Origin of the sequence: Stenotrophomonas sp. AS012628, assembly GCF_010608305.1 — a bacterium.
Lineage (GTDB): Bacteria > Pseudomonadota > Gammaproteobacteria > Xanthomonadales > Xanthomonadaceae > Stenotrophomonas > Stenotrophomonas geniculata.
In genome coordinates, this window is the sequence record NZ_VMBJ01000004.1 from 111,656 (window position 1) to 168,606 (window position 56,951).

50 protein-coding genes and 2 pseudogenes (2 of these 52 running past the window's edge) are annotated in these 56,951 nt (G+C 64.1%); 23 read left to right on the forward strand and 29 right to left on the reverse strand.

Going from position 1 to position 56,951, the window contains the following annotated elements; translation table 11 throughout:
• Positions 1-314, forward strand: partial view of a DMT family transporter gene (locus G5A07_RS03755; RefSeq protein ID WP_019338467.1) — the end only. The gene continues 574 nt to the left of window position 1, outside the view; the window shows 314 of its 888 coding nt (coding positions 575-888); its start codon lies beyond the left edge, outside the window; its stop codon occupies positions 312-314.
• Between the two features lie 142 nt (positions 315-456).
• Here G5A07_RS03755 and G5A07_RS03760 read toward each other — a convergent pair whose 3' ends face one another.
• The 3 genes from G5A07_RS03760 to G5A07_RS03770 form a co-directional block, all read right to left on the reverse strand.
• The gene (locus G5A07_RS03760; RefSeq protein ID WP_049410829.1) at positions 457-1,464 is read right to left on the reverse strand and encodes an aminoglycoside phosphotransferase family protein; all 1,008 of its coding nucleotides are present in this window, start codon (positions 1,462-1,464) and stop codon (positions 457-459) included.
• 99 nt (positions 1,465-1,563) lie between these two features.
• A complete protein-coding gene (locus tag G5A07_RS03765) occupies positions 1,564-2,598 on the reverse strand; it encodes a heparan-alpha-glucosaminide N-acetyltransferase domain-containing protein (RefSeq protein ID WP_191862839.1) in 1,035 nt (344 codons plus the stop codon).
• On the reverse strand, positions 2,595-3,185 hold the full coding sequence (locus tag G5A07_RS03770) for a TetR/AcrR family transcriptional regulator (protein ID WP_191862841.1): 591 nt from the start codon (positions 3,183-3,185) through the stop codon (positions 2,595-2,597). Before G5A07_RS03770 ends, G5A07_RS03765 begins: the two co-directional genes overlap by 4 nt.
• A 143-nt stretch (positions 3,186-3,328) precedes the next feature.
• Here G5A07_RS03770 and G5A07_RS03775 point away from each other — a divergent pair, with 143 nt between their 5' ends.
• Positions 3,329-3,754, forward strand: a complete 426-nt coding sequence (locus tag G5A07_RS03775; RefSeq protein ID WP_191862843.1) for a DoxX family protein — start codon at positions 3,329-3,331, stop codon at positions 3,752-3,754.
• Here G5A07_RS03775 and G5A07_RS03780 read toward each other — a convergent pair.
• Positions 3,727-4,530, reverse strand: coding sequence for an APH(3')-II family aminoglycoside O-phosphotransferase (locus G5A07_RS03780; RefSeq protein WP_191862845.1), 804 nt, complete (start codon positions 4,528-4,530; stop codon positions 3,727-3,729). The two genes, G5A07_RS03775 and G5A07_RS03780, sit on opposite strands and share 28 nt — an antisense overlap.
• Before the next feature lie 75 nt (positions 4,531-4,605).
• On the opposite strand from G5A07_RS03780, the gene G5A07_RS22410 reads away from it, so the two are divergent.
• The 3 genes from G5A07_RS22410 (at position 4,606) to G5A07_RS03795 (ending at position 7,576) form a co-directional block, all read left to right on the forward strand.
• Positions 4,606-4,788: a hypothetical protein gene (locus G5A07_RS22410; protein WP_241873077.1), complete on the forward strand. Its 183-nt coding sequence runs from the start codon at positions 4,606-4,608 to the stop codon at positions 4,786-4,788.
• Between the two features lie 28 nt (positions 4,789-4,816).
• Positions 4,817-5,533 (forward strand): SDR family oxidoreductase, encoded by a 717-nt coding sequence (locus tag G5A07_RS03790; RefSeq protein WP_005413133.1) that lies wholly within the window; start codon positions 4,817-4,819, stop codon positions 5,531-5,533.
• A 96-nt stretch (positions 5,534-5,629) separates the two neighbouring features.
• Entirely contained in the window at positions 5,630-7,576 is a 1,947-nt protein-coding gene (locus tag G5A07_RS03795; protein WP_191862847.1) for an EAL domain-containing protein, read from the forward strand.
• Here the strand turns inward: G5A07_RS03795 and G5A07_RS03800 are convergent.
• Entirely contained in the window at positions 7,573-8,184 is a 612-nt protein-coding gene (locus G5A07_RS03800; protein WP_010484672.1) for a TetR/AcrR family transcriptional regulator, read from the reverse strand. The two genes, G5A07_RS03795 and G5A07_RS03800, sit on opposite strands and share 4 nt — an antisense overlap.
• A gap of 104 nt (positions 8,185-8,288) precedes the next feature.
• Between G5A07_RS03800 and G5A07_RS03805 the strand changes: the two are divergent.
• Both G5A07_RS03805 and G5A07_RS03810 read left to right on the forward strand, forming a co-directional pair.
• A pseudogene (locus G5A07_RS03805) lies at positions 8,289-9,365 on the forward strand (MBL fold metallo-hydrolase).
• Between the two features lie 165 nt (positions 9,366-9,530).
• Positions 9,531-12,650, forward strand: coding sequence for a discoidin domain-containing protein (locus G5A07_RS03810; RefSeq protein WP_191862848.1), 3,120 nt, complete (start codon positions 9,531-9,533; stop codon positions 12,648-12,650).
• A gap of 59 nt (positions 12,651-12,709) precedes the next feature.
• Here G5A07_RS03810 and G5A07_RS03815 read toward each other — a convergent pair whose 3' ends face one another.
• From G5A07_RS03815 to G5A07_RS03855, 9 genes are all read right to left on the reverse strand, one after another.
• Positions 12,710-13,687 carry an ABC transporter substrate-binding protein gene (locus G5A07_RS03815; RefSeq protein ID WP_049483192.1) on the reverse strand — a complete coding sequence of 326 codons (978 nt, stop codon included), beginning with the start codon at positions 13,685-13,687 and terminating at the stop codon, positions 12,710-12,712.
• 16 nt (positions 13,688-13,703) lie between these two features.
• On the reverse strand, positions 13,704-15,449 hold the full coding sequence (locus G5A07_RS22570; protein WP_191862850.1) for an amino acid ABC transporter permease/ATP-binding protein: 1,746 nt from the start codon (positions 15,447-15,449) through the stop codon (positions 13,704-13,706).
• Complete coding sequence (locus G5A07_RS03825; protein WP_049483190.1) at positions 15,446-15,997, reverse strand: GNAT family N-acetyltransferase; 552 nt, start codon at positions 15,995-15,997, stop codon at positions 15,446-15,448. Before G5A07_RS03825 ends, G5A07_RS22570 begins: the two co-directional genes overlap by 4 nt.
• The gene (locus G5A07_RS03830; RefSeq protein ID WP_191862852.1) at positions 15,994-17,214 is read right to left on the reverse strand and encodes a M20 aminoacylase family protein; all 1,221 of its coding nucleotides are present in this window, start codon (positions 17,212-17,214) and stop codon (positions 15,994-15,996) included. The genes G5A07_RS03825 and G5A07_RS03830 overlap by 4 nt, the downstream gene beginning before the upstream one ends.
• 4 nt (positions 17,215-17,218) lie before the next feature.
• Positions 17,219-18,562, reverse strand: a complete 1,344-nt coding sequence (locus G5A07_RS03835; RefSeq protein WP_180832273.1) for an LLM class flavin-dependent oxidoreductase — start codon at positions 18,560-18,562, stop codon at positions 17,219-17,221.
• A gap of 18 nt (positions 18,563-18,580) precedes the next feature.
• The gene (locus G5A07_RS03840; protein WP_049483185.1) at positions 18,581-19,558 is read right to left on the reverse strand and encodes an MsnO8 family LLM class oxidoreductase; all 978 of its coding nucleotides are present in this window, start codon (positions 19,556-19,558) and stop codon (positions 18,581-18,583) included.
• A gap of 14 nt (positions 19,559-19,572) precedes the next feature.
• Positions 19,573-19,935 carry a DUF3088 family protein gene (locus G5A07_RS03845; RefSeq protein WP_010484654.1) on the reverse strand — a complete coding sequence of 121 codons (363 nt, stop codon included), beginning with the start codon at positions 19,933-19,935 and terminating at the stop codon, positions 19,573-19,575.
• Positions 19,936-20,092: 157 nt separating this feature from the next.
• Positions 20,093-20,674 (reverse strand): FMN reductase, encoded by a 582-nt coding sequence (msuE, locus tag G5A07_RS03850; RefSeq protein ID WP_191862856.1) that lies wholly within the window; start codon positions 20,672-20,674, stop codon positions 20,093-20,095.
• 116 nt (positions 20,675-20,790) lie between these two features.
• Entirely contained in the window at positions 20,791-23,367 is a 2,577-nt protein-coding gene (locus G5A07_RS03855) for a TonB-dependent receptor (protein WP_191862857.1), read from the reverse strand.
• A 338-nt stretch (positions 23,368-23,705) separates the two neighbouring features.
• Between G5A07_RS03855 and ftrA the strand changes: the two genes are divergently transcribed.
• Entirely contained in the window at positions 23,706-24,707 is a 1,002-nt protein-coding gene (gene ftrA / locus G5A07_RS03860) for a transcriptional regulator FtrA (protein ID WP_191862858.1), read from the forward strand.
• Positions 24,708-24,741: 34 nt separating this feature from the next.
• Here ftrA and G5A07_RS03865 read toward each other — a convergent pair whose 3' ends face one another.
• The 4 genes from G5A07_RS03865 to G5A07_RS03880 all read right to left on the reverse strand — a co-directional run bounded on the left by G5A07_RS03865 (position 24,742) and on the right by G5A07_RS03880 (position 28,985).
• The gene (locus G5A07_RS03865; protein WP_049410872.1) at positions 24,742-25,236 is read right to left on the reverse strand and encodes a hypothetical protein; all 495 of its coding nucleotides are present in this window, start codon (positions 25,234-25,236) and stop codon (positions 24,742-24,744) included.
• A gap of 91 nt (positions 25,237-25,327) precedes the next feature.
• The gene (locus tag G5A07_RS03870; RefSeq protein ID WP_088480412.1) at positions 25,328-25,915 is read right to left on the reverse strand and encodes a TetR/AcrR family transcriptional regulator; all 588 of its coding nucleotides are present in this window, start codon (positions 25,913-25,915) and stop codon (positions 25,328-25,330) included.
• A gap of 85 nt (positions 25,916-26,000) precedes the next feature.
• On the reverse strand, positions 26,001-27,770 hold the full coding sequence (locus G5A07_RS03875) for an oleate hydratase (protein ID WP_191862859.1): 1,770 nt from the start codon (positions 27,768-27,770) through the stop codon (positions 26,001-26,003).
• Positions 27,771-27,890: 120 nt separating this feature from the next.
• Positions 27,891-28,985 carry an NAD(P)/FAD-dependent oxidoreductase gene (locus G5A07_RS03880; protein WP_191862860.1) on the reverse strand — a complete coding sequence of 365 codons (1,095 nt, stop codon included), beginning with the start codon at positions 28,983-28,985 and terminating at the stop codon, positions 27,891-27,893.
• Positions 28,986-29,065: 80 nt separating this feature from the next.
• Here G5A07_RS03880 and G5A07_RS03885 point away from each other — a divergent pair, with 80 nt between their 5' ends.
• From G5A07_RS03885 to G5A07_RS03920, 8 genes are all read left to right on the forward strand, one after another.
• Entirely contained in the window at positions 29,066-29,521 is a 456-nt protein-coding gene (locus G5A07_RS03885; protein ID WP_191862861.1) for a MarR family transcriptional regulator, read from the forward strand.
• A 184-nt stretch (positions 29,522-29,705) separates the two neighbouring features.
• Positions 29,706-30,161, forward strand: a complete 456-nt coding sequence (locus G5A07_RS03890; RefSeq protein WP_191862862.1) for an SRPBCC domain-containing protein — start codon at positions 29,706-29,708, stop codon at positions 30,159-30,161.
• A gap of 10 nt (positions 30,162-30,171) precedes the next feature.
• Positions 30,172-30,504 carry a metalloregulator ArsR/SmtB family transcription factor gene (locus tag G5A07_RS03895; protein ID WP_099529753.1) on the forward strand — a complete coding sequence of 111 codons (333 nt, stop codon included), beginning with the start codon at positions 30,172-30,174 and terminating at the stop codon, positions 30,502-30,504.
• A gap of 2 nt (positions 30,505-30,506) precedes the next feature.
• Positions 30,507-30,965 (forward strand): SRPBCC family protein, encoded by a 459-nt coding sequence (locus G5A07_RS03900; protein WP_191862863.1) that lies wholly within the window; start codon positions 30,507-30,509, stop codon positions 30,963-30,965.
• Positions 30,966-31,099: 134 nt separating this feature from the next.
• On the forward strand, positions 31,100-31,519 hold the full coding sequence (locus G5A07_RS03905; protein ID WP_043397067.1) for a helix-turn-helix domain-containing protein: 420 nt from the start codon (positions 31,100-31,102) through the stop codon (positions 31,517-31,519).
• Positions 31,516-32,382: an alpha/beta fold hydrolase gene (locus G5A07_RS03910; RefSeq protein WP_191862864.1), complete on the forward strand. Its 867-nt coding sequence runs from the start codon at positions 31,516-31,518 to the stop codon at positions 32,380-32,382. Before G5A07_RS03905 ends, G5A07_RS03910 begins: the two co-directional genes overlap by 4 nt.
• Complete coding sequence (locus tag G5A07_RS03915) at positions 32,375-32,752, forward strand: DUF4180 domain-containing protein (protein WP_191862865.1); 378 nt, start codon at positions 32,375-32,377, stop codon at positions 32,750-32,752. The genes G5A07_RS03910 and G5A07_RS03915 overlap by 8 nt, the downstream gene beginning before the upstream one ends.
• A gap of 97 nt (positions 32,753-32,849) precedes the next feature.
• The gene (locus tag G5A07_RS03920; RefSeq protein WP_191862866.1) at positions 32,850-33,614 is read left to right on the forward strand and encodes a hypothetical protein; all 765 of its coding nucleotides are present in this window, start codon (positions 32,850-32,852) and stop codon (positions 33,612-33,614) included.
• On the opposite strand, the gene G5A07_RS03925 is transcribed toward G5A07_RS03920, so the two are convergent.
• The 4 genes from G5A07_RS03925 to G5A07_RS03940 form a co-directional block, all read right to left on the reverse strand.
• Positions 33,611-34,393, reverse strand: coding sequence for a 3-hydroxybutyrate dehydrogenase (locus G5A07_RS03925; protein ID WP_191862867.1), 783 nt, complete (start codon positions 34,391-34,393; stop codon positions 33,611-33,613). The two genes, G5A07_RS03920 and G5A07_RS03925, sit on opposite strands and share 4 nt — an antisense overlap.
• A gap of 83 nt (positions 34,394-34,476) precedes the next feature.
• Entirely contained in the window at positions 34,477-34,788 is a 312-nt protein-coding gene (locus G5A07_RS03930) for a hypothetical protein (protein ID WP_191862868.1), read from the reverse strand.
• A 253-nt stretch (positions 34,789-35,041) separates the two neighbouring features.
• Positions 35,042-35,779, reverse strand: a complete 738-nt coding sequence (locus G5A07_RS03935) for a hypothetical protein (RefSeq protein ID WP_191862869.1) — start codon at positions 35,777-35,779, stop codon at positions 35,042-35,044.
• 97 nt (positions 35,780-35,876) lie between these two features.
• Positions 35,877-36,716, reverse strand: a complete 840-nt coding sequence (locus G5A07_RS03940; RefSeq protein ID WP_191862870.1) for a type 1 glutamine amidotransferase domain-containing protein — start codon at positions 36,714-36,716, stop codon at positions 35,877-35,879.
• Positions 36,717-36,812: 96 nt separating this feature from the next.
• Between G5A07_RS03940 and G5A07_RS03945 the strand changes: the two genes are divergently transcribed.
• Together G5A07_RS03945 and G5A07_RS03950 are read left to right on the forward strand one after the other, a co-directional pair.
• The gene (locus G5A07_RS03945) at positions 36,813-37,730 is read left to right on the forward strand and encodes a LysR family transcriptional regulator (protein ID WP_191862871.1); all 918 of its coding nucleotides are present in this window, start codon (positions 36,813-36,815) and stop codon (positions 37,728-37,730) included.
• Between the two features lie 545 nt (positions 37,731-38,275).
• A complete protein-coding gene (locus tag G5A07_RS03950) occupies positions 38,276-38,632 on the forward strand; it encodes a hypothetical protein (protein ID WP_191862872.1) in 357 nt (118 codons plus the stop codon).
• A 262-nt stretch (positions 38,633-38,894) separates the two neighbouring features.
• Here G5A07_RS03950 and G5A07_RS03955 read toward each other — a convergent pair whose 3' ends face one another.
• Complete coding sequence (locus tag G5A07_RS03955; protein ID WP_191862873.1) at positions 38,895-39,794, reverse strand: hypothetical protein; 900 nt, start codon at positions 39,792-39,794, stop codon at positions 38,895-38,897.
• A 237-nt stretch (positions 39,795-40,031) separates the two neighbouring features.
• Positions 40,032-40,289 (reverse strand): annotated as a pseudogene (locus G5A07_RS03960) (transposase); the annotation flags it as partial.
• Positions 40,290-40,591: 302 nt separating this feature from the next.
• On the opposite strand from G5A07_RS03960, the gene G5A07_RS03965 reads away from it, so the two are divergent.
• From G5A07_RS03965 to G5A07_RS03985, 5 genes are read left to right on the forward strand one after another with little or no spacing between them, the layout of a single operon-like run.
• Positions 40,592-43,480, forward strand: a complete 2,889-nt coding sequence (locus tag G5A07_RS03965; RefSeq protein ID WP_191862874.1) for an SNF2-related protein — start codon at positions 40,592-40,594, stop codon at positions 43,478-43,480.
• Complete coding sequence (locus G5A07_RS03970) at positions 43,480-45,246, forward strand: AIPR family protein (RefSeq protein ID WP_191862875.1); 1,767 nt, start codon at positions 43,480-43,482, stop codon at positions 45,244-45,246. Before G5A07_RS03965 ends, G5A07_RS03970 begins: the two co-directional genes overlap by 1 nt.
• Positions 45,246-47,246: an ATP-binding protein gene (locus tag G5A07_RS03975; protein WP_191862876.1), complete on the forward strand. Its 2,001-nt coding sequence runs from the start codon at positions 45,246-45,248 to the stop codon at positions 47,244-47,246. Before G5A07_RS03970 ends, G5A07_RS03975 begins: the two co-directional genes overlap by 1 nt.
• A 12-nt stretch (positions 47,247-47,258) precedes the next feature.
• On the forward strand, positions 47,259-49,061 hold the full coding sequence (locus G5A07_RS03980) for a site-specific DNA-methyltransferase (RefSeq protein WP_262405824.1): 1,803 nt from the start codon (positions 47,259-47,261) through the stop codon (positions 49,059-49,061).
• Positions 49,061-51,796, forward strand: coding sequence for a DEAD/DEAH box helicase family protein (locus G5A07_RS03985; protein ID WP_191862877.1), 2,736 nt, complete (start codon positions 49,061-49,063; stop codon positions 51,794-51,796). The genes G5A07_RS03980 and G5A07_RS03985 overlap by 1 nt, the downstream gene beginning before the upstream one ends.
• A 173-nt stretch (positions 51,797-51,969) precedes the next feature.
• Here the strand turns inward: G5A07_RS03985 and G5A07_RS03990 are convergent, their stop codons facing one another.
• From G5A07_RS03990 to folD, 5 genes are all read right to left on the reverse strand, one after another.
• The gene (locus G5A07_RS03990; protein WP_191862878.1) at positions 51,970-52,911 is read right to left on the reverse strand and encodes a DUF5655 domain-containing protein; all 942 of its coding nucleotides are present in this window, start codon (positions 52,909-52,911) and stop codon (positions 51,970-51,972) included.
• A 94-nt stretch (positions 52,912-53,005) separates the two neighbouring features.
• Positions 53,006-54,571: a glutamine-hydrolyzing GMP synthase gene (gene guaA, locus G5A07_RS03995; protein WP_019661318.1), complete on the reverse strand. Its 1,566-nt coding sequence runs from the start codon at positions 54,569-54,571 to the stop codon at positions 53,006-53,008.
• Entirely contained in the window at positions 54,568-55,044 is a 477-nt protein-coding gene (locus G5A07_RS04000; RefSeq protein WP_191862879.1) for a hypothetical protein, read from the reverse strand. The genes guaA and G5A07_RS04000 overlap by 4 nt, the downstream gene beginning before the upstream one ends.
• A 107-nt stretch (positions 55,045-55,151) precedes the next feature.
• The gene (gene guaB, locus G5A07_RS04005) at positions 55,152-56,609 is read right to left on the reverse strand and encodes an IMP dehydrogenase (protein ID WP_191862880.1); all 1,458 of its coding nucleotides are present in this window, start codon (positions 56,607-56,609) and stop codon (positions 55,152-55,154) included.
• A 327-nt stretch (positions 56,610-56,936) separates the two neighbouring features.
• Positions 56,937-56,951, reverse strand: the final stretch of a protein-coding gene (folD, locus tag G5A07_RS04010; protein ID WP_191862881.1) for a bifunctional methylenetetrahydrofolate dehydrogenase/methenyltetrahydrofolate cyclohydrolase FolD. 861 nt of this gene lie beyond the right edge of the window; 15 of the gene's 876 nt are visible here — the last part of the coding sequence; its start codon lies beyond the right edge, outside the window; it ends in the stop codon at positions 56,937-56,939.

The following is a 56,951-nucleotide window of genomic DNA, read 5'->3' on the forward strand; positions in this document are numbered from 1 at the left end:
TCTGGGTCTGGCCCACCGGCGTGGCGTGGCTGTGGCTGTTGGCCACCGGCGTGCTCGGCACGGTCGGCCAGCTGCTGTGGACGCGGGCGCTGCGCCTGGGCGAAGTCTCGGCGCTGACCCCGATCAGCTTCCTGCAGCTGCCGCTGGTGACGCTGTGCGGCTGGCTGCTGTTCAACGAAACGGTGGACCGCTGGACGATCATCGGCGCCGGCATCATCCTCGCCGCGAACGCCTATATCGCCCACCGCGAAGCCGTACTGTCGCGGCGGGCCGCAAGTGCAGCGGCCTCGGCAGCGGCCAAGCCCGCCGAATGAAAACCGCCTCGATGGACAAGCCCTTGGTAGAGTCGACTGTTAGTCGACTATCGCGCGCAGCGCGGGCTTTGCCTATTCCAATCGAAGAGCAGTCGACTAACAGTCGACTCTACCCGGGGCGATCCTGGCAACGGCCCAGTACCTATTCCAGCGCGCGATACACCCGCTCCGCCGCATCGAACACATTGCCCGGTGCGAACTGCTCGCCCAGGTAGTGCAGCGACTGCCTGCGCAGTTGCGGCGAACGCTCCTCACCGTCGCTGCCCAGCAGCACCTGCTGGAACTCGATCAGGTCCTGCAGAATGCGCCAGTGCCGGTACCAGGCGATCCAGCGCGGGTCGCCGCGGTCGCTGCCGTAGCCGTCCTCGAAGCCCAACGGATTCTCACGCCCCCAGCGCCCGCCAACAGCCGCACCGATGAACATCAGGTCGCGCTCGCGCGGTGCCAGCGACAGGCCATCCCAGTCAATCAGGTGCAGGCCCCCGTCATTGCCCATCAGCAGGTTGCCGGCATGCAGATCGGTGTGGCACAGATGCAGGTCTACCGGCACGTCCTGCAATGCCGCGAGCAGCTCCCGTGCCTGCGCATGCAGCGCCGCGATGCGCGCATGCTGCCGGTCCCATATCGAAACGAAGGCGCGGCCCAGCCCGTCCTTCGCGGCCGCCAGGCCCTCGCCAGCCAGCCATTGCCCAACGGTTTCCAGCGCCGCGGTTTCCAGCCGTACGATCGGCAGCGCCTGCTGCAGGTCTGCTGGCAGCTGCGCGCCGTGCAGGCGCCGCAGCACCTCCCCCAGCCGTTTCCACTGCGTGCGGCTCAACGCCGCCTCGAACCCGGACTGGCCTTCCACATAAGGGAACAGGGTGAACTGCAATCCCCAACGCTGCACCGACGCACCACCGGTCAATGCCGGCCACGGCGCGACGATCTCATCGATACCCAGCGTGCCGCGCATCCAATGCAGGCTGTCCCACACTGCGGGGTCAACCTGGTAGGTGCGGCATTTCAACCACCACTGCCCGTGCCGCGCATCGACGCGATACACGCTGGCATTGGCGTCGGCCCCCACCGGGCGTGGTACCACGGCGGTGGGGGTGATGCCATAGGATTGTTGCAGGACTTCGCCGAGATGCTGCGCCGAAGCGAATGACATGGGTGCAAGCGGAAAGTGTTACCTGCCGCCACTATCGCAGATGCACTCGCCACGACACAGACATGTCCGTCACAACATCGCCTCGGCACAACCAGAGAACTAGCCTGCGATGCGCCGCATCACCGCCTCCAGCGGGCCGCGTGCGAACTGCCACGACCACAGCCATGCCGCGCCGGTCGCCAGCATCAGGAACAGCAGTGCCCACAGCAGCACCGACGCGAGCGATGCACGGCCATCAAGCAGGTCCAGGCTTTCCAGCGTACCCATGCCCAGCAGGATGTGGCCGACGTACAGGGTCAGGGTCATGCGTCCGGCCGCGGTGAACGGTTCCAGCCAGTCACCCGGTCGCGCACGCGTCAGCCACAGGCAGGCGGCAATGACACTGCACGCTGCGCCCGCACCGGTGAGTACGTAGGCGGGCCCCGGCGGCATCGGCTGCGTTCCCAGCCACACCTGCCAGGGCGTTCCCTGTGCAAGCTGCTGCACGCCATGTCCAGCCGCGATCAGCAGCAGGCCCAGCACCAGCAGCGCACGCTGGACCCGCGGTTGCGACAGTTGCAGGCGTGCCAGCAACATCCCCAGCAGGAAGAAGCACAGCCACGGCAGCAGAGGATGGAAGCCATTGAACAGCAGGTTGCGGGCCGCGCCCGGCCATTGCCACAGACCGGCGTACTCCAGCGTCTGCCAGTTCCATCCCTGGCTGTAGTCCCAGTGCAGCAACGCCCAGAACGAACAGGCCGCCAGGCCCACGATGCTGGCCAGCAACACCCGCGGCGACGCACGCAGCCACACCACGGCCAACGCGAAATACACCGCGTAGTAGTGCAGGATATCGGCCGGGAACAGAGTCAGGTTGAGTAGGCCCAGGATCATCAGAAACAGTGCGCGCCGCCAGGTCTGCACACTGGCTGGCCACCAACCCTGCCGCTGCGTGGCCAGCACCAGGCCAAGACCGGCCAGGGTGACGAACGTCGCCGAGGCCTTGCCTTCCAGCAGATGGAAGAACCCTGCCAGCCAACCCTCACCCTCTGCGGGCACGGCCATCGCCAGGCGGAAGTTGACCAGCACCATGCCGGCCAGCGCCAGATAGCGCGCCAGGTCCAGCCCGTGCAACCGCCGATCAACAGCGCTCATGCGCGCGCTCCGAGCAGCAGCGCGAGCAGGCCAAGATCCAGCGATGCCTCATCGGTGCCACCGGCTTCGCCCAGCCCCCGACGCAGCGCATCGCTTTCGATGGCATCCAGCAGCACCTGCGCCTGTAGCGCCGCTGCCAGCACGGGACGCCGCCGCTCGCGCTGCGCCACCTGCTGCAGGGCTTCGGCCAGCGTCATCTGCAATTGCCTGCGATTGGCCGCAAATGCCTCGGCCACGGCCGGATTGCGTGCGCTCTCGGCCAGCACTTCGACGGCAAGCGTCGCCCATTCCGGCTGGCGGCACAGTGCGTGGAAGTCCTGAAGGAAAACCAGTACCTGTGCACGCTCGCCATCGGACGCGGCCAGTCGCTGCAGCAACGGTGCCAGTTCTTCGCTCTCAGCCACCGCCACTGCAAGGATGATCGCTTCCTTGCCCGGGAAGTGGTTGTAGAGATTGCCCAGGCTGACACCGGCCGCCTGCGCGATGTCACGCATGCTGGTCTGGTGGAATCCCTTTGCGACGAAGCACTGCAGTGCCGCCTGCAGGATCAGGGTCACGCGCTGCTCATTGCGGTCGATTCTGCTCATGCCATAAATAGTGAACGAACGTTCGTCCATTTTGAAGAGGGTAACCCGGCCACCACCGGACTTCGTTCAGGCAGCCTTGACCTCAACCGCTGTTGAGGCCCGATGCTGCCCGCCCCGCCCAACGCTCAACCCGGAGTTGCTGCATGCCACGGATGATCTCCACCCTGCTCGACAGCCGCGTGCTGTGGTTCCTCGCCCGACTGCTGCTGGCCGTGGTGTTCCTGTCCTCGGGTCTGGCCAAGCTGCTGGCGTGGGACAACAGCGTGGCCGAAATGCAGGCGGCCGGGCTGCAACCGCCTGCGCTGTTCAACATCGCCAGCGCCGTGGTGCTGCTGGGCGGCTCACTGTGCCTGCTGCTTGATCGCCTGCTATGGCTGGGCAGCGGCGCGCTGGCGGTGTTCATGCTGCTGACCATCGTCATCGTGCATACCTTCTGGACCAAGCACGGCGCGGAACAGCAGCTGGCGCTGTTCTTCGCGCTGGAACACCTGAGCGTGGTCGGTGGCCTGATCTGCGCGGGCATCGCCAGCCATGCGAGGGCTCAGAAGAACTCGTCGAGCAACCGGTAGAACGCCAGCCGGCGCTCATCAGCCACCACGCCATAGCGCCGGAACAGCGGCGCGACCCAACGCGTGTCGCCGAAATTGTGGACCAGGCTGCGCGCGGCAAGCGCCAGGTCCTGGTAGCGATCGGCCACGCCCAGTCGCCCACAGTCGATGAAACCGCTGAAACGCCCCTCGACCACCATCAGGTTCGGCAGGCACGCATCGCCATGGCTGACCACCAGGTCTTCATGAGCGGGCCGGGTACTGCACAGTTCGGCGAAGACCTGCTGCGGACTCTGCCCCAGGCGCTCGTCATCGAAGTCATCGGCGTCTACACGCCCCGCCTCCACCCGAACCTGCGCGGCCTGCAGGCGCGAGGCCAGTCGCTGGTCGAACGGACAGGCTGCCACCGGCAACGCATGCAGGCCGCGCAGCGCGTCGGCCAGCAGTTCCACCAGCTGCTGCGGCGCGAGTTCCGACGACGAGGCCAGATCACGGCCGGGCAGCGCACTCATCAGCAACCAGCGCCGGCCCGCTTCTTCGGCGGTGGCAATCACCGTTGGCGCCGGCAGTCCCTGTGCCTGCAGCCAGCGCAGGCGCGCGATCTCATCGCCCAGCTCACTGAAGGCGTCGATCACTTCCGACTTCAGGAAGGCATCGGGCTGGCCTGGCCGCTGCACACGGGCTACATCCGCACGCGACACGCCGATCGACTGCCGCTCGATGCGCGCATTGGCCAACGCTTCCCGCCACGCCCACGGCAGCGGCAGGCCATCAGTGAAGGGATCGGGTGCTCCCATGCCGGGATGTTCCTGTTGCTGCGGACCCTACGGATTCTCGCCGATCCCGAAGCACACCGCCCAGCAGAGCGCGCAATGGGAGGCCTGACCAAACTGACCCGGCTGTCAGTGGTCAGTACATCCCAGCACCTGCAGCAGCTGCGACGGCTACTACCACAGTACCGTTGCCAGCTCGACAACATCGCCTCGATCATTACCGCTGAACGCAGCAAGCTGCGTGCGTTCGCCGACTGGGACACCATTCTGGCTGCCGACTGAGGCCGCCGCAGTACAACAAGGAAGCGACATGAAATTGATGGTCATCGGCGCCAGCAGGGGCCTGGGTCGGGCGTTCGTGGAAGGCCTGTGCAGTGCGGGCGACACCGTCATCGGCGTTTCGCGCAGCCGTCCGCGCGATCTTGAATGCCCCGAGGGTGTCACTCTGCAGTGGATCGAGGCCGATCTGTCCCAGCCCACCCTGGCTGCCAATCACATCGCAGCGCAGGCACCGGCCGATCTGGATGTGCTGATCCACAACCTGGGCATCTGGGAAGAGACCGCCTTCAGCGACGAGTACGCCTTCCTCGACGAGAGCGATGCCGCGCTCACCCAACTGGTCGACGTCAACATCACCGCCACCTTGGTGCTGCTGCAGCGCCTGCTGCCGCGAGTGCTCGGCGCACCACGCCCGCAGCTGGTGCTGACCGGATCAACCTCGGCGCTGCCGCGCAGTGGCCGCCCGGAAGTGGCGTTCGGCGCATCCAAGTTCGCACTCAACGGCATCGCCGATGCACTGCGCGAGGGCTTCCGCGATCGCCGCCTGGCGGTGACCAGCCTGCAGCTGGGCTACCTCAACACCGACGATGCACTGTCGGTGCCGGTTGCAGAGGCCGCAGCGCGCGGCGACGGCGAATTAGTGCCCGTGCACGACGTCGTTGCAATGGTGCGCGCGTTGCTGCAGTTGTCACCGTCCGGCTTCGTGCGCGAACTGGTGCTGCCGGCCATCGCCGACCCGCGCTACTGACTGCAGAGGCCTCGGCCCGGGGCCCTTGGTGGCCGCTCGGGCGCCTGTGGTTTACCCTGCTCCCCACTGGCCGTCGGTCACAGGCGGGAACCTGCTATGGATGCGCTTTCACGGGTCTCGGCCCAGGTCCTGGACAGCGCCCTGCCCAGCCTGCCGCTGTATCTGCTGCAGGCCACGGCGGTGATCGGCATGATCGGCGTGCTGCTGATCGCCACCCGTCGCGCTGGCCATGCCATTGAGGGCCGCCGCCTGTACGTGGGCGTGGCGCTGGGCCTGATCTACCTGTTCAACGCCTGGTTCGTAGCCCGCTACACCCAGGGTGTGGTCAAGCTGCACCTCGGCTTCGACATCCTGCTGGTCAGCGGACTGCTCGGCGGCTGGCGCGGCGGCCTGGCCTGCCTGGGTGCCAGCCTGCTGGCCCGATACCAGTTCGCCGGCACCCAGTATTTTCTACCAGCCGGCCTCGAGGCCACGCTGCAGATGCTGGCAGGCGTCTGGCTGCGCAGGCGCCTGCACCCGCGCATGCTCAATGAACTCTCGCTGCGCATGATCCTGCAGGCCTGGGGCGTGCGTATCGTCGTCACTGCGTTGGGCCTGGCACTGGGCGTCGCAATCATCGGCGCCAATCAGCTACCCGTGGAGGAGTTGGCAATCCAGCGCCTGCTGGCACTGCCACTATCGCTGCTGATGCTGGGCGCGGTGTTCGCACTGGTCTACAACGATGCGCAGATCGATGCACAGCGTCAGCGCGAACACGCCTGGCTGCGCATCGATCCGATCAGTGGCCTGCCCAACATGCGTGCGCTCGGCGAACGCCTGCAGCATTACTGGCGCGACAACGACGGTATCGGCAAGGCCTGCCTGATCGTGGCCGAGATGGGCAACCTGCGCGACCTGCGCCTGCGCTACGGTCCGCTGCAGGACAACGGCCTGTGGCAGCGCGACAGCACCGAAGAGGTGCATCGGCTGCTGCCCTCGCTGCCGGCCGGGCAACTGGAGATATACCAGTTCGGCGATGCCGCGCTGGCGATCCTGGTGCGCGACCTGACCTTGTCCGAACTGCGCACGCAACCGCAGATCACCGAGCTGGCCAGCAACCTGGCCGATCAGGTCGGCCGCGATTGGCCCGGCTTCCGGCCGCTGTTTCGCTGCGCGGTAGTCGAACTGAAGCCACCGGGCGCGGCAGACGATGGCCACCTGCCCTTCCGGGCAATCACCGTGGCGCTGAGTGCGATCGAATCCGGCGTCGTGTTCTTCGACGACCCGATCCAGCGCGACAGCGAGATCGACGCCCTGATTGAAGTCGCCCTTGATCGCTGGCTGCAGCAGGGCGACGCCCCGCTGTGCTACCAGCCCAAGCATCGCCTGCAGGATCGCCAGCTGGTCGGCGCCGAAGCACTGCTGCGCATGCGCGACGGCGAGGGTCGGCTGATCGCGCCCATGCGGGTGATCTCGCTGCTGCGCCGGCAGGGGCGGCTGGCTGAACTGGAATGGGCCACGCTGCAGTCGGCCATCCACTTCCTGCAGCAGTGCCGACGCGATGGCACGCAGCTGAAAATCGCCGTGAATGTTTCGGCCGAGTCACTGCGCCTGCCCGGCTTCGGCCTGCGCCTGCAGGAACTGCTGCAGCTGCACGATGTGCCCGGCGTGATGCTGCGCCTGGAGATCGTCGAATGGACCGAGATCGTCGAGCGCGACGTGGTCGATGCCAACATCGCACAGCTGCTGGCAGCGGAGGTCACGTTGTCACTGGATGATTTCGGCGCTGGCTATTCAACCCTGATCCTGCTCTCGCAGCTGGCCATCGCCGAGGTCAAGATCGAGCAGGCGCTGATCGCCACACTGTCCGACGCCAAGTCGCAGTCGATCGTGCGCTTCATCGTCGAAGTCGCGCACCGCTGCGGTGCCATCGTGGTGGCCGAAGGTACCGAGACCCTGGCGCAGGAACAGCAACTGCGCGCACTGGGTGTGGATGTCGGCCAGGGCTATCTGTACTCGGCGGCGCTGCCGGCCGACGAGTTCCGCCGCTTCGCCGCCAGCTAGACCGCGTAGAACCCCAGGAACATCGCCACCGCCGATTCGGCCACGCGTGCACGCTCCTGTGCGCTCAACGGTGCCTGCCCCATCGTCACCTGTGGCCAGAACGCGAAGCTCTTCACCAGCCCGTGCAGCTGGTGGCCGGCGAACTCCGGATCGACCTCGCGCAGCCGGCCATCGGCGATGGCCGCGCGGATCCAGGCACTCTCGCCGCTTTCCTTTTCGCCCATGCGGCAGACGATGGCCTGCGCGCGCTCCGGTGAGTGGATGATCTCGGCCATCGCCACCCGCGCCAGGTCAATGAAGTTGGCATCGCTGAGCAGTTCCAGCTTCTGGCCCAGCAACTGCAGCAGCTGCGCCTGCAGCGGCTGGTCGGCGCGGTACGGTAACGCGTCGCTGGCCACGCTGCGTTCCCAGAGCTCCTCCAGGATCATCGAGAACAACGCTTCCTTGCTGGGAAAGTGGTTGTAGACGGTGCGCTTGGAGACCCCGGCCGCCTCGGCGATGCGGTCCATGCTGGTGGCCTCGTAGCCCGAGGCACGGAACTCCTCCACCGCCGCGCGCACGATGGCATCGCGTTTACGGTCGGTCAGGCGTTGCGGGGCACGGGGCATGGCAGAAACCGGATAACTGAACGGATGCGCACATTTTACACCGGACAGTGTACTTTTGAAAAACACGAAACTACACTGTGCAGTGTACCCAGCGGACGTCACCCATGAAGCGCCTGCTCCTTGTCCTTTTGCTTGGAATCCTCGCCGTGACCGCCTACACCTTCTGCTAATCCTGGTCCCTCCCCGACTTCCCCGATTCGCCGCAGTACCGCGACGGCAAGTTCCACAATGCCCTGCCCCGTCCGGCGATGGGCCTGCGCGACGGTGCGGAGATCTGGTGGACGTTCCTCTTCAACAAACCCAAGGGCACCGTGCCTGCGCACCCGATTCCGGTGCTGCCGCTGGACCGCGCCACCCTCGACGCCGCGCCGGACCGCAGCCTGTTCCGGCTTGGGCACTCCACGATCCTGCTGAAGCTGCGCGGCCAGTACTGGCTGACCGACCCGGTCTTCTCCGAGCGCGCCTCGCCGGTGCAGTGGATGGGCCCGGCCCGCTTCCACGCACCGCCGATCAGCATCGAAGAGCTGCCGCCGATCGCTGGCGTGATCCTCTCGCACAACCACTACGACCACCTGGACCATGCCGCCGTGATGCAGCTGGCAGGCAAGACCGCGCGCTTCATCGCCCCGCTCGGCGTCGGCGACCAGCTGATTGCCTGGGGTGTGGACGCCAGCAAGGTCGAACAGCTGGACTGGTGGCAATCGACCGAGGCCAGCGGCCTGCGCCTGACCGCCACCCCGGGCCAGCACTTCTCCGGCCGCGGCCTGGGCGACAGCGACCGCAGCCTGTGGGCGTCGTGGGTGATCCAGGACGACGACTTCCGCATCTTCTTCAGCGGCGACACCGGCTACTTCGACGGCTTCAAGGCCATCGGCGAGAAGTATGGTCCGTTCGATCTGACCATGATCGAGACCGGCGCCTATGATCCGCGCTGGGCGTTCGTGCACATGCAGCCGGAACAGACGCTGCAGGCGCACCTGGACCTGCGCGGCAAGTGGCTGCTGCCGATCCACAACGGCACCTTCGACCTGGCCCTGCACGAGTGGCAGCAGCCGTTCGAGCGCATCACCGCATTGGCGGCCGCGAAGAACGTGCCGGTGGCCACGCCGATGATGGGCGAAGCGCTGGACATGCAGGCGCCGCAGGCGGGCACGCGCTGGTGGGAGACGGTGGAGTTGTAGCGTGCGGTGCGCTTGACCTGCCGGAAACCATGTAGAGCCGAGCCATGCTCGGCTGCGTCAACCACAGAAGCGGCCTGCGACGCTGCAGTGCGTCATGTAACCGATTACATCCCTTGCTAGCGTAGCGCTCGCCCGATACCGGCCGAACCTGCGAGGCTGTACGTAATGACATTGCGCGCCGAACGCTCCAAGGTTGCCCGCTCAGCCATTCCGTGGCTTACTGCCGCCACCCTGATACTGGCCGCCCTCGCCGCCGCCGCACAGGCACAGCCCCTTCCCCCGCGCAGCCAATGGCAGGCCAGCAGTTCCTCGCAGCAGGTGCCGGCGATGGCGATCAGCCACCTGATCGACGGCGACCCGAAGACCGTCACCGGCGGCGCCTTCAGCCCCGGCCACTGGTTCCAGATCGATCTGGGCACGCCAACCCTGCTGGCTGGCGCACGACTCACCTGGGATGTCTCCAACCCGGAAGGCTATTCACTGCAGACCTCAATGGATGGTACGCAGTGGCAGACCGCGTACACGATGGCCGATTCACTGGGCGATGTGGAAACGCTGTACTTCGCGCCGCGGCAGGCGCGCTATCTACGACTGGCCAGTCCGCAGCGCACCTCCGACTGGGGTGTGTCGATCTTCGAAATGGAGCCGCTGGACAGCACGCTCAGCGCACGCATCGCCGATGTCGATGCAACACAGGCAGCCGCGCTCTGGCAAGGCGGCGGCACCGTTGCGGTTCCGACCGGAAAAGGTGGATCCCATGCGCTCGAGATCACGCTGCCGCAGGCTCAATCCACGGCTGGCCTGGTGGTCGACTGGGCCGATGGCGCGCGCGGCGCTGCACGACTGCAGGCGCAGGATGCACAGGGCCGCTGGCAGGACCTCGCACACGATGCACAGGCGGCCAATCATCGGCAAAGCTGGCTGGCTGCTGACACGGCACAACCCCTGCGTGCGTTCCGGCTGAGCGTGGACGGCCCCGCACCGCAGGTCGCGCGACTGCGCCTGCTCGGGCCAAAGGCGGTAATGACGCCGATGAAGCGATACCAGATCACCGCCAGCGGCGCTCAGCGCGCGTTGTTCCCGGCATCGCTGCAGATGCAGCAGACCTACTGGACCGCCGTCGGTGTGCACGCAGGACGACAGAAATCGATCTTCGACGAATACGGCAATCTGGAAGCCTTCAAGGGCGCGCCGCTGGTGCAGCCGATCTGGCGTGGCGCTGACGGGCGTGCCGCTGGCGCGGCAGGACAGCCGATACAGCACGCGTTGCGGGATGGCTGGAAGCCGATGCCCTGCGCCACCTGGTCACCGCAGCCCGGCCTGGAGCTGCGCAGCGAGGTATTCGCCATCGAGCGCGACGGCCAGCCGGTAACGTTCTTGCGGCATCGCCTGCACAACACGGGCAGCGCCAGGATCGAAGGCACGCTCAGCCTGGTCGTGCGCCCGATGCAGATGAATCCGCCGTGGCAGAACGGCGGGCTGTCACCGATCCGCGATGTGACCATCGATGGGCAGGCGGTGCGCATCAATGGACGCACGCTGCTGCAGTCGCTCACGCCGGTGGCTGCGTCCGGCGCGGCGCCGTTCGGCAAGGATGGCGCAACGGAAATCACCGCGACCCTCGCTGCCGGCCAGCTGCCCTCCACGCAACAGGCGCGCGACGACGAGGGTCTTGCCTCGGCTGCGTTGAACTACCGCGTATCACTGGCACCGGGGGCCAGCGATGCCATCGTGGTCGCGTTCCCGCTGGGTGCTACCGCCGCCGATACCAAGGGCGCACTGCCCGAAGCGCCTGCGCTCGATCTAGCCACGCTGCCCCGCGATGCCAATGCGGCGTTCGATTCCCTGGCCACGCAGGCCTCCGCGGACTGGCAGGCACGGCTGGGCCAGGTCGGCCTGCGCCTGCCCGATCCCTCACTGGTCGACATGCTGCGCGCGCAGGCCGCCTACATGCTGATCAACCAGACCGGCCCGGCGATGCAGCCCGGCCCGCGCAACTACAACCGCTCCTTCATCCGCGACGGCATGGCCACCTCGGCGGTGCTGCTGCGCATGGGTGAAGCCAAGGTCGCGCGCGACTACCTGGGCTGGTACAGCGAACACGGCGTGCATGCCAACGGCCTGGTCTCGCCGATCCTCAACGACGATGGCAGCGTCAACACCGGTTTCGGTTCGGATATCGAGTACGACAGCCAGGGCCAGTACGTGGCGCTGGTGGCCGATGTCGCGCGCCTCGATGGCGGACCCGAATCGGTACGTGCCTATCTGCCGAAAGTGAAGGCAGCGCTGCGCTTCCTGCAGGAACTACGCGAACGCACGCTGGTGCCCGGCTACAAGGCCGACCAGCCAGCGCCGGAGCGCTTCGCGGGCATTCTTGCGCCGTCGATCAGCCATGAGGGTTATCCGTCTCCCACCCACAGCTACTGGGACGACTATTGGGGCCTGAAGGGCTGGCACGACGGCGCGTGGCTGGCCGAATCGCTGGGCGACCACGAGACCGCAGCGTGGGCACGCGAACAGTACAAACTGCTTTACGACGCGCTGCATGCCTCGATCCGGGCGACCATGGCGTGGAAGGGTATCGACTTCATTCCCTCCTCGGCCGACCTGGGCGATGGCGATCCCACCGGCGTTTCGATCGCACTGGACCCGACCGGCGCACAGAGCGTGTTGCCCGCCGAGGCGCTGCGGACCACCTTCGCGCGCTACCTGGAGGACGTCCGCAAGCGCAGCCAGCCCGGTGCGCTGTACGCGTACACACCGTACGAGATCCGCAATGTGCTGAGCTATGTGCACCTGGGCCAGCCGCAGGTGGCCGATGAGCTGCTGCAGGGACTGCTGCATGATCGGCGCCCGCTTGAGTGGCAGGTGCTGGCTGAGGTCGTGCACTCACGCCTGCGTTTTCCGCGCTATCTGGGCGACATGCCGCATACCTGGATTGGTGCCGAGTACGGCCGCACGCTGTTCGGCATGCTGATGCGCGAAGACGATGATGCCCTCTCACTGCTGCCGGGCACGCCACCGTCTTGGGTGGCTGGCGATGGGTTGGCGGTCGAACGCCTGCCGACAGCGTATGGCACGTTGCAGATGCAGGCGCGGCAACGCGACGGGGTGCTGACGGTGGCGCTTGGTGAGGGGCTGCGCAACGGGACGGCGGTGAAGGTCTGGTGGCCGGAGCGCACCATGCCGAAGACGGTGCGTGTGGATGGACGTAGCGTTTCCGACTTCGATGCCGAGGGTGTGCGGCTGGTGAAACCGTTCCGGACACTGGAGGCGCGTTGGTAGAGCAGCCGAGCATCGCTCGGCTCTACAAAGACGGAGGTAGCGCCGGGCCACGCCCGGCGTCATTGCAGCGTCGGCAACCCCGGCGGATTGGTCTGCGACTGCGGCACCGCTTCCTCGGCCACATTCCATCGCTTCAGCGCCTGCGCATAGGTGCCGCTGCCTATCTGGGTATTCAGCGCCTGCGTCACCGCGTCGGCCAGGCCGCTGCCCTTGCGCGTGGTCACCGAAATCGCCGCAGCGTTCGGCCATCCCCCTGGGAACAGGCCAACACGCCGCACCTTGCCATCGCGTGCCGAATAAGCGCCGGTGGCATTGGGCTCGAACGAGACATCGGCGCGGCCGGTGATCACCGCCAAGCGGCCGACCACCGCGTCGTCGAAGTACTGGTACTCCACCGGCTTCAGGCCGGCAGCGATGTTCTGCTGGTCCCACTGGCGCAGGATCTGGTCCTGGTTCGTGCTGGCGCCCACCACCACCTTCAGCCCGGCGACGTCGGCGGGCTTTTCGATCTTCTGTATCGGCCCATCGGCGCGCGTGTAGATGCCCAGCAGGTCGTAACGATAGCTGGAGAAATCGAACTTCTTCTTGCGCTCCTCGGTGACCGTCACGTTCGACAGCACTGCATCGTACTTGCCCGACTCCAGCCCGAGTGGCCAATCGGCCCATGCCACCGGCACGATCACCAGCTTCAGGCCCAGCCCATCGGCGATCAGCCGCGCGATGTCCGGCTCGATGCCGACCACGTCCTTGCTGTCGGCACCATAGTCGGCCAGCGGCAGCTGCCCCGGATGAGTGGCAACGGTGAATGTGCCGGGGGTGACGAAGCGATAGTCGGCCGGGATCAACGCCTGAGCCTTCGGGTCAAACGTACCCTTCAGCACGGCCGTGTTCGCACCGGCCAGGCTGGTCGTGGCCACGGCGCCGGCATCCGGTGCCTGGCGTACGCGCGAATAGACGATGCCGGCGATGCCGATGACCAGCACGCCCACGATCAACAGGGTGCTGCGCGAGGGGCGACGCGGTGCTGCAGGGCTCATGGTGTTCCTTCCAGGGCTATAGGGTCTTGGCCAGGAAATCGGCCGTGCGCTGCCGGCGCGGGCGCTCGAACAACGCCTCGGGCGTGCCCTGCTCGATCACCCGCCCTTGGTCCATCATCACCACGTGGTCGGCCACGCGGCGGGCGAAGCTCAGTTCATGGGTGACGATCACCAGCGTGGTGCCGGAACTGGCCAGCTCCTCGATCACGCTCAGCACTTCAGCCACCAGTTCCGGGTCCAGTGCCGAGGTCGGTTCATCGAACAGCAGCACCTTCGGTTGCAGCGCCAGTGCGCGGGCGATCGCGATGCGCTGCTGCTGGCCACCGGACAGCTGGCGCGGGAACGCATCGGCCTTGTCGGCCAGGCCAACCCGCTCCAGCAGCGTCCGCGCCTGCTGCTCGGCCTGCGCGCGCGGCACGCCACGCACCGCGATCGGTGCCTCGATGATGTTTTCCAGCGCGGTCAGGTGCGGGAACAGGTTGAAGCCCTGGAACACCATGCCCACTTCCGCACGACGGCGGCGGATCTCACGCTCGGGCAGTTCGTACAAGGTGTCACCCTCGCGGCGGTAGCCAATCAGCTGGCCGCCCACAGTCACGTAGCCGCTGTCGGCACGTTCCAGGTGGTTGATCAACCGCAGCAGCGTGGATTTCCCGGCGCCGGACGGTCCGATCAGCACCGTCACGCTGCCGGCGCGCAGGTCCAGGTTCACGTCTTCCAGCACCGGCTGATCGCCGAATGCCTTGCCCACGCCATGCAGCGACACCGCCGCACCCTCGCCCGCTTCGACCTGGGTGGCGATGCGCGGGCGGTTGGCCACGCGCGGCGCAGCATCACTGGATGTCCGCACCGGTGACGACACCCGCGACACCGAGCGCTCGCGCTGCAGCTGGCCGCGCGCGAAGCGCTGTTCCACGCGCCGCTGCAGCAGCGACAACACGGTCAGGATCACCAGGTACCAGACCGTGGCCACCATCAGCAGCGGCACCACTTCCAGGTTGCGCCGATAGATCACCTGCACGGTGTAGAACAGCTCCGGCAGCGCCAGCACGTAGACCACCGAGGTGCTCTTGGCCAGGCCGATCACATCGTTGAACGCCGCCGGCAGGATCGAACGCATCGCCTGCGGCAGGATGATGCGGCGCACCTGGCGGCCACGCGGCAGGCCGAGCGCGGCCGCGGCCTCGTACTGGCCGTGGTCGACCGAGAGGATGCCACCGCGGATCACCTCGGCCGAGAACGCGGCCTGGTTCAGGGTCAGGCCCAGCACCGCGGCGGTGAACACACCGATCAGCTGTGTGGTCGGGTACGAGAACAGGCTGATGCCGGTGAACGGCACGCCCAGTTCGATGGTGCTGTACAGATAGCCCAGGTTGTTCAACAGCAGCAACAGCACCAGCAACGGGATCGAACGGAACAACCACACATAGCCCCACGACACCGCCGACAGCAGCGGCGAACCGGAGACGCGTGCCAGCGCGAGCAGCGTACCCAGCGCGAAACCGAGGCCGGTGCCAAGCGCGGTCAGCAGCAGCGTGCGACCCAGGCCTTCCAGCACCGGGCGTGCGAAGAACCACTCGGCGAAGGTGCCCCAACCCCAGCGCGGATTGCCCAGCACGGACTGCAGCCCGATCAGGATCAGCGCCAGTGCCAGCACCGTGCCGAAGACCTGCAGCGGATGCCGGGCCGGCACGATCTTCAGTGCCTGTCCGGGCGCCGGACGAGCGGCGATGCCCTCCAGCGCGGTCGACGGTGTGCTCATGCGTGGGCTCCGTGCAGCAGTGCCTGTGCAGCGGTAACGACAGGCGTCGTCGCCCGCAGGTGCTTCTCGAACGGCAGATGCGCAACCGTTTCCGGGTCGGCCTCCAGATCGAACAACGCGGTGTAGCCATGACTGAGGTACAGGCCAACGGCTTCAGGCTGACGGAAGCCGGTGGTCAGGAACACTCGTCGGTACCCTTGCCGCGCCGCCTGGTCTTCCAGCTCCTGCAGCACGCGTCGCGCGATGCCCTGGCGGCGCAGTCCGGGCAGCGTCCAGATGCGCTTGAACTCGGCGGTATCCGGATCGCGGTGCGGCATGAACGCACCGCCGGAAATCGCCACCCCGTCGCGCAGCAGCAGCACGAAGGCGCCCACCGGCGCCGCAAAGGCCTGCGCCGGGTAGCGCTGCAGCTCCTCGCGAGCGCTGCCGCCGATGCGTCGACGCACGTCAGCGTAGCGGCTGTCGTACTCCTGCTCCAGGCCATCGAACAACGGCCGCGCCAGCGGGTCATCGACCGAGGTATAGAGGAAGCGTTCGTCGTGGCTCATGTCGCGTCCTTCACCAGGTAATCTTCGGCCAGCCGCGCCCACAGGCTGGCGGCGGGGGCAATGGCGGCGTCGTTGAACACATAGCGCGGGCTGTGCAGCGGTGCACTGTCACCGTTCCCGACGAACACGAAGCTGCCCGGTCGTGCCTGCAGCAGGAAGGCGAAATCCTCGCTGGCCGTGCGCGGCGCGAATTCGGGAACGACCTGTGCGGCGCCGAAGCCCTGCACGGCCACCTCGCGGATGTAGGCGGTCTGCTGCGGATGGTTGATCACACTGGGGAAGCCGCGCGGGAACTCGATCTCGGCGCGCGCACCGAACGCGGCGGCGGTCTGTTCGGCAATCTCGGTGACCCGGCTCCGCAGGGTGTCGCGCACTTCCGGCAGGTAGGCGCGCACGGTCAGCTTCAGCTCGACCACGTCCGGAATCACGTTGGCGGCCTGCCCGCCGTGGATCGAGCCCACGGTGACCACGCCCATCTGCCGCGGATCGACATTGCGCGACACCACGCTCTGCAGCGCGGTGATGATGTGCGCCGCCACCAGGATCGGATCGACGCTGCCCTGTGGCTCGGCGCCGTGGCCGCCCTTGCCGATCACCTTCAGCCGTGCCCAATCCACCGACGCCATCGCCGGGCCATCGACGAAACCGAAGTGGCCCACCGGCACGCCCGGCCAGTTGTGCAGCCCATAGATCGCATCCACCGGGAAACGCTCGAACAGGCCATCGGCAATCATCTTCGACGCGCCCGAACCCGTCTCCTCAGCAGGCTGGAACACCAGCTGCAGGGTGCCGTCGATGCGCCCGTGGTGGGCCAGGTAGTGTGCAGCGGACAGCAGGATGGCGGTATGCCCATCGTGGCCGCAGGCATGCATCAGCCCCTCGGTCTGGCTGGCGTAGGCCAGGCCGGAGTCCTCATGGATCGGCAGTGCATCGATGTCGGCGCGCAGGCCGAGACGACGGCTGCCCTGCCCGCGCTGCAGCGTGCCGACCACACCGGTGCCGCCGAGGCCGGTGGTCACCTCATAGCCCCATTGCTGCAGCAGCTCGGCCACGCGGGCGCTGGTGCGGTGCTCCTCGAAGGCGAGCTCCGGGTGCTGGTGCAGGTCATGGCGGATCGCGATTGTGGCCTCGGCGCGTGCCGCGATCTCGGGCAATATGCCACTGGTTGGGGAAGTCCGCCGGGCGTGGCCCGGCGCTACCGCGGTTTCTCCGCTCATCGCCTTATCCCGCCTTCCGTGCCGGTTCGGCGTCGGTCGAATAGCGGCTGGCCTTGTACGGCAGACCCAGATGCTCGCGCAGGGTCTGTCCTTCCAGCTCGCGCTGGTGGTAGCCGCGCGCCTGCAGGATCGGCAGCACCTGGGTCACGAAATCGTCCAGGCCCTCGCGCTGCGCGGCGAAGCCGAGAATGAAGCCATCGCTGGCACCGGCATCGAACCAGCGGATCAGCTCATCGGCCACATGCTCCGGTGTGCCGATGAAGTTCGGCCGTGGGCTCACTGCTTCCAGTGCCACCTGGCGCAGGCTCAGGCCCTTCTCACGCGCATCCTGCTTGATGCGGTCGGTGGTGGAACGGAACGAGTTGCTGCCGATGTCACCCAGCTCCGGGAACGGTGCATCCGGGTCGTACTGGCTGAAATCGTGGTGATCGAAGAAGCGCCCCAGGTACGCCAGCGCATCTTCCAGCGTGGCCAGTGCGGCAATCGCCTGGTACTTGGCTTCGGCTTCCTCGGCGGTGCGGCCGACGATGGGGCCGATGCCCGGGAAGATCTTCACGTCATTGCCACTGCGGCCGTGCGCGATCGCCGAGTTCTTCACCTTCTGGGTGAATGCACGGGTTTCTTCCAGCGACGGCGAATGGGTGAACACCGCATCGGCGTACTTGCCGGCCAGCGCGATGCCATCGTCAGACGAACCGGCCTGGAAGATTACCGGCTGTCCCTGCGGCGAACGCTGGATGTTGAGCGGGCCTTCCACCTGGAAGAAGCGGCCCTTGTGGTCGAGGCGGCGGAATTTCTCCGGTGCGAAGAAGGTGCCGCTGTCGCGCTCACGCACGAAGGCGTCGTCGTCCCACGAATCCCACAGCCCCTGCACGACGTCCAGGTACTCATCGGCGATCTGGTAGCGCAGCGCGTGCTCCGGGTGCGGCCGGCCGTAGTTGCGGCCCGAACCCTCCAGTGGCGAGGTCACCACGTTCCAACCGGCGCGGCCGCCACTGAGCAGATCCAGTGAAGCGAACTGCCGTGCCACCGTGAACGGATCGCTGTAGGACGTCGACAGCGTGCCGGCCAGGCCGATCTTCTTCGTTGCCGTGGCCAGCGCCGACAGCAGCGAGATCGGCTCGAAGCGGTTGAGGAAGTGCGGGATCGACTTCTCGTTGATGTACAGGCCATCGGCCACGAAACCGAAGGCAATGCCGTTGTCCTCGGCGGTGCGCGCAATGTCGATGTAGAACTGCAGGTTGACGCTGGCATCGGCCGGATTGGACGGATGCTTCCAGGCATGCATGTGGCTGCCGGGGCCCTGCAGCATGATGCCGAACGGAATGTGGCGCGGGGTGGTGCTCATGGGAATCGCTCCTGCAGGTCAGGCCACCGCCGCGCGCGGCGCGGGCGACAGCAGTTCAAGGGATGTCAGGCGTGCGTCGAGGTCGGCCACCGGCGCATCGAGAATGAACTCACCCACGCCGAAGCGCCGGTGCAACGCGTCCAATTCGTCACGCACATGCTGCGCATCGCCGGACAGCACGCTGGGGCGCGTTTCCTCGATGCGGAAGTCCGCCACGCCCACCTGGCGTGCGTACTCGGCAGCTGCCTCGGCGCTGGGCAGGTTCACCGCCTGCCCGGGACCGAGGTGCAGCTTGTAGACGCGCAGCGCACCGATATGACGCGCTGCGGCTTCGGCAGTCGGCGCGGCGAAGGCCACCGTAGCCAGCAGCGGTGGCTGCGAGGAGACGCTGCGGTAGGCGTGGAACGCGGCCTCGATGTGCTTCGGGTCGCCGTCGAAGTGCGCGGCGTAGACGAAGCGCCAGCCCAGTTCGGCCGCCTGCTTTGCGCTCTGTGGACTTGCGCCGAGCAGGAAACGCTCTGGCGCCTGCTGCGGAACCGGCCGCGCCAGCGCCTCGCTTTCGGCGCCGGCCAGATAGCCCTCAAGATCGCGCAGTTGCTGGTCGAAGTCGGCGAACGCCGGGCGCCCGGCCGCCAGCGCGGCAGTCGACGCTGGCAGGCCGCCCGGTGCCTTGCCCACGCCCAGATCCACGCGCCCTGGCGCCAACGCTGCCAGCAGGTTGAAGTTCTCCGCCACCTTGTACGGCGCGTAGTGGCGCAGCATCACCCCGCCGCTGCCGACACGGATGCGCCGGGTCTGCGCCAGCACCCACGCCGCAAGCACCTCCGGTGCGGGACTCGCCAACGTCGGCGCGGCATGGTGCTCGGCAAACCAGTAGCGGTGATAGCCCAGCTGTTCGGCGCGCTGCGCCAGCTGCAGGCTGTTGCGCAGCGCCTGTTCCGGCGAGGCGCCCTCGGCCACCGGGCTCTTGTCCAACACGCTGATCTGATAGCTCATCGTCGCGTCCTCGCTCAGGGATGGGCCACGGGGATGCCGAGCAACCCGTTCAGCGCGGCCAGGATCGGCTCGGCGCCGGAGATGTACTGGCGGTTCTGGTGCGCGCCACTGGCCAGCTCGCTGTGCACGCCCTGCGGCAGCACCAGCTTCGGCAGCGACTGGTCCTGCTCGCCGATCTCGGCGATCACCTCGCGGCGCGGCCGCGCGAAGCCGATGCGGCGCACGTCCAGCTGCGCGTCCAGGCCGTCGATGCTCGACAGCGCCCCTTCCAGCAGCAGGCTGTGCCGACAGAAGAAGCGCTGGCCGGGAATCTGTCCGTCCTCGAACTCACGGTCGAGCAGGAACAGGATGGGCTTGTCGGTTGCGTCCAGACTCACGGGGTCGTCCTCATCGGGGGGCGGCAATGCGATGCCGCTTCGATATCGATGCTAGAGATGACGGCCGTCGGCACGGCGATGCCAGACGACAATCGGCGGTCAGATCCGGCCACGCAGATGCGCCTTGGCCATAAGCAAAGCGCCGCCGGTTATGCCGTCAGGCGATGCGTCGCAGCGGCGCCGCTACCGCCAGCGCCTGCGTAGCCAGATGGCCGGCCGCACGCTCGGTCGCCAGCGCGATCCGCGCCTGCAAAGCGGCACTGTTGATGTGCTCGCCATCGAAGTCGGCAGGCGTGGCATACACCCCGATCGGCAGCGTGTGCGCCTGCAGGAAACTGAACAACGGCCGCAACTGGTGGTCGATCACCAGCGCATGGCGCTCGCTGCCGCCGGTCGCTGCCAGCAATACCGGCGTATCCACCAGCGCTTCCAGCCCGATGAAGTCGACCAGATGCTTGAACAGCCCCGGATACGATCCCCGATAGACCGGCGCAGCCACTACCAGCAGCCCGGCCGCCTCGATCGTCTGCAGCGCCTGCTCCACGGCGGGCTCCACTTCGTCGCGCGACAACGACTGCCCCAGCGGACGCGCGATCGGTGCCAGCTCCACCAGATCCACACTGGCATGCACCCGCTGCTGCAGCGACGCCAGCAGATGCCGCACCAGCAGCAACGTGCGCGACGTCGCCGAACTGGTCGGCGACCCCACCACTGCAACCACCCTCAATGCAGAAGACATGAACTGCTCCTCGATGATGCCGAACTACCGCCGGCCGCCTTTCGCCTTGTGTAGAGCCGAGCCATGCTCGGCTGCTTTCGCCTTTGTGGAGTCGAGCCATGCTCGACTGCTCCAGATCAGAACCGGTAATTGATCCGCCCGTACCAGAACGCCCCGATGCGGCTCAGCACGTCGCCCGAATCCCACGTCGTCTCGATGCTCGCCACATCGGTGGCACTGCGTGCGTACTCGGGCACCTTGCGGGTGCGCTTGTCGAACACATTGTTGATGCCCAGCGCCGCACTCCAGCCCGCCCCCAGTTCCACGGCACCGGACAGGTTGGTCACCAGCACGGGCGGCTGCTTGTACTCCACGCCGTTGTTCAGGCGCTTGATCGGGCCGTAGTAGGTGAAGTCGACATTCGAGCGCCAGCGCCCGTTCTGCCACCCCAGGCCGGCCACCTGCGTATAGCTCGGCGTGCGGAAGCGCAGTGCGTATTCGCTGGTCCTGGTCAGCAGGTTGATGTTCGGCAGCCCCTGCAGCGCCCCTGGAATGTCGCTGACCTTCTGGATGGTGGTGCGCCCCACGTTGGCCGCGTAGCTCCAGCGCAGCTTGCCCCACGCGGTCTCCTGGTTCGCTTCCAGGGTCAGCTCGACGCCGCGTGTGCGGGTATTGCCCACGTTGGTGAAGTAGCTCGCGTAGAACGCATCACCCGGCAGGATGCTGATGCCGGCCGACCCCAGCAGTGCATCGATGGTGTTCTTCTGCGCTGCGCTCAGCACCGTGCCGCTGTTGTCGGTGATGCGCGCCGGATCCTGTGCGTTGTAGCCGATCTGGCTGGACTGCCCAAGCTGGCCACGGATATCGATCTGGTACGCATCCACGGCCAGGTGGAACGCCGGGCTCGGGTCCCAGGTCACGCCCAGGCTGTAGTTGGTGGCTTTCTCGGGCTTCAGCGGCGTGGCACCCAGTGCGATCGCCGCCTGCGACGACACCTGTGCCACCAGCGTGGTGCCGCACGGGCAGCTGCCCGTGGCCTGGTAGAACTGCGCACCCAGGCTGGGCGCATGGAAGCCGTTGCTGACCGTGGCCCGCACACCCAGCGCATCGGTGACGTCGAAGCGCGTGGTCAGGCGGCCCGTGGAGACACTGCCGAAGTCGGAATGGTCTTCCCAGCGCGCGGCCGCATCCAGGTACCAGCGCGAGGTGACGTTGGTGGCCGCGCCCACATAGACCGCCTTGCTGTTGCGGGTAGCCTTCACCGCGTCCGCAGTGGAATAGCCGACGAAAGCCGCAGCACCAAAGCCGGTATACGACTCCCACTGCCCGGCCCCGCGTTCATACTGTTCATGCTGGTACTCGGCGCCCGCGCTCACTTCCAGCGGCGAGGCGAACGCGGCCACCTCGAAGCCACGGCGCAGGTCCAGGTTGGCGATGCCCTGCTGGTAGTCCAGCTTGCCGTCGTAGAAGTCGGTAGGCGAACCGGGGTATGGCAGCGAGTAGTTCACCGAGTTGCGCGTATAGGTACGCACCGTGCTGCGGTTGCCGGTCAGGCTGGCGTCGTAGTCCCAGCCCGCGATCTGGCCTTTCACGCCCGCGGTGCCGGTGTACTGCTTCTCCTTGGTTTCCAGCACCGGCAGGAAGCCATCCGGGAACACGCTCAGCACGCCGGGTGCCTTGTAGGTGGTGAAGATGGTCGCCGGCAGACGGAAGTTCTGGATCGCCTGCGCGGTGCGGTCACTGGCCGTAGCGTTAGCGTAGAACTGCGCGCTTTCGCGCAGGCCATGGCCCACGTTCACCGCGAAGGCCTTCAGCGCATACGACGGCGAGCTGAGGATGATGTTGGCCTCGGCATTGCGGTTGGCCTCGGCCGGGTTCGGCGATGCGCCGGCCGGCAATCGATTGTTCGGCCGCAGCGCCACCAGATTGCCGCTGCCATCCACCGCCGGGTAGCTCAGATAGCCATCGATGTAGCGGCGGGTGCGGATCGCATGATGCTGGCGGGTGGTCTCGCCGGACAGGTTGACGAAGCCATCGGCGCCCCACGGCAGGCCCACGTTGGCACGCACGCTGGTTCGCGAGCCATCGCCATCAATGCTCTGCCCGCTTTCCACGGCGAGCTCGCCACCGTGCGCCTGCGACTTCAGGATCACGTTGACCACACCGGTAATCGCATCGGAGCCATAGATGGCAGACGCACCATCGCGCAGCACTTCCACGTGATCGATGGCCGACACCGGAATCAACGCCAGGTCCGCCCACGCATGGCCTGGGAAGCCGCCCCCATTGGCACCGCTCACATAGGCACTGGCATTGCGGCGCTTGCCGTTCACCAGCACCAGCGTGTAGCCCGGCGACAGGTTGCGCAGCTGGTAGCCACGGATCAGGCTTTCCTGGTCGCTCTGGTAGCCACCGATCTGGCTCAGCGACGGCAGCGCACGCTGCAACGCTTCCAGCAGGTTGCCCTGCCCGGTCGCGGCAAGGTCCTCGGCGGAGATCACATCGATGGGCGTGGAGCTGTTCTTCACCGTGCGCGTGCTGGTGCGCGAACCGGTGACCACCACCGCATCCAGCGTGGACGCTGCCACGTTGGCCGTCGCGGCGGTGGCGGCAGGATCAGCATCGGCTTCCGCCGCATGGGCGGGCGACGCGGCGAGGATAGCAGTGATCAGAACAGCGAGAGTGCTCAGGACAGGGGTGTGGGCGGCAGGCATGGGGGCTCGTGGGGGTGGGCCGAAAACACGCTTCCATTCAAGAGCCTGTTCACCTGGCGCGACAGGCGGGATCACGTCACCCAACCGTCATATCCGGCCACCCACATGACCGCTGGTAATGAGGTTAGGTGGCATTGCCGGTGCACTGCTGTCTGTAGAGCCGAGCCCACGCTCGGCTGCTCTTCGTGACGGCGTCAGATGCATCCCCCCTGCCGGTATTGAGCCGAGCGTGGGCTCGGCTCTACAAGAGGGGAGCGACCGCTCCATATGCCTGGCCGGCATCACCTCATGCCCGCGCACCACTCAGCGCCATGCATCTGCACCCGTAGCATCAAGCCATGCCCAGCCCACCCGCCGATCCCGCCGCGCCGCTCGTTGCCATCGTCGCCTGCCACGGCCAGGGGCTGTTCGAATTCGGCTGTGCGGTGGGCCTGTTCGCGCCGATAAGACCCGAGCTCGGCGTGGCCTGGTACCGCACCCAGCTATGCGCAGGCGAGCCCGGCGCACTGCGCATGCTCGGCAATGCGCAGGTGCAGCTGCCCTGCGATCTCAGCACGGTTGATGACGCCGACATCATCGTCATCCCCGGTTGGCGCGAACCCAGCGAACGCCCGCCGCAGGCACTGCTCGATGCGCTCAACCGTGCCCACGCACGCGGCGCGCGCATCGCCTCGATCTGCTCCGGTGCGTTCGTGCTGGCCTGGGCCGGGCTGCTCGACGGTCGCCAGGCCACCACCCACTGGCGCCTCACCGAAGCGCTCGCACGCGAGTTCCCGCGCATCGATGTGCGCGAAGATGCACTGTATGTAGACACCGGCAGCATCATCACCTCGGCCGGCTCGGCCACCGGCATGGACATGATGCTGCACATGGTGCGCAAGGATTACGGCGCGCGCGTGGCCAACCTGGTGGCCGAGCGATTGGTACTGGCGCCATGGCGCGATGCCGAACGCAGCCAGCGCGTCAGCCGCGCCATTCCCCATGGCGAGCCCACGCGCTTGGCAAAGCTGATGGAATGGATGCGCCGCAACCTGCGCGAGCCACACTCACTGGGCAGCCTCGCCGAGCAGGCGGCCCTCAGCCAGCGCACCCTGCAGCGGCAGTTCCTGGAGGCCACGGGCCTGTCGCCGATCGACTGGCTGATCCGCGAGCGCGTGGCCTACGCCCGTGAGCTGCTGGAAACCACCGACCGGCCGCTGCAGTGGATCGCAGAACAGGCTGGCTTTGGTTCGCAGGAATCGTTCCGTCGTCACTTCCGTGGCCAGGTCGATGCGAGCCCTACCGAGTACCGCAGCCAGCATCGCGGCGGTATTGGCGCGGATCGGCTGGTGGGCTGCTGATTCAGCGGTACTTCGTGCTGCGGGCCTGCATCGCTTACAACGTGGTGGTGCGCCGATGGATCCGCCAGCACTGCGCGGCAAAGCCCATCACAAACACCACAGCCAATCCCAGCAGCGTCTGCAGCACCACCGGGGCCATCGGCGCCGCAGCAATCGGATGCGCTGCCGGCAAGCGGGTCAGCGTTTCATTGACGCCGGGCACCAGCGACAACAGGAAACTGAACGACAGCGCGAAGGTCGACAGGTAACGCGCTGCGCGCCCCAGCCAGCGCAGCCGCGCGGCCAGCACGCCGCCGAATGCCACCAGCAGCACGATCACCCCGAATGCGTGGCCCGGGTTGATCCCGCCCGTGCTGGAGACGGTGAATGAGGTAGCGACAGACAGCACCAGTCCCGCCAGGTACAGCTTGCCCGAGCGTGTTGCAGGGTCGATTGCGCAATGGCGAATGAAGGCATACAGGCCGCTGAGGACCGGGATCAGGCTGACAACGGTATGGAACACGCCCAGCGTGGACAGAGAGTGCGACATGGAACATCTCCAGAGTTAAATAAACCTACTAGTTGGTAGGTGCGTGATTCAAAAAATGACCCGCGTCGCCGCGGGCCCCACCACAGTCATGTCAGGCAGTCGCGCTCACCCGCGCAATGGCCAACCGCGCCAGTGCCGCGAACGTCGCCGCATCGGCGAAACCGCGCGCGGCCAGCATCGCGCCATGTACCGACGACATGAAGGCCTTCGCCTCGTCCGCCGCCGAGCCCTGCAGGCGCAACTGGCCCTGCGCGGCGCCCTTCTCCAGCGTCACCGTCAGCCACCCGCTCAGATCCTCGAAATGCCCGCGTACTTCTTCGGCAATCTCCGCAGGGATCATCGGTGCCTCTGCCGCCAGCATCGCGCAGATGCAGAACGAAGACGTGCCACCGGCGATACAGCTGGACCAGTAGTCCACATAGGCGTTGAGCTCCTGCAGCGGGTCGCCCAGCTGCCGGTCCAGCAGCGCCAGGCCCTCACGCGCCTCGGCCCGGTACAGCTCAACCACCGTGCGCACCAGATCCACCTTGCTTGGGAAATGGTGGTGGATGCTGGCCTTGCTGATGTTCACCCGCGCCGACACGTCGGCGTAGCTGAAGCCGTTGTAGCCACCGGCCTCCAGCAGCGAACGGGCGTGGGCCAGGATCTCCTGGGCCTTGGGCGAGAGCGACTCTTTCATGCCGCCAACCTACTAGTAGGTTGAGGCGCTGTCAACTCCCCCTGTTGGACTCGCCGGGCGTGGCCCGGCGCTACCCACGCCCCGCTCAGTCCTCCTGTACCAGCTTGAACTCGCGCAGCAGGCCACCGATCTGGGTCTTGTCCAGCTTGTTCATCAGCAGGTTGCGCAGGAACGCAGGCCCGGGAATATTCAGTTCCTTGCCATCGCGCAGACGACCGGCGGCGGCCAGCAGCGAGCGCACGTCGTAGGTGGAATTGAACACCTCCGGCACGCCGCGTTCGATATCCAGCAACGTGTACACCGCTTCCATCGGCGTACGCACCGAATACTCGGTGGTGAAAATGCAGTCGCGCTGCTTCGATTCGGCGAACTGGCCGATGAAGGCGAAGTTCACCGCACCTTCCGGCACCACGTCAGGGCGATCACCGGCCTGGCGCGGCATGAAGAACGCGGTGATGTACGGCATCATCACCGGTACCGTCTTCGCACCGGTCGCGGCCAGCTCGTCGATCTCTTCCACCGGCACGCCCAGGTGGTACAGCCACTCGCGGGTGATCTCCTCGCCGGTGCAGTCCTGCATCGGCTTGTTCACGTAGTCGCCGGGCGTATCCACAAACAGCGAATACACCCAGACCACGATCTGGTCCTTGGGCTGGTTCTTGAAATGTGGCTGGCGGTTCACCGTCCAGCTCATCAGCCAGCGCGAGTCACGCACGCTGACGATGCCGCCGGTCACCACCTTGCCGCTGAAGGGATCGCGCTTGGCGATCTTTTGGATGTAGGCCGGAATGCGCGCATCCAGCGTGGTCACCGTCGCCGATTCCCACTTGGTTTCCGGAATGTGCGCGCCGAACACGTCCGGGCGCCCGAACGCTGCATCCTTCGCGGCAATGCGTCGCCACAGGTCCCAGGCCGGCGCGGGGCCTTCGTTCAGGCGTGCCGCAGTGTGGTGGTCGCCGTTGTCCGAATTCTCGGTCAGAGAACCGATGGTCATGAACAGCAGATCGTCCGCGCCCAGATCTACGCCACCAGCCACCCCGTCACGAACCCAGTGGATGCGCGTGGCCTGCTTGCGGCCCGGCTGCAGATCGAAGTCGACGTCGGTCACTTCGGTGCCGTACTGGAACACCACACCATGGTTCTGCAGCCACTTCACCAGCGGCAGCACCAGCGATTCGTACTGGTTGTACTTGGTGAACTTCAGTGCGGAGAAGTCCGGCAGCCCGCCAATGTGGTGGATGAAGCGATGCAGGTACAGCTTCATCTCCAGCGCCGAATGCCATTCCTCGAACGCGAACATGGTGCGCCAGTACAGCCAGAAATTGCTGTCCAGGAAGTCGCGGCCCAGCACTTCGTTGATGCGCTTGTTCTCCATCTCCTGACGGGTGGCCAGGAACAGCGCGATGATGTCCTTCTGTGCCTGCTCGGTCAGCGTGAACAGGCCATCGGTGTGTGCATCCTCGCCGCGATTGATGGTGGCGCGCTGCAGCGAATAGTTCGGGTCGTCCTTGTTCAACCAGTAGAACTCGTCCAGCACGCTGGCATCTTCAATCTCCAGCGACGGTATCGAGCGGAACAGGTCCCACAGGCACTCGAAATGGTTCTCCATCTCGCGGCCACCACGGATCACGAAACCCTTTTCCGGCACCTTCAGGCCATCCAGCGCACCGCCAGGAATCTGCTGCTGTTCAAGAATGGTGATGCGTTCACCGGCCATGCGCCCATCGCGCACCAGGAACGCGGCGCCGGCCAGCGAGGCCAGGCCCGAGCCCACAAACCAGGCGCGTTTGCCATCCACACCGGCCGGCTTGCGCGGGCGCGCGAAAGCTTCGTAGTTGCCACTGCTGTAGTACATGCGCTGCTCCTTCCTGGGCTGGTCCACCCCACTCTAGCGCCGAACCGATGTACCGCATGCTTCAACCCGCCTGCGACCCAGTGACGCAGGTGCATGCAGACTCGATGCTTCGAGCGGTCATCAACCGCGTGGAGCATCCCCTCCGGTAATGAACCAGCGCTGGAACCCCTCGATCGCATCCGGCATCAGCGCGCGGGCGCGTTCACGCACCAGCACTTCGGCGTCGCGCATCGCGCTGATCGCATCCGGCCGCGCGCACAACGCCATCGCCACATCCGACGCGTCCAGCATCGCCAGGTTCACGCCCACGCCCACCGGCGGCATCAGATGCGCCGCATCGCCGATCAAGGTCACGCCATCGCGCGGGGTCCAGAAAAAATCCGCTGGCAGGCTGTAGATCGGCCGCCGCACGAAGTCCGTGCAGGCCTCCAGCAGGCGCCGAAGGTTCGTGGCCCACCCGGTATAGCAGCCTGTCACCAGCGTCCGTATGCCGTGCTGCGCGATCTGCGCATCAAGCCATTCGGAAGATCGCTTCAGCGCCGCATACACGCAGAGCCGATCGCGGCTGTTGCGTTGCACGAACAGGGCCTCCTCGCCGCCAAAGCAGAACAGGCTGCCCTGCCCGACCATCGCTGCGATGTCCGCAGCAGGCTGTGCGATCCAACCTTCGAAGAAGGTAATGCCGGTGGGCACCGGCTGGCACGTACTCAAGGCCGCGCGCACTTTCGACCACGCACCATCGGCACCGATCACGATGTCCGCCTCGCGCTGCACGCCGTTGGCGAATCGCAGGCCGTGGCCGTTCGCCTGTGCAGATACCAGCGCGGTCAGGCTGTGGCCCCACTGCACCGTGTCCGCCGGCAGCGCGTCCAGCAGCAGCTGGCGAAGGTCGCCGCGGTCGATCTCTGGCTTGTCCTTGCTCCCTTCCGGCCCGAACCCGCCGGTGGTGATCTCCCCGGACCACGGGTCGCCCATCCGCGCCTCCTGCCCCTCATGCCGTGCGACCGCACGGAAGGCCTCCAGCAGGCCCGCGCGCTGCAGCGCCACCTGCCCGGAATCGTCGTGCAGATCCAGCGTGCCACCTTGCGTGCGCTGCTGCCCGGATGCTTCGCCCTCGTACACGCTCACGCGGTGACCGCCGCGATGCAGGATGAGCGCAGCGGTCAGACCAGCGGGGCCTGCGCCAATGACGGCGATGCGGGGAGGGTGCTCCATGGCGCAATTCACATGAGTTGATACGTCAACCGTATGTTGGAAAGGTTGACATGTCAACCTTCAGCCGGCAACGTGGTGCCATGACCTCCCCCAGCATCACACCCGACGAATGGGCCGCCTGGCGCGGCTTCCGGCGCATGGCCGAGATCACCTCAGGCCGCATCGTGCAGGACATCACCCGCAGCACAGGCCTATCCAGAGCGGACTTCATCGTGCTGATGGAGCTGAGCCAGTCCAAGGATCACTGCCGCCGCCAGCGCGAACTGCTGGACTACCTGGAATGGGACAAGACGCGCCTCTCGCACCAGCTGACCCGCATGGCCGGCCGTGGTCTGATCGAGCGCGATACCGACGCCGACAAGGTCGTAGTGATCCGCATGACCGCGGAAGGTCGCGCACAGTTGCGCGCCGCACGCCCGGTGCACGTCGCCGGCGTCCGCCAGTATTTTCTCGACCATCTCTCCGCCGATGATCTGGCCGCCTTGCAGCAGATCACCGACAAACTGCATGCAGCACTGCAGGACGAGGAGAACTGAAGCATCGCCCCCGGTAGTGCCGGCCGCTGGCCGGCAAGTGCACGCACCCAACTCCACCGGGATGCCGGCCAGCGGCCGGCACTACCAAACGCGGGCATTCGTGGCGGGATTTGACATGCAGGCATTTGCCTGCATATAGTCCATCCCAAGGGCGGCGCCTGCCTGCCCACGCGAGGAACCTGCAATGGTGGATATCGCACACAGGGTCGGCATCAAGGCCCCCGCAAGCCAGGTGTACCAGGCCCTGGCCACCCCCGAAGGCGTGGCCGCCTGGTGGGCTGAAGACACCCATGGCGAGCGCGAGGTCGGCGGCACGGTCAAGGCGCGTTTCACGAACAACGGCCAGGAGATCGGCGCCATGGAAATGAAGCTGGAACAGCTCATTCCCGGCGAGCTGGTGCTCTGGAAGTTCCTCGCCGGCCCCGCCGAATGGATCGGTACCCACGTGCGCTTCGCGCTGAAACAGGAAGGCGATTACTGCATCGTGCTGTTCACCCATGAAGGCTGGAAAGAGCGCGTCGAGTTCACCTTCCACTGCAGCACCAAGTGGGCGGTGTTCCTGATGAGCCTGAAGGCGCTGCTGGAGACCGGCAAGGCCCAGCCCAACCCACACGACGTCAGGATCGACAACTGGAATTGAAGACATCCCCATGGCGGTAGACCACGTGCGCGACGCAGACAAAGTTTTCAAGGCACTGGCCGATCCCACGCGCCGCACGCTGCTGGATCTGCTCTGCGAAGACAACGGCCAGACCCTGGGCCAGCTGTGCGAGCACCTGGACATGGCCCGGCAATCGGTCACCCAGCACCTGGGCCTGCTGGAAGACGCCAACCTCATCAGCACTGTGCGCCGTGGCCGCGAGAAGCTGCACTTCATCAACCCGGTGCCGCTGCATGAAGTCTACGAGCGCTGGGTACGCAAGTTCGAGCAGCAGCGCCTGAGCCTGCTGCATGACCTGAAACGCGAACTGGAAGGAGAATGACGATGTCCGCAGAGACTACCCGCTTCATCCACGTGATCTATATCGCCTCCACGCCACAGAAGGTGTTCGAGGCCATCACCCGCCCCGAGATCGCCAGTCGCTACTGGGGGCATGAGAACGTCTCGGACTGGAAGCCCGGCTCGCGCTGGCAGCACGTGCGCGCCAACGAAACGCGCTCGGTCGAGCTGGTCGGCGAAGTGGTGGAAAGCACCCCGCCCTCGCGGCTGGTCATCACCTGGGCCGCCGCCTCGCAGGCCGACGACCCGGACGCCTACAGCCGGGTCACCTTCGACATCGTGCCCTACCAGGACATGGTGCGGCTGACGGTGACCCATGAGGAGCTGGAACCGGGCAGCGGCATGGATACCGGCATCCGCCAGGGCTGGCCGATCGTGCTGTCCAGCCTGAAGTCGTTGTTGGAGACGGGCAAGGGGCTGGATGTGTTTGCGAAGCCGGCGTAGTCGTCGGGAGGGTTGGCCCGCGCGAGCGGCACCGGGCAGATGGCCCGCTGTCGCCGTCGCCGCACAATCCCCAATCGCTCCCCCACATTGCATTTCATGGAACAATAGGGAGCACATGGTTCTCGAGTTCCGTTATGTCCCCCGCGTTGCTAACCGTCGATCAGGCTGCCCAGCAGCTCAGCCTGCACCCCAAAACCGTCCTGCGGCATATCCGTAGCGGCCAACTGCGCGCGACCCGCATCGGCAAGTCCTATCGCATCACCGCTGAAGACCTCGACGTGTTCACCGGCACCGTGCGTGAGCCCTCCGCTGCGCGCCCACAGCTGACCACAGTGGTGGATATTCCCGGATGCGGTGCGGCACGTGCCGCCGACCTGGTCCGTGCCCTGCATGCGCGCGTCACCGGCCGCGAGGCCGACGATGAGCCGCTGCGCATGGAGACGATCTATTCGCCTGAGCACGATGTGCTCAAGCTGATCGTGATCGGTGGCCTGGCGGGTTCCGCAGCGCTGCTTGTCAGCCTGCAGCGCCTGCTGCAGGACCGCAGCGCATGAAGCGGCAGCGCCCCGGCATTCCCACGCAGCACGTACTTGCCGCCTATCGCCAGGTGCTTTCGGACTGGCCGGTACCACACGAATCGCACCATCTCGCCACCCGCGCCGGTTCGACATTTGTGGTCAGCTGCGGCCCGGAACACGGCCCGGCCCTGGTGCTGCTGCATGGCACCCTCAGCAATGCCGCCAGCTGGATGTTCGATGCCGAACGTTGGAGCGAGTACTACCGCGTGCATGCCGTCGACATCATTGGCGAACCGGGCCTCAGCGAAGGCACGCAACCTGCGCTGGACAGCGACGCGCATGCGCAATGGCTGGATGATGTCCTCGACGCACTTGGCGTGGAAAGCGCAGCATTCGTGGGCCTGTCGTTCGGCGGCTTCCTGGCACTGGACTACGCGCTGCGAAGGCCTGCCCGGGTCAACGCACTGGTCCTGGTCAGCCCCTCGGGTATCGGGCGCCAGCGTGCATTCCTGCTCAAGGCGCTGCCACTGTTGCTGCTTGGCCGATGGGGACGCGAGCGCCTGCGCCGCGCGGTCATGGGTCCCGCGCCACTGCATGCACCAGCACGTGCGCAGCCGCTGCTCGACCTGCTGGCATTGATCCGTGCCGAGGTTCGGCCACGTCCGCTGCGCATTCCCCTCTTCAGCGACGAGCGCCTGGCTGCGTTGCATCCGCCGGCAGCCCTTGTCATGGGCGCGCGTGATGCCCTCATCGACACCCCTGCCGCCGCCGAACGCATGAAGCGGCTCGTCCCGGCGGCGGACGTCACCCTGCTCGCAGACGCCTATCACTACATCCCCGGCCTGCGCGAAGACATCCTCGCCCGGCTGCGTCAACTGCAGAACCTCCAGCATGAATGATTCCATTGAACACTTCGGCACCACCCGCCTCCTGCGCATCGCGCCGCAGGGCCCCGCACTCGATGCCAACGGCCTGCGCGATCTGGTCGGCGATGCCCTCGGGCATCAGGCCGAGTGGATTGCCGTGCCGGTGCAGCGCCTTTCGGCTGACTTCTTCGAGCTGCGCTCCGGCATGGCCGGGCAATGGCTGCAGATGCTGGTGAACTACCGCCTGCACTTCGCCGTGCTGGGCGATGTCAGCGACTACCGCGCACAGAGCGAATCGCTGGACGCCTGGATCACCGAATGCAACCGCGGCCACAACGGCTGCTTCGTTGCCGACTGGGATGCCCTGCTGGCTCGCCTTTCGGCCCCCGCCAGCGCGGGCTGAACGCCAACCCCACACTCACCCTCACCGAACCCGGTTCCGACCGCACTCCGACGCCGCCCGCCAGAGCATCACCGGCAGGCTCCCCAGGCGACGTTCGATGCGTGCTTCAGACGCAGATTCCCTGCACAGCAAGGTGGCGGCGGTCACCCTTGGCTTCGGGGTGATGAAGATTGCCGCCACCACCCTCGGCGAGACTGCGGGCGATCTGCTGTCGATGACGCTCAACCTGGGCTACGTGGCCAGCTCGGCCATCCTGCTGACGATCTTTGCCGGCCTGCTGGGCATGCAGTTGTCGGCACGACGCTTCCACCCGGTGCTGTTCTGGTCGGTGGTGCTGGCCACCAGCACCGCCGGCACGACGATGTCGGACCTGATCGACCGCACGCTCGGCCTGGGCTACGCCACCGGCGCCAGCCTGCTGGCCGGCTGCCTGGCGCTGGTGCTGCTGGCCTGGCGGATATCGGAAAAATCGATCTCGGTCAGCAACATCGCATCGCGCCGCGCCGAAGGCTTCTACTGGACCGCCGTGCTGTTCTCCAACACGCTCGGCACCGCGCTGGGTGATTTCCTTGCCGACGATTCCGGGTTGGGCTTCACCGGCGGCGCACTGCTGATCGGCAGCCTCATCGCGCTCACCGCGCTGGCCACCCGCATCAAGGGCATCAACCGGGTCATCCTGTTCTGGATCGCCTTCGTGCTCACCCGCCCGTTCGGTGCGACCTTCGGCGATCTGCTCACCAAGCCGCTGGAAAAAGGCGGGCTGGGCTTCAGCACGGTCGGCTCGTCGCTGGTGCTGTTCACCATTCTGGTAACGCTGGTGGCGCTGCCGATGCTGCAGCGTAAGGCGCAGCCAGCCAGCTAACGCGCCGTCCAGCCCCCATCCACGGGCAGTGCCGTGCCGGTGATCTGCCCCCCAGCGTCCGAGGCCAGGAACACCACCATCTCGCCCAGCTGCTCGGGCGTCACGAACTGCAACGACGGCTGCTTTTCAGCCAGCAGCGCACGCGCGGCGGTTTCCTGATCCGTGCCTTCGCGCTCGGCCAACGCGGTGATCTGCTGCTCGACCAGCGCCGTCCGCACCCAGCCCGGGCAGATGGCATTGGCGGTGATGCCGGTGCCCGCATTCTCCAGCGCGGTCACCTTGGTGAACCCGATCACGCCATGCTTGGCCGCCACATAGGCCGACTTGTTCACCGAGCCGACCAGCCCGTGCACCGACGCGATGTTGATGATGCGGCCAGCGCCCTGCTGCTTCATATGGGGCAAGGCCGCCGCCGTTGCATGGAACACCGCCGAGAGATTCAGCGCCAGGATCGCATCCCACTTGTCGATCGGGAATTCCTCGATCGACGCGGTGTGCTGGATGCCCGCGTTGTTCACCAGGATGTCGATGCGGCCCATCGTCGTGACGGCACGGTCGATCAGTCCACGCACCGCCTCGCCACGGGACAGGTCGGCGCTGTCATGCGCCACCCGCACGCCGAACTCGGCTTCCAGTCCGGTACGGATGCGTTCGATCTCCGCCGCATCGCCGAAACCATTCAGCACGATGTCCGCGCCCTGCCGCGCCAGCGCCGTGGCGATGCCAAGACCGATACCGCTGGTGGAACCGGTGACCACCGCAACCTTTCCACTGAACATGGGTGAGCTTCCATCGGGGGTAGGCCGCCAGTGTAGCGTTACCGACTCGCCGCTTTAACTGACACCCTCAAGTCGGCCCTCAGCTAGAAGCGGATGCCTGCCCGCTCAACGGTCGCGAGCGGGTTGGCCTTCCGCACCGCCTCCAGAAAGAGCAGGAAGTCGCGGTTGAACAGCGTCAGGTTGTTGGTAAACGTCACGCACTTTCTGCCCGATGCTTTGCTGAAGCACACCTGCCAGACATAGCGCCCGTAGATCCTGTCGGACGTTCGCGTGACTGAGGTGATCTGCGCAAGCGGAACCGCCGTGGGCACCGGCCCACGTCGCAGGTAGAAGGATTCTGTATCAAAGAAGTAGTGCTCGCGATCCTCTTTCCCATCCACCATCACCAAGGTCATGGACGTTCCGGAAATCCGGCGAGGGGGATGCAAACGCAGCCCAGACTTCACGGACGAGCGAGCAGTTGCTGACATTCGCCGAAGGGTGAACCCGAGGATCACCAACGGAAGTGCCGCGAGGACAATGAAACCTACGGTCTTCAAAACAGTTTCCAGCGTGCTTGGCACACAGATCTCCAGGATGAACGTTCAGGCACTTGCAAGGCCCGACTAGATCCACGCCACACGTGGATGACTCTCCCTCAACGCCTTTTCACTTCCAGTGATCCGGCCCCAGGAACGGCAGGCTCAACACAAACACCGGCACCGCCACAGGGATCAACGCCGCGCCCAGCACCTTCCCGGCCGCCGTCCCAACCCCGGGCTTGTCCGTATCGTCCGGCCGGATCCGCTCAGCACGCGCGGTGATCGACTGCGGCAGCTTCGCCTTCGCGGCCAGCACCGCGACATCCGGCAACGTCACCCGTTCGCCGTCACTCTCGAACAGCGCGCTGTAGTAGCTGCCGCCCTGCCTGGAAAGATTGCAGTCCGGGTTGGCCGCCAGCTCGTAGCGGGTGCGGGCTTCAAGGATGTACGGCTGGCGCGTCAACGAATCGATGGCCTTGGCCACCCGCGGGCTGATCTCCAACCGCTCCAGCTTGAACTGCGCCGCCTGTTCCGGTGTCACCTGCTCCGGCCGCAGCAGCAGCGCGTAGCTGCCATGCACCTTGGCCCTGTCGGCCGGCACGCGCCAGTCCTCACGGAAGTACAGCTGCGCGCAGACCACGGCCTCACGCAGCGGGCTGTCCATCAGCGCTCGGTAATCACGGAACGGCGCCGCATCAAAGCGCATCGGTTCGTCATAGACCGGCAGCAGGTACAGCTTGCCGTCGTCGGCCACGAATGCGCTGGTGATCTCGCGATTGGAATGGTGGTAATCCGGCCCGCTGGCGCAACCAGACAGCAGGCCAAGGCACAGGGCGGAGAGAATGAAGCGGATGGACGTTCGCATGTCGTAGTGAAGAGCTTCCGTGGAAAACCGGCCTCGCCCAAAGGGACGAGGCCAGTCCGCCATGGTGCCACGGCACCGCATGCGATGCAGAACCTGCCTACTTCAACCGCTCCACCAACCGCTGCCCCACCTCCAGCGCCGACGCCGGGTTCTGCCCGGTAATCAGCTCGCGGTCCACCACCACATGCCCGGTCCACGGCGTGGCATTGCTGCTGAACGTCGCCCCCGCCTTTTGCAACGCAGTCTGCGGGTAGAACTTCATCTCACCGCCGCCCAGCAACGGCTTGGCCTGCTCTTCTTCCTGGTTGCTGATCACCGTCATCTGGTAGCCGCTGTAGATCCACTTCGGCGAGGCCGGCGTCGCACCGGCTTCCAACTTCGCCACGAAACCACCCGCATCCGGCAGCGTGGACAGCAGCGCGACCGGCCCGTGGCAGACCAGCGCGGTGGTCTTGTTGCGCTGGTGGAAGTCGGCCAGCAGCCGGCCCAGCGCCGGGCTCTTCAGCAGGTCCTGCATCGGCGCGTGGCCACCGGGAATGTAGACCGCATCGAACCGCGCATAGCCTTGCTGTTCGACGCGCGCCAGGCTCACCACCGGCGAGGCCGTCGGCGAGGTCAGCGCCAGTTTCTCCAGCAGCTCCTTGTGCAGCGTCAGCTGTGCGGCATCGTTGCCGAAGTAAGCCGGCGTCACAGAGGACGCATCCACCGTCGGCGCCCGCCCCTGCGGCGTGGCGAAGGTCACCTCGTGGCCCGCGTCCAGCAGCAGCTTGACCGGCTGCATCAGCTCGTTGAGATAGAAGCCAGTGGACAGCACCTTCCCGTCCTTCAGGTCCAGGTGGTTTTCATCGGACAGCACCACCAGCACGTTGGCGGCGTGGGCGCCGCTGGCGGCCAGGGTCAGGGCCAGCGCTGCGGCCAGCCGGGTCATCAGGTTCATGGGGAGCTCCTATGGGGGAATGGCGGCCACTTTATTCATCGCCCCAGCGGCGATAAATTGGCCCCATCGCAAAACATCTGTTCCCCGGAGAGCTAAATGAGCCGCAAGTTCGACTACCTGGGCGATGTGGAGGTGTTCCTGGCGGTGGTTGAGCACGGCTCGTTCACGGCGGGCGCAGTGGCGCTGTCCACCACGCCGTCGGTATTGAGCCGCGCGGTCACCCGCTTGGAAGCGCGGCTGGGCCGGCAGCTGCTGCAGCGGACCACCCGCCGCGTGGGCCTGACCGATGCTGGGCGGCTCTATCTGGAACAGGTGCGCACCGCCTTCGGCCTGCTGGACGACGCCGAGCGCGATGTACTGGCCCAGGACGGTGCGCTGGCCGGCCGCGTGCGCCTGAGCGTGCCCACCACCTATGGCCACTACCGGCTGCCGCCCGTGCTGGCGCGCTTTGCGCAGCAGTACCCGCAGGTGCAGGTGGAACTGAACATCACCAACCGCAACGTGGATCTGGTGGCCGAAGGCTTCGACCTGGCCATCCGCCTGGGCCAGCTGCCGGACAGCGGGCTGGTGGCGCGCAAACTGGAAGACGCCCCATTGCTGCTGGTGGCCGCGCCGGACTACCTGCAGCGCCGCGGCACGCCGCAGACGCTGGACGACCTGCAGCAGCACCTGTGCCTGCCCTTCGTGATGCCGCGCACCGGGCGGTTGGCGCCGTGGGTGTTCCGCAACGACGGGCGCGACGTGGACTGGCTGCCGCGTTCGTCCATCGAGACTTCCGACGATGTGCTGGGCGTGGTGTCACTGGCCGAACAGGGCATCGGCATCTGCCAGAGCTATGAATTCATCGTGCGCGAGCGGTTGCAGCGTGGGCAACTGGTGGAAGTGCTGCCGCAGCTGCGGGGAAGATCGCGGCCGTTCTCGGTGATCTATGCGCCGCATCGGCGGCAGTCGGCGGCGGCGCGGGCGATGATTGAGTTGTTGGTGGGGAATGCGGGTGAGGATCGCGCTGGTTGAAGTCGGAAGGCTCGTTGGCGGTGTCGGGTTTGAACCGATTTTCGGGGTGTCCGGTCTGTCGGGTGCCACTTCCTACCGAAGCAGACTAAGAACTGTTGCAAAGCAGGCTGTCGCGCTATTCGCTTGTGGCGTAGGCGATTACGCCACTTTTATTCGCCACCAGCAGAGCAGCGGCACGAATGCGTCTGCTGGCGTCGCGGGCTGCACGAATGGTGCATGCAACAATAGTCCTCTGCTCTCGGATTCCGCGTTTCCTTCGCAAATTTCTATTGGCATTCGAGGCGGCTGCGTAAACACCATGGCGCGCCACCGACAACGGGTGGCAGCGGGCGTCCAAACCCGAGACAGATAGTTGTTTACGCTTGCCCGTCGGCACCGTCCTTAACCGGTGCCGGCGGGCAATCCGTCGGCCTTTATGGCGGGCGGTGCGTGGGGGTCTTCGGACCCGCCGGTTATTGACAACTGTCTGTCCCGGTTTGGAACCCGCACCGTCCGCCACCTCTTCGCGGTGGCGCCTGTTAAGCACAGCCACGGAAGCCGCCGCCATGAACGAATCCGACACCTTCTCTTCGTACACGGTTGTTGAGCCCATCAACGACGACACTCCCCTGCCCGACCTGAACTCCCTGCTCGGCATCCTCAAGCGCATGCGCGGCTGTGAAGGCGCAGATGGGCACCCGTGGCCAGAAACCGATGTGTCACCCGGCCGCCGCGTCAGCCTCGCGAAGAGCGAGCGCGCGATGGTGGGCGCGCTGACGGTGCTGGAGATCCTGCACGCCGCAGACCGCTGCCGGGTCGCTGCGGACCCGGAGCGGCATTTGGATGAGGGGGTTGTTGATGGGCTGTTTCTGGCTTGCCGGGGGTTGGTTGAGTGGGCCTGTCACGAGGTTCGGCCGGAGTGATCTCCCTTGGCAGCGTAGATGCCTGCTAACGAATCCATTGTCCGCTTTCGGTCAGAAGCGGACGTAGGACTGTCTCAACGTCCAGGACGACTTGAGTGCTTAATCAGGGTTGGAAGAAAGCAAAACATCTACGACTGCTCTTGACCGCTGACAAGGCAGTGAAGCGGGGCGTTGATTTCCATACCCGATCGCATCCAGCCTGCGCCAACCCCACGGCCAAGAACCCTCAGTCGCAGAGGCGGTCGAGGCAGTGCAAATTGCTCTAAGACCTCAAGGAGAAATCCAGCTCTTCCAGGCCTCTTCTGCGAAGTTCTACGTTAAGGGCATCAATCGCCTGCTGCCTAAGGCTGTTGAGCTGCTTAGAAATTTCTGTAGATCGAACTACGATCCAGTTCTCCTCTTGGAGGAGAAGTCCCGCTGCCGCTGCTTCAGTGGCAGTGTCACGGACCTTCTGCAGGAACCTCAAAGCCTTCTTGGTACCGTCGAGCTTGGGGCTGGGTGGACGAACCTCATCAATGACGTTTCCACGAAGATCCACTTGCCGTCCCGTGCTGATCGCATTGCACGTGTCAGATATTGCCTTGATGAAATTCGAAACACTGTTCTCACAATGAAACGGAGTCCTCAACGCGGCCCTTTCAAATGAGTTCTGGACAAGTAGAAGGTAGTGAACGTCGGCTCCGAACCTCCTCCGATAATCCACAATATCTCTGTAGTACCGGTCAAGCATATCGACATGGTTATTAAGAAATTCCTGATAGTCGTCCCAAAAAAGTAAACCAACATGAAATGGAAGGCCGCAACCATTGACCTTGCGGACATGCTCCTGCAGGTCTCCATCTCGCGGACCCGTCGTTGCAATAATAAAACGATCAAGCTTTGGAGCGAAAGTCTTTGCGCACTCAATTTCGCGATCTATCTCACTGACAGTCAATCGCTTTGACGGAGCGGTCGCGTTAACCTTTTTCTTGCACTGGATTCCAGTGAATTCCTTAGCGTCATTATTCGTTCCATAGACGTCGACACCAGCCTGGCTCTGACCTTGTCGCCCGTTCCTTGCCGCACCTGGATCCCCCCATGTCCTCCTCGCGTAGTCGAGTGTAAGTCGCTCAAAATCCTGCCAAAGCGCTGGCGGACTGAGCTCAACTTCAATGCTTGGCACACTACCTCCCTGTAGCCACATGATGAGTTAGGAATCATTATTGTAATGACAATCTGCACGGAGTTCGATCATCCGAATTCGATCTTTCGCGGCATGCAAGTGCTAGGGATGCTCTGAATAATCACCACTGATCGTTAAATTTGGGGCGCTGGAGTGATCCGGCGCCATCAGACGAGAGCAATTACCCTGTTCTTCAGCCCGCAAAGTGCCCTTGCCACACCTCGGGACAGAGTTGTCCTATGCCGGCAGCAATTGCCGGAGCGCCATCCACAGGTTGGAAAGCGAGAACAACGTCAGCACTGGCGCCGTGTTCTTGGCCAGACCGCGGTAACGCATCTTGGTGTAACCGAACTGCCGCTTGATCACCCGGAAGGGATGCTCGACCTTGGCGCGCAGGCTGGCCTTGCAACTCTCCCAGCGCTCAACCTGCTTACGCTTCCGTGCGTTTCTAGCAGCTGATGTCTCCACGCTCAACATGGACCCAACTGTACGTTTCGGATCCGAACTTCCGGACGCCCAATTGATATCCATCCGATGGCTATCCGTCACCAACCTTTGGTAGAATTCGGCAAGTCACGACATTCCCTAAAGCCGGAAAACAACGAAGAGTATCGGCCCTACAGAGGACGGAGCGCTTCGGCGCTCAGACGATCTTCAATGGGCGCTGTTCTTTACTCGAGGCCGAACCGATGCTTGGGGGACCGTTAACAGCGTCAAGAATGCGCCGAAGGTCGTCTAGGTTCGGCCGGGCTAGCGGCCAAATCACGCTCGGCGAGGAGCTAAGGGGAGGATCGCCGTTGTCATCACAGCAGCTTCTGACACCACATCAGAGCCAGTACATTGCTTGGCTACTGACTAGGCGTGCAGCAGGCGACTCCGTGGAGTCCCTAGCTTCGACCTTGGTCGATTCGCAAGTCGATCTGAATCCCCATCAGGTCGAGGCCGCGCTCTTCGCTTGCCGCAACCCCCTCTCCCGCGGCGTGATCCTCGCCGACGAGGTTGGTCTTGGCAAGACCATCGAAGCCGGCTTGGTCATTTCCCAACGCTGGGCCGAACGGCGGCGGAAGATGCTCATCATCGTTCCGGCGAACCTGCGCAAGCAATGGCACCAGGAGCTGCAGGACAAGTTCGGCCTGCAAGGGCTGATCCTCGAAGCCAAAAGCTACAACGCGATCCGCAAACAGGAGCAACGGAACCCGTTCCTGTTCGCCTCGGGTCCGATCATCTGCTCCTACCAGTTCGCGAAGGCCAAGGCTGACGATGTCAAGGACATCGACTGGGACTTGGTCGTCCTCGACGAAGCGCATCGCCTGCGCAACGTCTACAAAACCAGCAATGTCATCGCTAAGACACTCAAGGATGCGCTGTCGCGCGTTCACTCCAAGGCGCTCCTGACCGCAACGCCGTTGCAGAACTCGCTGCTCGAACTCTATGGCCTGGTCAGCTTCATCGATGACCGCGTGTTTGGAGACCTTGATAGCTTCCGCTCGCAATTCACTGGCAGAGAGCAATCCTTCAGCAGCCTGCGTGACCGGCTGGCCCCCATCTGCAAGCGCACCCTGCGCAAGCAGGTGCAGCCCTACGTCTCCTATACGGCGCGCAAGGCCATCGTGCAGGAGTTCACTCCATCAAACGAGGAACAAGAACTCTCCCGGCTCGTCGCCGATTACCTGCGCCGCCCAAATCTTCAGGCATTGCCGCAAAGCCAGCGGCAATTGATCTCGCTCGTCCTGTGGAAGCTGCTCGCGTCCAGCACGCATGCGATTGCGGGCGCGCTGGAGACGATGGCCAAGCGCTTGCAGGGCGTGCTCGACGCGTCGCCCGTGATGGATTTGGCCGAGGAATTGGACGAGGACTACGAATCGCTGGACGAGACGGCCGAGGAATTCGCCGAGGGCGAGGACGCTCCAGAACCGGATGCCGCAGGGCCCAGTAAGGAAGAACGCACTGCAATTTCGAACGAAATCGACGAGCTGCGCCACTTCAAGACGCTAGCCACCAGCATCCGTGACAACTCGAAAGGCAAGGCACTGCTCACCGCTCTCGACCGCGCCTTCGCTGAACTGGATCGGCTGGGCGCGGCCAAGAAGGCCATCATCTTCACCGAGTCCAAGCGCACGCAGGAGTACCTGCTCGGCCTATTGGCCGACACGCCCTACGGCGATGGCATCGTCCTGTTCAACGGTACCAACAGCGATGCGCGTGCGCAGGCCATCTACAAGGACTGGCTGAAACGCCACGAAGGCACCGACCGCATCACCGGCTCCAAGACCGCCGACACGCGCGCGGCACTGGTCGAGCACTTCAAGGAGCGCGGCACGGTGATGATTGCCACCGAGGCCGGGGCCGAAGGCATCAACCTCCAGTTCTGTTCGCTCGTCATCAACTACGACCTGCCCTGGAATCCGCAGCGCATCGAGCAGCGTATTGGCCGCTGCCACCGCTACGGGCAGAAGCACGACGTGGTCGTGGTCAACTTCGTCGATCGCAGCAATGAGGCCGATGCCCGCGTGTACGAGCTGCTGGAGCAGAAATTCCAGCTTTTCGACGGTGTTTTTGGTGCCAGCGACGAAGTGCTCGGCGCGATTGGCTCCGGCGTGGACTTCGAGCGGCGCATTGCCGACATCTACCAGAACTGCCGCGATTCGGGCGAAATCAAGGCCAGCTTCGAGCAACTCCAGCTCGACCTCTCAGGTGAGATCAACGAGGCGATGGTCAAGACGCGCCAGGTATTGCTTGAGAACTTTGATGAAGAGGTGCAGGAAAAGCTGCGAATGCGCGCTGACGACAGTCGCAACGCGCGCAACCACTTCGAGCGGATGCTGATGGACTTGACTCGCGCCGAACTGATCCATTGCGCGGCATTCGATGACGACGGCTTCGATCTCCGCCACATACCGCCTGGAATCGAGCATGCCGGTCCTGCGGGCATCGAACTGGGGCGCTACGAATTGCCCCGCCGCTCCGGCGATGCGCACCTATACCGCATCAATCATCCGTTGGCGCGATGGGGCATCGAGCAGGCCAAGGCTCGGGCACTCGACGGGGCTCGTCTCGTCTTCGACTACAACGCCTACGGGTCAAAGATCAGCACCCTCGAAACCTATCGCGGCAAGGCCGGATGGCTCACCGTGAAGCTGATCTCGGTCGAGACACTCGGGAACCAGGAGCAACATCTGCTGGTTGCCGCGGGCACGACCGACGGCGTCGTGCTCCCGGAAGAAGACCCGGAGAAACTGCTGCGCCTTCCTGCGACCACGCAGGTGGCCAGTCTGTTCAATGCCCCTGACGCCCCCCTGCTGGCAGACGCGGAAGCCCGCAAGACCGCACTCCTGCGCGACGTCAACGAGCGCAACCTCGGCTATTTCGAGCAGGAAGTCCAGAAGCTGGATTCCTGGGCGGATGACCTCAAGCTGGGTCTGGAGCAGGAGATCAAGGAGACCGACCGCGAGATCAAGGAGGTACGCCGCACTGCCGCGACCTCGCCGACACTGGAAGAAAAGCTGTCATGGCAGAAGAAGCAGCGCGAACTGGAAGGCAAGCGCAGCAAGCTGCGCCGCGAGCTGTTTGCCCGGCAGGACGAAGTCGAAGCCCAGCGCAACGACTTGATCAGTCAGCTTGAAGTGCAACTCCAACAGCAGGTCGAAGAGCGCACGCTGTTTACCGTCGAATGGGAGTTGATCTGATGGCGTACGTCCCCGCTCGACCGCTCGAACTTGATCTTCTGTGCCAAAAACTTGATGCGGACTACACGGACCGAATCACCGGAACGGGAACCACTCCAGAGTCTCGGCGGAGCAACTTTCTATCCAAGGCAATCGCGGCATTCGTCCTGCACGAAGAAGCTGGCGCCACTCTGGATGAAGCCGTGGCCGCTAGCATCGATGGTGGCCAGGATCATGGTATCGATTCGGTATTCGTTTCAACGGATCAAACGATCTGGCTAGTCCAGTCCAAATACAAAGAGTCGGGCACCGGCGAGCCAGAACTCGGGGATGTATCCAAATTTCGGGATGGCGTGACCGACCTCCTACAAGGACACTGGAACCGTTTCAACAACGCCCTGCAGAACCGCCAAGCGGCAATCACCAATGCATTGAACGGTGGTGTCTGCAGGATCAAGGTCGTGCTGGCCTACTCCGGCACGGCGGTGTCCGATGACCGGCGCCACATCTTTGCCGACTTGGAGCGCGCGTTCAATGGCGCGAGTCCGGGCTTTCTTCGGTGCCATGCCTATGGGCTCACGACCCTGCATGACCTGCATCTGGACGGAGTTTCGGCCCAGCCCATAGAAGCCGAAGTCGAATTGAAGGACTTCGGCCATATGCAGGAGCCCTACCGGGCGTTCTACGGCCGCATTGACGCCAAACGGCTCGCCGAGCTTTGGGCGACACACGAAGGACATCTGGTTGATCGGAACATTCGCCGATTCAAGGGCACGACTACCGTCAATGCAGGGCTGACCGAGACACTCCGGGAAGAAGCTCAGCACTTCTTCTACTTCAATAACGGCGTCACCTTCCTCTGCGACTCCATAACGGAACAGCATCCCCGCGATCCGCATCGGCAGACTGGGACGTTTCGCATTCGCGGTTTGTCCATCATCAACGGCGCACAGACAGTTGGGGCAATCGCCCGCGAGCCACAGGCCCACTACGACGCTCATCCCACCGTAGTCATGGCGACTTTCGTATGTCTTGAGAACGCGCCTGATGGCTTTGGCGACCGAGTTACCCAATCGCGCAATCGCCAGAATGCCGTAGAGCTGGAAGATTTTGCCGCGCTCGATGAGCGGCAGACCATGTGGCAGCAAACCCTGCAGATGGCTGGAGTCACCTATCTGGTTAAGCAGGGGGAGGACGATCCGCCGCTATCGCCAACCTGCTTCAGCGCACGTGAACTTGCGCCGTTCCTGGCTTGCACCGTAACCACGAACGACTGGCAGGACTACGTGACCGCTGCCAAGGCCGACAAAAAGAAACTGTTTGGGCGGGAGGGGCTGGTATCAGCTACGGACCCCTTACGTCAGTCCTACGAACGGCTCTTCGCCGACTCGCTCACGTCAAGGCAAATGTGGCGGATAGTCCAAATCGGCCGCGTGGTTGTAGAGAAAGTCCGCGCCCGTGCCACCGCCGAGGGTGATCCCGCCGGCTTGCCAGCAGGGACACTCCCCGCTCGTGAGATTCTCACTCACGGCGCCTGGTTGGTTCTACACGTGATCTTCATCCGCCTTCAGTTGCAGAACGGACCGACGTCGGCGTTGACTCAGGATGAACTGACAGCGATTTCGCGCGATGTCGATCTTGTTTGCGACCGTCTTGTGAGTTCTGTCCAGGGCGTGCAGTGGAACAAGCAGGCGCGCAGCGTCTTCGAGAACAAGACGGACTGTCGAACCGTGAAAGGCCGTTTGATGGCGGCCTTGGCGCAGCATGGTCAGGGGGGAAATCAATAATGCAAGCGAACATCAAAGGTCTGGTGGATCGACTGGAGCTTTCCCAGGCCAAGGCAATGATGCCTCTTTACGAGGCTGTCTCGAATGCCGTCGATGCGATCGAAGAGCATCATGACGGCTTCAGCAATCATTCGATTCGCATCCAGCTGGTGGCCTCCAATGATCTTGCCCATCAGGCTGGGGATGGAACTCTGGTCGTGGATGGCTTCGACGTTGTGGATGATGGTGTCGGCTTCAACGACAAAAACCTGGCCTCGTTCAAAGAAGCTCACACGCTGTCAAAGGTGAAGGTTGGAGGTCGAGGTGTCGGCCGCTTCACCTTCCTAAAAGTCTTTTCGTCTGTGCACATCCGCAGCGTCTTCAAAATCGATGGGAAGACTTTGCTGCGCCAGTTCGACTTCAGCATCGAAGATGAACTGAAGGGGGCAGATGTCACGTCGGAAGTCCACGAAGCTTGCGGCACGCAGACCTCCTTGCGCGGCATGGACGACAAGTTCCGCGCTGGATGGCCTACCAACCCCGAGACCATCGCCGAACGTATCATCGCGCACTTCCTGATCCGGTTTGCGGCGCACTCCTGCCCTCCGATGACTCTGGAATCTCCGGGACACGCTCCGATTGACTTGCACGCTCTGTTTCAGTCAACAGTTCTGGCGCACATCCAAGAACAGTTCTTCGAGGTTTCGGGGCATACATTTGCATTGCAGGCATATCGTCACCGAGACGGACGCTCGCGCCACGAACTCAACTTGTGCGCCAACGGGCGCGAGGTCACCACGAGCAAGCTTCGAGACCTGCTTCCGGAGCTTCCCGAAAAGCTGATTGACGAAGACCAAGCGCCGTATACCCTGATCGTGCTGGTCACCGGGGAGTACCTGGACGACCATGCCAACCAAGAGCGCACGCGCATCGCCTTCCAAAGCGATGAGGAGCCCGAGCTTGAGCAGACTCTTGTCTCCCGACGCGCCCTGAACCAAGGTGTCGCAGCGGCGTTGCGGCCGCTGCTCTTGGACGACTTGAAGTCAACGAACGAAGAGAAGCGCGCCCAGATCGAGAAGTTTGTTGAGCAAGCTCCCGAGTACAGAGTGCTCACGCACCCTCGCTACAAAGAGGTAATCGAGCAAAAGATTCAGCCAGGCCTGTCTGAAGACAAGCTGGATGAAGCTCTTCTGCACATGAAGCGCGACATAGAGGACGACGTCCGTAAAGAGGCAAAACATGTCGCCGCTCTGTTCGAGACTGAAACCTTTGAACAGTACCAAGAGAAGTTTCAGGAAATTGCGGAGAAAGCCAACGAAATTGGCAAGGCGCAGCTCGCTGCCTATATCGCGCACCGCCGGACGATTCTTGACTTGGTGAACAACAGCCTCAAGAAGAAGCGCACGGACGACAAGTACCCGCTCGAAAGAGTCCTGCACAAGATGATCTTCCCCATGGGCGTAACCTCGAAGGACATCTTCTTCGAGCAACAAAACCTTTGGGTGATTGACGAGCGGCTGTGCTATCACACCCTGCTTACGTCGGACAAGAAGTTGAAAAGCGTCGCCGGGCTGGACGATACCTCTGGCCGCGAGCCGGACATCTTTGCCTTCTTTTATGACACGCCTATTGGCGTTGCAGAGGCCGGCAACCTGCCAGGCGGGGGCGTTGTCATCATCGAGTTCAAGAGGCCGGGGCGGGATAACTACGACAAAGACCCCGCCGATCAGGTTATCCAGCGGTTCCGAGAGATCGCTGAGGGTGGAGTGACTGACGTTGATGGGCGCCAGATCAATCCCGCCAATCTGCGGTACACCGGCTATCTCATCGCGGACCTAACACCGTCCTTGCACCGCCAAGTATTCGGGCGTTACCACCGCACTGCTGATAACGAGGGGTACTTCTCCCCTTTGGCGACTGGCAACGGGTATATCGAAATCCTCTCCTACGACAAGCTGATCAAGGATGCTGAGCGCCGCAACCGCATCCTGTTTGACAAGCTTGGACTGCACAAGAATTAGGGTGGCATGACCATGAGCAAACAAAAACTAGAACTCACCTGGATCGGGAAGGAGAAGCGGCCCAAGCTGGAGCCCCGCATCCTGCTTGAAGACTCCGCGAGGTCATATCACGCGACGCATCGCGTGTCGGACAACGACATCTTCGACAACCGGCTAATCTTCGGTGACAACCTGCTGGCACTGAAATCATTGGAGCAGCAGTTCTCCGGCCAAGTGAAGTGCGTCTATATCGACCCGCCCTTTAATACGCAACAGGCATTTGATTACTACGATGATGGATACGAGCACTCCATTTGGCTTGGACTCATTCGTGATCGTGCCGAATCGCTGCGGCGATTGCTGTCCGATGACGGAACGCTGTTTGTGCACATCGACGATAACGAACTCGGATACCTGATAGCGTTGTTGGACGAAGTGTTCGGGCGTGCGAATCGGGTTTCAGTGGTGACCTTCAAACAAGGATCAGCTACTGGCCACAAAGCGATCAATCCAGGCGTTGTGAGCACCACTAACTTCATTCTGATCTACGCAAAGAACAAATCGTTGTGGAGGCCCAATCGAGTCTTCACGGCCCGCGCTGAACGTGACAAGCGCTACGGGCAATTCATCGAAAACCCCCAAGAGCCCTTCTCTCGTTGGCGATTCATCACACTTGCCAGTGCGTTTGCAATGAGTATCGGCATGCCGGAACGCGGCCTCAAGAAGACCTTGGGGGATCTGTATGAGGAGCAGCTTTCCGAGTTTGTGATGAATAATGCGGAGCGCGTAGTTCGTCTCGCACGGCCAGACTACAAGGCCGTTAGCAGTGAAGCGAGAGAGATGATTGACAGATCGAAAGCTCGATCCGGCGAAGTCGTGCTGCTAGAACGCGAAGCTCATTCGAATATGTACTTCGTCAATGGCGAGCGAATCCTCTTCTATTCGGATAAGCTCAAAATCATTGACGGGAAGTACGTGGCTGGTGAGCCTTTGACAAGCCTATGGGATGACATTCTCTCCAACAATCTCCACAACGAAGGTGGGATCGAATTTCCAAAAGGGAAAAAGCCCGAGGGGCTTATCAAACGATGTCTTGATCTCGCGACCAAGCCTGGTGACATCGTTCTTGATTCTTTTGCTGGGTCTGGAACCACTGGGGCAGTCGCCCACAAAATGGGGCGCCGCTGGATCATGGTGGAGTTGGGCGAGCATTGTCACTCTCACGTAATTCCCCGCCTGAAGAAGGTGATCAATGGCGAAGACTCGGCAGGTGTCACTGCAGCGATGAACTGGAAAGGCGGCGGCGGCTTCCGATATTACCGCCTTGCCCCCAGCCTGATCGTCAACGACCGCTGGGGCAACCCGGTCATCAATCCGGAATACAACGCTGCGCAACTGGCTGAGGCGCTGGCCAAGCTGGAGGGCTTCACGTACGCACCGTCCGAAACGCATTGGTGGCAGCACGGCCACTCCAGCGAGCGCGATTTCATCTACGTCACCACGCAAAACTTGTCCGCAGAGCAGCTGCAAGCCCTGTCCGATGAAATCGGCCCGGAGCGGAGCCTGCTGGTGTGCTGCGCCGCTTTCCACGGAGTCACAGCGACCAGAGCGGAGGAGCGCTGGCCGAACCTGACGTTGAAGAAGATTCCGAAGATGGTGCTCGCCCGCTGCCACTGGGGCCGTGACGACTACAGCCTGAACGTGACCAACCTGCCGATCGCGGAGATTGAGAAGACCGAGCCTGCGGCGCCTGGCGACAGCGTCAAGAACACCAAGAGCAGGAAAGCGGCCCTCGCCAATGCGGGACAGGGCGGTCTGTTTGGGGAGAACGAATAATGAACGCCCGCGTCCTGCACGCCGTCACCGGTCGTCTGTCCCTTCGTCCGCCCCAGGCGGAATCGCTCATCAAGCTGGTTCGCGCACTCGATGCCGCGCCCGAACTCTTGGGCCATGAGCGTGATGTATCGGCGATTCTCTCCACGCTGAAGGCCGAGTTCAGCACGCTGGAAGACTTTGAGCGCGAGTTCCCGTCGCTGTGCTTTGCGCTTGCCACGGGCGTAGGCAAGACGCGCCTGATGGGAGCCTTCATCGCCTACCTGCATCTGGCGCACGGCATCAACAACTTCTTCGTGCTCGCTCCCAACCTGACGATCTACAACAAGCTCATCACGGACTTCACGCGCAACACGCCAAAGTACGTGTTCAAGGGGATCGCCGAATTCGCGCAGCAACCGCCGCTGATCATCACCGGCGACAACTACGACCAGACCGGCGCGGCGGTGGACGATCAACCGCAGGGCTTCGCCCACGACGTGCGCGTCAACATCTTCAACATCTCCAAGATCAACTCCGAGGTTCGCGGCGGCAAGGAGCCGCGCATCAAGCGGATGAAGGAAGTGCTGGGCGACAGCTACTTCAACCACCTAGCTAGTCTTTCTGACCTGGTGCTGCTGATGGACGAGTCGCACCGCTACCGGGCCAGCGCCGGCGTGCGCGCCATCAACGAACTCAAGCCGCTGTTCGGTCTGGAAGTGACGGCGACGCCGTTTGTCGAGTCCAGCCGTGGGCCAGTCCCGTTCAAGAACGTGGTGATGGACTATCCGCTAGCACGGGCGATGGAGGATGGCTTCGTCAAGGAGCCAGCCGTGGTCACCCAGCGCAACTTCGACGCCAAGGCTCACACGCCCGAGGAGATCGAGAAGACGAAGCTAGAAGACGGCGTGCGCCTGCACGAGACCACCAAGGTCGAGCTACTCACCTACGCCCGCGAGAACGGCGTCAAGCCGGTCAAGCCCTTCATGCTCGTCATCGCTCGCGATACCACACACGCGGGGCAGCTCTTGGCGCTTCTGGAGTCGGAAGCCTTCTACGAGGGGCGCTACCAGGGCAAGGTGATTCAGGTCGATTCCAGCCGCACCGGCGCGGAAGAAGAAGAGATGATCACACGCCTGCTAGCGGTGGAGAGCGTGGACGAGCCGACCGAGATCGTGATTCACGTCAACATGCTGAAGGAAGGCTGGGACGTAACCAACCTCTACACCATCGTGCCGCTGCGCGCCGCCAATGCCCGCACGTTGATCGAACAGTCCATTGGCCGCGGCCTGCGTCTGCCCTACGGCAAGCGCACGGGCGTCGCGTCCGTGGATCGCTTGAACATCGTCGCCCACGACAAGTTCCAGGAGATCATCGACGAGGCCAACCGCGGCGACTCGCCGATTCGCCTGAAGCAGGTCATCCTCGATGCGCCTAGCGCCAACGACAAGAAGGTCAGCGTGCAGATCGAGTCCGGGGCGGCGGCGCGTCTTGGTTTGACGGAAGCACCGGTCGTGATCACGGGGGTCTCAGCCACTGACAGTGGAGCGGAAATCCCCGCGCCCAAGCCGGTGTTCACCACCGAGGCGGAGAAGCAGGCCGCGCGCATGGTCATGGACGTCATCGGCAAGTACGAGGTCAGGCGCGATCTAGTGCCCACCAGCAGCGCGCTGCTGGACCCAGAGGTGCAGAAGGAAATCCTCGCGGAGGTGGCGGAACGGTTGAAGCCGCTGCAAGGCGAATTGCTGGCGGGCGTAGATGAATCAGTTCCCGCACTTGACTTGTCCGCCGTGGTGGCGAAGACCACCGAAATCGTGGTGCAGCAGACCATCGACATCCCGCGCATCGCGGTGGTGCCGACTGGCGAGGTCACGACGGGCTTCCACGCCTTCAAGCTGGACGTGAGCCAGCTCCACCTCCAGCCGGGTGAACGCGAGATCGTCATCCATAACTTGCGCACCAACGAGCAGGACACCCTGGCCGCCGAAGTTGGGCTCAAGGAGCAGCGCCCGGAGGACTACATCGTCCACGCGCTGGTGGACTTCGACGACATCGACTACTTCACCCATGCCGATCTGCTCTACGACCTCGCGGGCCAGATGGTGCAACACCTGCGCGGTTATCTGTCCGAGGACGAGGCCATCAGCGTCCTCGATCGTGATCGCCGCCTGATCGCGCGGGAAATTCACGCGCAGATGATGGCCCACTTCTGGGAGGAAGCGACCGAATACGTGGTGCAGGTCAGTCGCGGCTTTACCGAACTCAAGCCATGCAACTACACCGCCACCGGAGGCCAGACGGCCCACCACTTTCGAGAGACGGTTGGCGAGACCAGCCGCATCAAGCAGATGCTCTTCGGTGGCTTCGCGCGTTGTCTGTACCCGCTGCAGAAGTTCGACTCGGATACCGAACGGCGCTTTGCCATCATCCTGGAGCGCGACGCGACGAAGTGGTTCAAGCCTGCAAAGGGACAGTTTCAGATCTACTACAAGCTTGGCGCCGAACAACCAGAGTACATCCCCGATTTCGTCGCCGAGACGGACATCGCCATCCTCATGGTGGAGACCAAGGCTCGTGCTGACATCAACGCTGAAGAGGTTCAGGCCAAGACCGCAGCCGCCATGCAGTGGTGCAAGCACGCTTCCGATCATGCAGTGAGCATAGGCACCAAGCCTTGGAAGTATTTGCTGGTGCCCCATGACGAAGTCAATGAGTCGAAACGACTCACAGATTACCTACGCTTTGAGGTTAAAGCATAGACGGAACGCTACTGTCATCGCTATGAGCAGAAGTGGTTCCGGCCTTCGTGCCGAGAACCACCTCTGGCTAATCCCGCCAGCTCTACTCTTACCACTAGCACGATACCCCTTTTAAGGAAGGGGCTTCTCGCGCCTTCCCATTCCCCAAGGGTTATTGGCTACTCACGTACCACCTAGGCTCTGCCCTCATAGGCAGCAATGACAAATGGCTTGGCCCGCTCCAAATCATCGAGATTCGAGATCGCAACCTCCAAGTCTCCAGTACCCCAATGGCCGAACGTTCGGGCATCACGCATGTTGGGCGCTAAGTGAGCAATCGAATCGGGATCGATGTGCAAGAAGAGGAGCAAGCGACTCTTTTGCGGAACGACAGTTGCGAAGTTCTTAAGACGCTTGAATGCCATGTACAGCTTGAGCTCTTTGCGCTGAACGTCATCGCCAAGTGATCCGATGAAATCATCCAACGAGCCAATCAATCCGGCCATTTCAGGGCCATACAATGCCATCCACTCGGAATATGTCCTATCGCCAGTGGAACTGGAAGACCTTGGAGCATGGATGAACGGCACGTCCACTACTAGTTCGCGCGCCCTAGCCTTCCCGCGACCAGTAGTTGCGGTGTTGACCTGCTCAAACAACAGCAGATCATCTCCAAATCGCCTGTACCTAATGAGCTCCACACTCTGATTGATCTGCTGGACAGCGTGTGCGTCGAATTTTGTGAAATCCGCAGCAATGCAGACAACCCGCGGAGAACTCCAATCAATTTGCGAGGCAGCGGCAGTGCCCAGCGCATCCATTACTTGCAGCTTGAACTCGGCCTGATGATCCATCAACCAATCGAGGTAATAGAGCCCCTGGTTAATGACGTTCTCACCGATTGAGCGCTTGTACTCAATAATGACGGGGCTGTTGTTCTCATCCAGGCCCAAAGAATCAATGCGACCACCATGGGTCTTCCCGGTCACGTACTCAGTCGCAACAAACCGAATCCCAAGCATAGGCATCAAATTGGCCTCAATCAGCGTCTGGAGCGGCTTCTCCAGATCTGAAGCCCTTCCCTGCAGTTCAGTCGCTTTGCCGTCAACCAACCTGAAAAGCTTGATGTCACTCATTCCGCCCGATTCCCTTCAACTCTGTGCCTAGCGTACCGGCAAACAGCCCATCCCATACAACAAGGGCGCCTCTCGGCGCCCTCGTTCTTTCAACTCATTCCCACTCAATAGTCGCCGGCGGCTTCCCCGAGATGTCATAGACAACCCGCGACACCCCCCGCAACTCATTGATGATCCGGTTGCTCACCGTACCCAGGAACTCATACGGCAGATGCGCCCAATGCGCCGTCATGAAGTCGATCGTCTCCACGGCCCGCAGCGCAATCACCCACTCATAAGCGCGCGCATCGCCCACTACGCCCACCGACTTCACCGGCAGGAACACGGCAAACGCCTGGCTGGTCTTGTCGTACAGATCCGCCTTGCGCAGCTCATCAATGAAGATGGCATCGGCCTTGGCCAGCAGTTCGGCGTATTCGCGCTTCACTTCACCCAGAATGCGCACGCCCAGGCCCGGGCCCGGGAACGGATGGCGGTAGACCATGGTGCGCGGCAGGCCCAGCTCAACGCCCAGACGGCGCACTTCGTCCTTGAACAGCTCGCGCAGCGGCTCCACCAGGCCCAGCTTCATGTGCTCCGGCAGGCCGCCCACGTTGTGGTGGCTCTTGATCACATGCGCCTTGCCGGTCTTGCTGCCGGCCGACTCGATCACGTCCGGGTAAATGGTGCCCTGCGCCAGCCACTTGGCGTTCTTCAGCTTGCTCGACTCTTCGTCGAAGATCTCAACGAACAGGTTGCCGATGATCTTGCGCTTGGCTTCCGGGTCGCTCACGCCTTCCAGCGCGGCGAAGTAACGGTCGGCGGCATTCACGCGCACCACCTTCACGCCCATGTGCTCAGCGAACATCGCCATCACCTGGTCGCCTTCCTGCCAGCGCAGCAGGCCGGTATCCACGAACACGCAGGTCAGCTTCTCGCCGATGGCCTTGTGCAGCAGCGCAGCCACCACGGACGAGTCGACGCCGCCGGACAGGCCCAGGATCACTTCGTCATCGCCCACCTGTTCGCGCACGCGGGCGATCTGGTCATCGATGATGTTGGCGGCGGTCCACAGGGTCTGGCAGCCACACACGTCCACCACGAAGCGGCGCAGCAGCGCCTGCCCCTGCAGGGTGTGGGTCACTTCCGGGTGGAACTGCACGCCGTACCAGCGCTTTTCTTCGTTGGCCATGGCGGCCACCGGAATGCGGTCGGTGGTGGCGGTGATGGTGAAGCCCGGCGGCGCAACGGAGACGTGGTCGCCGTGGCTCATCCAGACATTCAGCTTCGGCTCGCCACCGTGGTCGCTCAAGCCCTTGAACAGCGCATCCGGGTTGATCACGTTCACTTCGGCGTGGCCGAATTCGCGCTGGTCCGCCGCTTCGGTGGCACCGCCCAGCTGCGCGGCCAGGGTCTGCATGCCGTAGCAGATGCCAAAGATCGGCAGGCCGCTGTCGAACACTTCCTGCGGCGCGGCCGGGGCACCCGGCAGCGTGGTCGATTCCGGGCCACCGGACAGGATGATGCCCTTGGCGCCAAACGCCGCGATCTCGGCCGGGTTGTGGTCCCACGCCCAGATTTCGCAGTAGACGCCCAGCTCGCGGATGCGGCGGGCGATCAGCTGCGTGTACTGCGCGCCGAAATCGAGGATGAGGATCTTGTCGTTATGGATGTTGGTCATGGTGCCGTTCCAGTGGTGTTTTTCGCAGCGCCCGGCGCTTCGAGGCTCTGCGTCAGCGTGGCGATGAACGCCTCGCGTTGTTGAATATGTGAGGGGTCTTCCTCGTCCCAGCGCAGCATCAGCAGGCCGTGCGGTGCGTTGGGGTTGGCGCGGTCAGCGCGCGGCAACTCGGCGATTTCCTGCACTTCGGTGCCGGGCACGATGCGCCGTTGCAGCGCCGCCATCGAGAAGCCCGACTCCGCAGCGCCCCAGGACGCCCACTGCACGCTCATCCGTGCGGGCTCCAGCGCGCCCAGTACCGGTGTCAGCACCGGATCATCCGGGCCATGCAGCAGCTCGGTAACGCACTGCAGCGTGACCTGCAGCGGACGCTCGCCAGTGCCTTTCAGCAGCCAGCGCTGTTCGCCTGCGGCCTGCATCTGCCAGCCCTTCGGCAGCGAGAACGCGTTCTGGCACACCTGTACGTCCTGCAATTGCGAAACCGCCGCGCCCGGAGACCCGGAGCGCGGCGGCGGTTCGGACAACGAACAGCCTGCCATCAGCAGGCTGCCCGTAATCGCAAGAGCAGTTCGCAAGCGCATCAGGCGCGGTAGTTCGGCGGCTCTTTGGTGATGGTCACGTCGTGGACGTGGCTCTCACGCTGGCCGGCGCCGCTGATCTTCACGAACTTGGGCTTGCTGCGCATGTCTTCGATGGTGGCGCAGCCCACGTAGCCCATGGTGGCGCGCAGGCCGCCCATCAGCTGGTGGATGATGCCGCCCACCGGGCCGCGGTACGGCACGCGGCCTTCGATGCCTTCCGGCACCAGCTTGTCGGCGGTGGCGGCGTCCTGGAAGTAGCGGTCCTTCGACCCCTTCTCCATGGCAGCCAGCGAACCCATGCCGCGGTAGCTCTTGTACGAACGGCCCTGGTACAGCTCGGTCTCGCCCGGCGATTCCTCGGTACCGGCCAGCAGGCCACCGACCATGATGGTCGAGGCACCGGCGGCCAGCGCCTTGCCGATGTCGCCCGAGTAGCGGATGCCACCGTCGGCGATCAGCGGGATGCGGTCCTGCAGCGCTTCGGCCACCAGGTCGATGGCGGTGACCTGCGGCACGCCGACGCCGGCGACGACGCGGGTGGTGCAGATCGAGCCCGGGCCGATGCCGACCTTGACTGCGTCCGCGCCGCTGTCCAGCAGCGCCAGTGCGGCTTCGCCGGTGCAGATGTTGCCACCGATGACCTGCACGTTCGGGAAGTTCTTCTTGACCCAGCTGACGCGGTCCAGCACGCCCTGCGAGTGGCCGTGCGCGGTATCGACCACGATCACGTCCACGCCGGCGGCGACCAGCGCTTCCACGCGGCGATCGGTATCGCCACCCACGCCGACGGCAGCGCCGACCAGCAGGCGGGTCGACAGATCCTTGGCAGCGTTCGGGAAGTCGGTGTTCTTCTGGATGTCCTTGACGGTGATCAGGCCACGCAGTTCGAACGAATCATTGACCACCAGCACCTTTTCGATGCGGTTGCGGTGCAGCAGCTGCAGCACTTCATCAGACGCGGCGCCTTCCTTGACCGTGATCAGGCGATCCTTCTTGGTCATGATGTGGCGGACCGGATCGTCCAGCTCGGTCTCGAAGCGCATGTCGCGGTGGGTCACGATGCCGGCCAGCTGGCCGTCGCTGCCCACCACCGGCACGCCGGAGATGTTGTGCGCCTGGGTCAGGGCCAGCACGTCGCGGATGGTGGTTTCCGGGCCGACGGTGATCGGGTCGCGGATGACACCGGCCTCGAACTTCTTGACCTTGGCCACTTCCGCGGCCTGCTGTTCCACGCTCAGGTTCTTGTGGATGATGCCCATGCCGCCCAGCTGTGCCATGGCGATGGCCAGGCGGGCTTCGGTGACGGTATCCATGGCTGCAGACAGGATCGGAAGCTTGAGCTTCAGGTCTCGGGTCAACCGCGTTTCGAGGTTGACGTCCTTGGGCAGGATGGTCGAGTGGGCGGGGACGAGCGAGACGTCGTCGTAAGTGAGTGCTTCAGCCTGGATGCGCAGCATCGGCATACCCGAGATGTGGGGAAGCGCGACATTTTACCCTGTTTTCGCGCCGCGTGGCAGGGGGTAGATGCGACGCAGTGTCGCGCGGGCGGCGATCGGTTCAGGGCGGCTTGGGTGGGTGCCAACCTTGGTTGGCACGATCCGTCCGGCACCGGCACCCCAGATGGGCCGATGGCCCCGATGGATGTGTGCCAACCAAGGTTGGCACCTACCAGGAGCGGGTCGGCGGGAATCGCGGGGCATCAATGCAACCCCGGTAGCGCCGGGCCATGCCCGGCGAGCGCAGCGGCGCCGCAAACATCCGCCGGGCATGGCCCGGCGCTACCCTCAGGAGGCTTCCGC

What these genes read in the sequence shown, in the direction of transcription:
- G5A07_RS03765 (WP_191862839.1), bottom strand. Translation starts at nt 2,598, where the DNA reads ATGAGCGCTGTTGATCGGCGGTTGCACGGGCTGGACCTGGCGCGCTAT.
- G5A07_RS03985 (WP_191862877.1), top strand. Translation starts at nt 49,061, where the DNA reads ATGAACGCCCGCGTCCTGCACGCCGTCACCGGTCGTCTGTCCCTTCGT.
- G5A07_RS03855 (WP_191862857.1), bottom strand. Translation starts at nt 23,367, where the DNA reads ATGCCTGCCGCCCACACCCCTGTCCTGAGCACTCTCGCTGTTCTGATC.
- G5A07_RS03800 (WP_010484672.1), bottom strand. Translation starts at nt 8,184, where the DNA reads ATGCCCCGTGCCCCGCAACGCCTGACCGACCGTAAACGCGATGCCATC.
- G5A07_RS03825 (WP_049483190.1), bottom strand. Translation starts at nt 15,997, where the DNA reads ATGAGCCACGACGAACGCTTCCTCTATACCTCGGTCGATGACCCGCTG.
- G5A07_RS03830 (WP_191862852.1), bottom strand. Translation starts at nt 17,214, where the DNA reads ATGAGCGGAGAAACCGCGGTAGCGCCGGGCCACGCCCGGCGGACTTCC.
- G5A07_RS03810 (WP_191862848.1), top strand. Translation starts at nt 9,531, where the DNA reads ATGACATTGCGCGCCGAACGCTCCAAGGTTGCCCGCTCAGCCATTCCG.
- G5A07_RS03875 (WP_191862859.1), bottom strand. Translation starts at nt 27,770, where the DNA reads ATGTACTACAGCAGTGGCAACTACGAAGCTTTCGCGCGCCCGCGCAAG.
- G5A07_RS03940 (WP_191862870.1), bottom strand. Translation starts at nt 36,716, where the DNA reads ATGAACCTGATGACCCGGCTGGCCGCAGCGCTGGCCCTGACCCTGGCC.
- G5A07_RS03950 (WP_191862872.1), top strand. Translation starts at nt 38,276, where the DNA reads ATGAACGAATCCGACACCTTCTCTTCGTACACGGTTGTTGAGCCCATC.
- G5A07_RS03915 (WP_191862865.1), top strand. Translation starts at nt 32,375, where the DNA reads ATGAATGATTCCATTGAACACTTCGGCACCACCCGCCTCCTGCGCATC.
- msuE (WP_191862856.1), bottom strand. Translation starts at nt 20,674, where the DNA reads ATGTCTTCTGCATTGAGGGTGGTTGCAGTGGTGGGGTCGCCGACCAGT.
- G5A07_RS03900 (WP_191862863.1), top strand. Translation starts at nt 30,507, where the DNA reads ATGTCCGCAGAGACTACCCGCTTCATCCACGTGATCTATATCGCCTCC.
- G5A07_RS03925 (WP_191862867.1), bottom strand. Translation starts at nt 34,393, where the DNA reads ATGTTCAGTGGAAAGGTTGCGGTGGTCACCGGTTCCACCAGCGGTATC.
- G5A07_RS03840 (WP_049483185.1), bottom strand. Translation starts at nt 19,558, where the DNA reads ATGAGCTATCAGATCAGCGTGTTGGACAAGAGCCCGGTGGCCGAGGGC.
- G5A07_RS03815 (WP_049483192.1), bottom strand. Translation starts at nt 13,687, where the DNA reads ATGAGCCCTGCAGCACCGCGTCGCCCCTCGCGCAGCACCCTGTTGATC.
- G5A07_RS03870 (WP_088480412.1), bottom strand. Translation starts at nt 25,915, where the DNA reads ATGAAAGAGTCGCTCTCGCCCAAGGCCCAGGAGATCCTGGCCCACGCC.
- G5A07_RS03890 (WP_191862862.1), top strand. Translation starts at nt 29,706, where the DNA reads ATGGTGGATATCGCACACAGGGTCGGCATCAAGGCCCCCGCAAGCCAG.
- G5A07_RS03910 (WP_191862864.1), top strand. Translation starts at nt 31,516, where the DNA reads ATGAAGCGGCAGCGCCCCGGCATTCCCACGCAGCACGTACTTGCCGCC.
- guaB (WP_191862880.1), bottom strand. Translation starts at nt 56,609, where the DNA reads ATGCTGCGCATCCAGGCTGAAGCACTCACTTACGACGACGTCTCGCTC.
- G5A07_RS03880 (WP_191862860.1), bottom strand. Translation starts at nt 28,985, where the DNA reads ATGGAGCACCCTCCCCGCATCGCCGTCATTGGCGCAGGCCCCGCTGGT.
- G5A07_RS03970 (WP_191862875.1), top strand. Translation starts at nt 43,480, where the DNA reads ATGGCGTACGTCCCCGCTCGACCGCTCGAACTTGATCTTCTGTGCCAA.
- G5A07_RS03775 (WP_191862843.1), top strand. Translation starts at nt 3,329, where the DNA reads ATGCCACGGATGATCTCCACCCTGCTCGACAGCCGCGTGCTGTGGTTC.
- G5A07_RS03760 (WP_049410829.1), bottom strand. Translation starts at nt 1,464, where the DNA reads ATGTCATTCGCTTCGGCGCAGCATCTCGGCGAAGTCCTGCAACAATCC.
- G5A07_RS03980 (WP_262405824.1), top strand. Translation starts at nt 47,259, where the DNA reads ATGAGCAAACAAAAACTAGAACTCACCTGGATCGGGAAGGAGAAGCGG.
- G5A07_RS03945 (WP_191862871.1), top strand. Translation starts at nt 36,813, where the DNA reads ATGAGCCGCAAGTTCGACTACCTGGGCGATGTGGAGGTGTTCCTGGCG.
- G5A07_RS03780 (WP_191862845.1), bottom strand. Translation starts at nt 4,530, where the DNA reads ATGGGAGCACCCGATCCCTTCACTGATGGCCTGCCGCTGCCGTGGGCG.
- G5A07_RS03975 (WP_191862876.1), top strand. Translation starts at nt 45,246, where the DNA reads ATGCAAGCGAACATCAAAGGTCTGGTGGATCGACTGGAGCTTTCCCAG.
- G5A07_RS22570 (WP_191862850.1), bottom strand. Translation starts at nt 15,449, where the DNA reads ATGAGCACACCGTCGACCGCGCTGGAGGGCATCGCCGCTCGTCCGGCG.
- G5A07_RS03990 (WP_191862878.1), bottom strand. Translation starts at nt 52,911, where the DNA reads ATGAGTGACATCAAGCTTTTCAGGTTGGTTGACGGCAAAGCGACTGAA.
- G5A07_RS03770 (WP_191862841.1), bottom strand. Translation starts at nt 3,185, where the DNA reads ATGAGCAGAATCGACCGCAATGAGCAGCGCGTGACCCTGATCCTGCAG.
- guaA (WP_019661318.1), bottom strand. Translation starts at nt 54,571, where the DNA reads ATGACCAACATCCATAACGACAAGATCCTCATCCTCGATTTCGGCGCG.
- G5A07_RS03885 (WP_191862861.1), top strand. Translation starts at nt 29,066, where the DNA reads ATGACCTCCCCCAGCATCACACCCGACGAATGGGCCGCCTGGCGCGGC.
- G5A07_RS03895 (WP_099529753.1), top strand. Translation starts at nt 30,172, where the DNA reads ATGGCGGTAGACCACGTGCGCGACGCAGACAAAGTTTTCAAGGCACTG.
- G5A07_RS22410 (WP_241873077.1), top strand. Translation starts at nt 4,606, where the DNA reads ATGGGAGGCCTGACCAAACTGACCCGGCTGTCAGTGGTCAGTACATCC.
- G5A07_RS03865 (WP_049410872.1), bottom strand. Translation starts at nt 25,236, where the DNA reads ATGTCGCACTCTCTGTCCACGCTGGGCGTGTTCCATACCGTTGTCAGC.
- G5A07_RS03930 (WP_191862868.1), bottom strand. Translation starts at nt 34,788, where the DNA reads ATGACCTTGGTGATGGTGGATGGGAAAGAGGATCGCGAGCACTACTTC.
- G5A07_RS03790 (WP_005413133.1), top strand. Translation starts at nt 4,817, where the DNA reads ATGAAATTGATGGTCATCGGCGCCAGCAGGGGCCTGGGTCGGGCGTTC.
- G5A07_RS03795 (WP_191862847.1), top strand. Translation starts at nt 5,630, where the DNA reads ATGGATGCGCTTTCACGGGTCTCGGCCCAGGTCCTGGACAGCGCCCTG.
- ftrA (WP_191862858.1), top strand. Translation starts at nt 23,706, where the DNA reads ATGCCCAGCCCACCCGCCGATCCCGCCGCGCCGCTCGTTGCCATCGTC.
- G5A07_RS03905 (WP_043397067.1), top strand. Translation starts at nt 31,100, where the DNA reads ATGTCCCCCGCGTTGCTAACCGTCGATCAGGCTGCCCAGCAGCTCAGC.
- G5A07_RS03935 (WP_191862869.1), bottom strand. Translation starts at nt 35,779, where the DNA reads ATGCGAACGTCCATCCGCTTCATTCTCTCCGCCCTGTGCCTTGGCCTG.
- G5A07_RS03835 (WP_180832273.1), bottom strand. Translation starts at nt 18,562, where the DNA reads ATGAGCACCACCCCGCGCCACATTCCGTTCGGCATCATGCTGCAGGGC.
- G5A07_RS03920 (WP_191862866.1), top strand. Translation starts at nt 32,850, where the DNA reads ATGCGTGCTTCAGACGCAGATTCCCTGCACAGCAAGGTGGCGGCGGTC.